Origin of the sequence: Synechococcus sp. BS55D (assembly GCF_004332415.1) — a bacterium.
Classification (GTDB): Bacteria; Cyanobacteriota; Cyanobacteriia; order PCC-6307; family Cyanobiaceae; genus Synechococcus_C.
Window position 1 is genome coordinate 216,302 of the sequence record NZ_PHQT01000004.1, and the last position, 49,213, is coordinate 265,514.

Annotated in this window: 65 protein-coding genes and 2 tRNA genes (1 of these 67 only partly in view); 19 read left to right on the forward strand and 48 right to left on the reverse strand. The window is 58.7% G+C overall.

Annotated features, from left to right (window positions below):
* From CWE16_RS10450 to CWE16_RS10465, 4 genes are all read right to left on the reverse strand, one after another.
* On the reverse strand, positions 1-394 hold the 5' portion of the coding sequence (locus CWE16_RS10450) for a HEAT repeat domain-containing protein (RefSeq protein ID WP_131595241.1). Its footprint begins 263 nt before the window's first position; the window shows 394 of its 657 coding nt (coding positions 1-394); its start codon is at positions 392-394; its stop codon lies off the left edge, out of view.
* A 14-nt stretch (positions 395-408) separates the two neighbouring features.
* Positions 409-1,275 carry a HEAT repeat domain-containing protein gene (locus CWE16_RS10455; RefSeq protein ID WP_131456967.1) on the reverse strand — a complete coding sequence of 289 codons (867 nt, stop codon included), beginning with the start codon at positions 1,273-1,275 and terminating at the stop codon, positions 409-411.
* Between the two features lie 125 nt (positions 1,276-1,400).
* A complete protein-coding gene (cpcA, locus tag CWE16_RS10460) occupies positions 1,401-1,889 on the reverse strand; it encodes a phycocyanin subunit alpha (RefSeq protein WP_007100568.1) in 489 nt (162 codons plus the stop codon).
* 90 nt (positions 1,890-1,979) lie between these two features.
* Entirely contained in the window at positions 1,980-2,519 is a 540-nt protein-coding gene (locus CWE16_RS10465; protein WP_131595243.1) for a phycocyanin subunit beta, read from the reverse strand.
* A 138-nt stretch (positions 2,520-2,657) separates the two neighbouring features.
* Between CWE16_RS10465 and CWE16_RS10470 the strand changes: the two genes are divergently transcribed.
* Positions 2,658-3,377 carry a biliverdin-producing heme oxygenase gene (locus CWE16_RS10470; protein ID WP_131456971.1) on the forward strand — a complete coding sequence of 240 codons (720 nt, stop codon included), beginning with the start codon at positions 2,658-2,660 and terminating at the stop codon, positions 3,375-3,377.
* Positions 3,378-3,518: 141 nt separating this feature from the next.
* Here CWE16_RS10470 and CWE16_RS10475 read toward each other — a convergent pair whose 3' ends face one another.
* Both CWE16_RS10475 and CWE16_RS10480 read right to left on the reverse strand, forming a co-directional pair.
* Positions 3,519-4,277 (reverse strand): phycobilisome rod-core linker polypeptide, encoded by a 759-nt coding sequence (locus CWE16_RS10475; RefSeq protein ID WP_131456973.1) that lies wholly within the window; start codon positions 4,275-4,277, stop codon positions 3,519-3,521.
* A 237-nt stretch (positions 4,278-4,514) separates the two neighbouring features.
* Positions 4,515-4,757, reverse strand: coding sequence for a hypothetical protein (locus CWE16_RS10480; protein ID WP_094592367.1), 243 nt, complete (start codon positions 4,755-4,757; stop codon positions 4,515-4,517).
* Between the two features lie 101 nt (positions 4,758-4,858).
* Between CWE16_RS10480 and CWE16_RS10485 the strand changes: the two genes are divergently transcribed.
* Positions 4,859-5,812, forward strand: a complete 954-nt coding sequence (locus CWE16_RS10485) for an NAD-dependent epimerase/dehydratase family protein (protein WP_131456975.1) — start codon at positions 4,859-4,861, stop codon at positions 5,810-5,812.
* A gap of 119 nt (positions 5,813-5,931) precedes the next feature.
* Here CWE16_RS10485 and CWE16_RS10490 read toward each other — a convergent pair whose 3' ends face one another.
* Positions 5,932-6,657, reverse strand: coding sequence for a hypothetical protein (locus tag CWE16_RS10490; RefSeq protein ID WP_131456978.1), 726 nt, complete (start codon positions 6,655-6,657; stop codon positions 5,932-5,934).
* Between the two features lie 206 nt (positions 6,658-6,863).
* Here CWE16_RS10490 and hemH point away from each other — a divergent pair, with 206 nt between their 5' ends.
* Positions 6,864-8,051, forward strand: coding sequence for a ferrochelatase (gene hemH, locus CWE16_RS10495; RefSeq protein ID WP_131456980.1), 1,188 nt, complete (start codon positions 6,864-6,866; stop codon positions 8,049-8,051).
* Positions 8,052-8,058: 7 nt separating this feature from the next.
* On the opposite strand, the gene CWE16_RS10500 is transcribed toward hemH, so the two are convergent.
* From CWE16_RS10500 to CWE16_RS10515, 4 genes are read right to left on the reverse strand one after another with little or no spacing between them, the layout of a single operon-like run.
* Complete coding sequence (locus CWE16_RS10500; RefSeq protein ID WP_131456982.1) at positions 8,059-8,850, reverse strand: phycoerythrobilin:ferredoxin oxidoreductase; 792 nt, start codon at positions 8,848-8,850, stop codon at positions 8,059-8,061.
* A gap of 2 nt (positions 8,851-8,852) precedes the next feature.
* Positions 8,853-9,554, reverse strand: a complete 702-nt coding sequence (locus CWE16_RS10505) for a 15,16-dihydrobiliverdin:ferredoxin oxidoreductase (protein ID WP_131456984.1) — start codon at positions 9,552-9,554, stop codon at positions 8,853-8,855.
* A 24-nt stretch (positions 9,555-9,578) separates the two neighbouring features.
* Positions 9,579-10,178: a phycobiliprotein lyase gene (locus CWE16_RS10510; protein WP_236629690.1), complete on the reverse strand. Its 600-nt coding sequence runs from the start codon at positions 10,176-10,178 to the stop codon at positions 9,579-9,581.
* A gap of 31 nt (positions 10,179-10,209) precedes the next feature.
* The gene (locus CWE16_RS10515; protein ID WP_131456986.1) at positions 10,210-10,464 is read right to left on the reverse strand and encodes a hypothetical protein; all 255 of its coding nucleotides are present in this window, start codon (positions 10,462-10,464) and stop codon (positions 10,210-10,212) included.
* A gap of 361 nt (positions 10,465-10,825) precedes the next feature.
* Here CWE16_RS10515 and cpeB point away from each other — a divergent pair, with 361 nt between their 5' ends.
* From cpeB to CWE16_RS10530, 3 genes are all read left to right on the forward strand, one after another.
* Positions 10,826-11,386, forward strand: coding sequence for a class 1 C-phycoerythrin subunit beta (gene cpeB / locus CWE16_RS10520; RefSeq protein WP_131456988.1), 561 nt, complete (start codon positions 10,826-10,828; stop codon positions 11,384-11,386).
* Between the two features lie 60 nt (positions 11,387-11,446).
* Positions 11,447-11,941 (forward strand): class 1 C-phycoerythrin subunit alpha, encoded by a 495-nt coding sequence (gene cpeA / locus CWE16_RS10525; protein ID WP_131456990.1) that lies wholly within the window; start codon positions 11,447-11,449, stop codon positions 11,939-11,941.
* 128 nt (positions 11,942-12,069) lie between these two features.
* A complete protein-coding gene (locus tag CWE16_RS10530; RefSeq protein ID WP_131456992.1) occupies positions 12,070-12,690 on the forward strand; it encodes a HEAT repeat domain-containing protein in 621 nt (206 codons plus the stop codon).
* 19 nt (positions 12,691-12,709) lie between these two features.
* Here CWE16_RS10530 and CWE16_RS10535 read toward each other — a convergent pair whose 3' ends face one another.
* Complete coding sequence (locus tag CWE16_RS10535) at positions 12,710-13,603, reverse strand: HEAT repeat domain-containing protein (protein ID WP_131456994.1); 894 nt, start codon at positions 13,601-13,603, stop codon at positions 12,710-12,712.
* A gap of 78 nt (positions 13,604-13,681) precedes the next feature.
* Here CWE16_RS10535 and CWE16_RS10540 point away from each other — a divergent pair, with 78 nt between their 5' ends.
* Both CWE16_RS10540 and CWE16_RS10545 read left to right on the forward strand, forming a co-directional pair.
* Positions 13,682-14,107, forward strand: a complete 426-nt coding sequence (locus CWE16_RS10540) for a DUF2656 family protein (RefSeq protein WP_131456996.1) — start codon at positions 13,682-13,684, stop codon at positions 14,105-14,107.
* A 419-nt stretch (positions 14,108-14,526) separates the two neighbouring features.
* Positions 14,527-15,831, forward strand: coding sequence for a HEAT repeat domain-containing protein (locus CWE16_RS10545; RefSeq protein WP_131456998.1), 1,305 nt, complete (start codon positions 14,527-14,529; stop codon positions 15,829-15,831).
* On the opposite strand, the gene CWE16_RS12305 is transcribed toward CWE16_RS10545, so the two are convergent.
* The 13 genes from CWE16_RS12305 to CWE16_RS10605 all read right to left on the reverse strand — a co-directional run bounded on the left by CWE16_RS12305 (position 15,821) and on the right by CWE16_RS10605 (position 25,921).
* Complete coding sequence (locus CWE16_RS12305; RefSeq protein ID WP_131595245.1) at positions 15,821-16,132, reverse strand: CpeR family transcriptional regulator; 312 nt, start codon at positions 16,130-16,132, stop codon at positions 15,821-15,823. The two genes, CWE16_RS10545 and CWE16_RS12305, sit on opposite strands and share 11 nt — an antisense overlap.
* A 27-nt stretch (positions 16,133-16,159) precedes the next feature.
* A complete protein-coding gene (locus CWE16_RS10555; protein ID WP_131457002.1) occupies positions 16,160-16,759 on the reverse strand; it encodes a chromophore lyase CpcT/CpeT in 600 nt (199 codons plus the stop codon).
* Positions 16,760-16,778: 19 nt separating this feature from the next.
* On the reverse strand, positions 16,779-17,312 hold the full coding sequence (locus CWE16_RS10560; RefSeq protein WP_131595246.1) for a phycobiliprotein lyase: 534 nt from the start codon (positions 17,310-17,312) through the stop codon (positions 16,779-16,781).
* A gap of 306 nt (positions 17,313-17,618) precedes the next feature.
* On the reverse strand, positions 17,619-18,422 hold the full coding sequence (locus CWE16_RS10565) for a phycobilisome rod-core linker polypeptide (RefSeq protein WP_330848556.1): 804 nt from the start codon (positions 18,420-18,422) through the stop codon (positions 17,619-17,621).
* Complete coding sequence (locus CWE16_RS10570; protein WP_131595247.1) at positions 18,423-20,045, reverse strand: phycobilisome rod-core linker polypeptide; 1,623 nt, start codon at positions 20,043-20,045, stop codon at positions 18,423-18,425.
* Positions 20,046-20,188: 143 nt separating this feature from the next.
* Positions 20,189-21,070, reverse strand: a complete 882-nt coding sequence (locus CWE16_RS10575) for a phycobilisome linker polypeptide (RefSeq protein ID WP_131457008.1) — start codon at positions 21,068-21,070, stop codon at positions 20,189-20,191.
* Between the two features lie 176 nt (positions 21,071-21,246).
* Positions 21,247-21,966, reverse strand: coding sequence for a pentapeptide repeat-containing protein (locus CWE16_RS12370; protein WP_330848557.1), 720 nt, complete (start codon positions 21,964-21,966; stop codon positions 21,247-21,249).
* 120 nt (positions 21,967-22,086) lie between these two features.
* A complete protein-coding gene (locus tag CWE16_RS10585; RefSeq protein ID WP_161567585.1) occupies positions 22,087-22,680 on the reverse strand; it encodes a phycobilisome polypeptide in 594 nt (197 codons plus the stop codon).
* The gene (locus tag CWE16_RS12035) at positions 22,671-23,099 is read right to left on the reverse strand and encodes a hypothetical protein (protein WP_161567586.1); all 429 of its coding nucleotides are present in this window, start codon (positions 23,097-23,099) and stop codon (positions 22,671-22,673) included. Before CWE16_RS12035 ends, CWE16_RS10585 begins: the two co-directional genes overlap by 10 nt.
* A gap of 248 nt (positions 23,100-23,347) precedes the next feature.
* Positions 23,348-23,836 (reverse strand): phycocyanin subunit alpha, encoded by a 489-nt coding sequence (gene cpcA / locus CWE16_RS10590; RefSeq protein WP_131457012.1) that lies wholly within the window; start codon positions 23,834-23,836, stop codon positions 23,348-23,350.
* Positions 23,837-23,889: 53 nt separating this feature from the next.
* Positions 23,890-24,408: a phycocyanin subunit beta gene (locus CWE16_RS10595; RefSeq protein ID WP_131456363.1), complete on the reverse strand. Its 519-nt coding sequence runs from the start codon at positions 24,406-24,408 to the stop codon at positions 23,890-23,892.
* Between the two features lie 355 nt (positions 24,409-24,763).
* Positions 24,764-25,042, reverse strand: a complete 279-nt coding sequence (locus CWE16_RS10600) for a phycobilisome linker polypeptide (protein WP_131457016.1) — start codon at positions 25,040-25,042, stop codon at positions 24,764-24,766.
* A 36-nt stretch (positions 25,043-25,078) separates the two neighbouring features.
* Positions 25,079-25,921, reverse strand: a complete 843-nt coding sequence (locus CWE16_RS10605; protein ID WP_131595248.1) for a phycobilisome rod-core linker polypeptide — start codon at positions 25,919-25,921, stop codon at positions 25,079-25,081.
* Positions 25,922-26,123: 202 nt separating this feature from the next.
* Here CWE16_RS10605 and CWE16_RS10610 point away from each other — a divergent pair, with 202 nt between their 5' ends.
* On the forward strand, positions 26,124-26,486 hold the full coding sequence (locus tag CWE16_RS10610; protein ID WP_131457020.1) for a hypothetical protein: 363 nt from the start codon (positions 26,124-26,126) through the stop codon (positions 26,484-26,486).
* On the opposite strand, the gene CWE16_RS10615 is transcribed toward CWE16_RS10610, so the two are convergent.
* The 14 genes from CWE16_RS10615 to psbB all read right to left on the reverse strand — a co-directional run bounded on the left by CWE16_RS10615 (position 26,478) and on the right by psbB (position 36,366).
* A complete protein-coding gene (locus CWE16_RS10615; RefSeq protein WP_131595249.1) occupies positions 26,478-27,227 on the reverse strand; it encodes a phycobilisome rod-core linker polypeptide in 750 nt (249 codons plus the stop codon). The two genes, CWE16_RS10610 and CWE16_RS10615, sit on opposite strands and share 9 nt — an antisense overlap.
* A gap of 95 nt (positions 27,228-27,322) precedes the next feature.
* On the reverse strand, positions 27,323-27,934 hold the full coding sequence (locus CWE16_RS10620) for a chromophore lyase CpcT/CpeT (RefSeq protein WP_131457024.1): 612 nt from the start codon (positions 27,932-27,934) through the stop codon (positions 27,323-27,325).
* Between the two features lie 4 nt (positions 27,935-27,938).
* Complete coding sequence (locus CWE16_RS10625; RefSeq protein ID WP_131457026.1) at positions 27,939-28,187, reverse strand: hypothetical protein; 249 nt, start codon at positions 28,185-28,187, stop codon at positions 27,939-27,941.
* Positions 28,187-28,259: transfer RNA gene (locus CWE16_RS10630), tRNA-Phe, on the reverse strand. Before CWE16_RS10630 ends, CWE16_RS10625 begins: the two co-directional genes overlap by 1 nt.
* A gap of 30 nt (positions 28,260-28,289) precedes the next feature.
* Entirely contained in the window at positions 28,290-28,442 is a 153-nt protein-coding gene (locus tag CWE16_RS12315; protein WP_236629691.1) for a hypothetical protein, read from the reverse strand.
* A gap of 568 nt (positions 28,443-29,010) precedes the next feature.
* Complete coding sequence (locus CWE16_RS10640) at positions 29,011-29,277, reverse strand: DUF2470 domain-containing protein (protein WP_131457030.1); 267 nt, start codon at positions 29,275-29,277, stop codon at positions 29,011-29,013.
* 64 nt (positions 29,278-29,341) lie between these two features.
* Complete coding sequence (locus CWE16_RS12040) at positions 29,342-29,485, reverse strand: hypothetical protein (RefSeq protein ID WP_161567587.1); 144 nt, start codon at positions 29,483-29,485, stop codon at positions 29,342-29,344.
* 2 nt (positions 29,486-29,487) lie between these two features.
* Complete coding sequence (locus tag CWE16_RS10645) at positions 29,488-30,747, reverse strand: FGGY-family carbohydrate kinase (RefSeq protein ID WP_131595336.1); 1,260 nt, start codon at positions 30,745-30,747, stop codon at positions 29,488-29,490.
* Positions 30,748-30,760: 13 nt separating this feature from the next.
* A complete protein-coding gene (gene metK, locus CWE16_RS10650) occupies positions 30,761-32,020 on the reverse strand; it encodes a methionine adenosyltransferase (protein ID WP_131595255.1) in 1,260 nt (419 codons plus the stop codon).
* A 39-nt stretch (positions 32,021-32,059) separates the two neighbouring features.
* Entirely contained in the window at positions 32,060-32,854 is a 795-nt protein-coding gene (locus CWE16_RS10655) for an HAD family hydrolase (RefSeq protein WP_131595257.1), read from the reverse strand.
* Positions 32,855-32,875: 21 nt separating this feature from the next.
* Positions 32,876-33,970, reverse strand: a complete 1,095-nt coding sequence (locus CWE16_RS10660; protein ID WP_131595259.1) for a 30S ribosomal protein S1 — start codon at positions 33,968-33,970, stop codon at positions 32,876-32,878.
* A 132-nt stretch (positions 33,971-34,102) separates the two neighbouring features.
* Positions 34,103-34,576 carry a transcriptional regulator NrdR gene (gene nrdR / locus CWE16_RS10665; RefSeq protein WP_131595261.1) on the reverse strand — a complete coding sequence of 158 codons (474 nt, stop codon included), beginning with the start codon at positions 34,574-34,576 and terminating at the stop codon, positions 34,103-34,105.
* Between the two features lie 113 nt (positions 34,577-34,689).
* A complete protein-coding gene (locus CWE16_RS10670) occupies positions 34,690-34,785 on the reverse strand; it encodes a photosystem II reaction center protein T (RefSeq protein WP_006042122.1) in 96 nt (31 codons plus the stop codon).
* A 21-nt stretch (positions 34,786-34,806) separates the two neighbouring features.
* On the reverse strand, positions 34,807-36,366 hold the full coding sequence (psbB, locus tag CWE16_RS10675) for a photosystem II chlorophyll-binding protein CP47 (protein WP_131595263.1): 1,560 nt from the start codon (positions 36,364-36,366) through the stop codon (positions 34,807-34,809).
* Between the two features lie 262 nt (positions 36,367-36,628).
* On the opposite strand from psbB, the gene CWE16_RS10680 reads away from it, so the two are divergent.
* Positions 36,629-37,090, forward strand: a complete 462-nt coding sequence (locus tag CWE16_RS10680; protein ID WP_131595265.1) for a 2Fe-2S iron-sulfur cluster-binding protein — start codon at positions 36,629-36,631, stop codon at positions 37,088-37,090.
* A 59-nt stretch (positions 37,091-37,149) separates the two neighbouring features.
* On the forward strand, positions 37,150-37,254 hold the full coding sequence (gene psbM, locus CWE16_RS10685) for a photosystem II reaction center protein PsbM (protein ID WP_131595267.1): 105 nt from the start codon (positions 37,150-37,152) through the stop codon (positions 37,252-37,254).
* Positions 37,255-37,274: 20 nt separating this feature from the next.
* On the opposite strand, the gene CWE16_RS10690 is transcribed toward psbM, so the two are convergent.
* Positions 37,275-38,123 carry a universal stress protein gene (locus CWE16_RS10690; protein ID WP_131595269.1) on the reverse strand — a complete coding sequence of 283 codons (849 nt, stop codon included), beginning with the start codon at positions 38,121-38,123 and terminating at the stop codon, positions 37,275-37,277.
* Positions 38,124-38,177: 54 nt separating this feature from the next.
* Between CWE16_RS10690 and CWE16_RS10695 the strand changes: the two genes are divergently transcribed.
* From CWE16_RS10695 to CWE16_RS12320, 5 genes are read left to right on the forward strand one after another with little or no spacing between them, the layout of a single operon-like run.
* Positions 38,178-38,633, forward strand: a complete 456-nt coding sequence (locus CWE16_RS10695; RefSeq protein ID WP_131595271.1) for an acyl-CoA thioesterase — start codon at positions 38,178-38,180, stop codon at positions 38,631-38,633.
* A gap of 22 nt (positions 38,634-38,655) precedes the next feature.
* Positions 38,656-39,771 (forward strand): DNA-processing protein DprA, encoded by a 1,116-nt coding sequence (dprA, locus tag CWE16_RS10700; RefSeq protein ID WP_131595273.1) that lies wholly within the window; start codon positions 38,656-38,658, stop codon positions 39,769-39,771.
* 9 nt (positions 39,772-39,780) lie between these two features.
* Positions 39,781-40,671, forward strand: a complete 891-nt coding sequence (prmC, locus tag CWE16_RS10705; RefSeq protein WP_131595275.1) for a peptide chain release factor N(5)-glutamine methyltransferase — start codon at positions 39,781-39,783, stop codon at positions 40,669-40,671.
* Between the two features lie 16 nt (positions 40,672-40,687).
* Entirely contained in the window at positions 40,688-41,293 is a 606-nt protein-coding gene (locus CWE16_RS10710; RefSeq protein ID WP_236629704.1) for an L-threonylcarbamoyladenylate synthase, read from the forward strand.
* Entirely contained in the window at positions 41,281-41,445 is a 165-nt protein-coding gene (locus tag CWE16_RS12320) for a hypothetical protein (protein WP_236629692.1), read from the forward strand. The genes CWE16_RS10710 and CWE16_RS12320 overlap by 13 nt, the downstream gene beginning before the upstream one ends.
* A gap of 41 nt (positions 41,446-41,486) precedes the next feature.
* Here CWE16_RS12320 and CWE16_RS10715 read toward each other — a convergent pair.
* The 7 genes from CWE16_RS10715 to ctpZ all read right to left on the reverse strand — a co-directional run bounded on the left by CWE16_RS10715 (position 41,487) and on the right by ctpZ (position 46,233).
* Positions 41,487-41,558: transfer RNA gene (locus CWE16_RS10715), tRNA-Thr, on the reverse strand.
* A complete protein-coding gene (locus CWE16_RS10720; protein ID WP_131457054.1) occupies positions 41,549-41,791 on the reverse strand; it encodes a response regulator transcription factor in 243 nt (80 codons plus the stop codon). The genes CWE16_RS10715 and CWE16_RS10720 overlap by 10 nt, the downstream gene beginning before the upstream one ends.
* A gap of 41 nt (positions 41,792-41,832) precedes the next feature.
* Entirely contained in the window at positions 41,833-42,135 is a 303-nt protein-coding gene (gene minE / locus CWE16_RS10725; protein WP_131457056.1) for a cell division topological specificity factor MinE, read from the reverse strand.
* A 4-nt stretch (positions 42,136-42,139) separates the two neighbouring features.
* The gene (gene minD, locus CWE16_RS10730) at positions 42,140-42,955 is read right to left on the reverse strand and encodes a septum site-determining protein MinD (protein WP_131457058.1); all 816 of its coding nucleotides are present in this window, start codon (positions 42,953-42,955) and stop codon (positions 42,140-42,142) included.
* Positions 42,956-42,997: 42 nt separating this feature from the next.
* Positions 42,998-43,696 carry a septum site-determining protein MinC gene (locus CWE16_RS10735; RefSeq protein WP_131595283.1) on the reverse strand — a complete coding sequence of 233 codons (699 nt, stop codon included), beginning with the start codon at positions 43,694-43,696 and terminating at the stop codon, positions 42,998-43,000.
* 9 nt (positions 43,697-43,705) lie between these two features.
* Positions 43,706-44,962 carry an HD domain-containing protein gene (locus CWE16_RS10740; RefSeq protein ID WP_131595285.1) on the reverse strand — a complete coding sequence of 419 codons (1,257 nt, stop codon included), beginning with the start codon at positions 44,960-44,962 and terminating at the stop codon, positions 43,706-43,708.
* Entirely contained in the window at positions 44,959-46,233 is a 1,275-nt protein-coding gene (gene ctpZ / locus CWE16_RS10745) for a carboxyl-terminal processing protease CtpZ (RefSeq protein WP_330848558.1), read from the reverse strand. Before ctpZ ends, CWE16_RS10740 begins: the two co-directional genes overlap by 4 nt.
* Before the next feature lie 68 nt (positions 46,234-46,301).
* Here ctpZ and petB point away from each other — a divergent pair, with 68 nt between their 5' ends.
* Entirely contained in the window at positions 46,302-46,958 is a 657-nt protein-coding gene (petB, locus tag CWE16_RS10750; protein ID WP_006042106.1) for a cytochrome b6, read from the forward strand.
* A gap of 77 nt (positions 46,959-47,035) precedes the next feature.
* Positions 47,036-47,518, forward strand: coding sequence for a cytochrome b6-f complex subunit IV (gene petD, locus CWE16_RS10755; RefSeq protein WP_131457066.1), 483 nt, complete (start codon positions 47,036-47,038; stop codon positions 47,516-47,518).
* A 51-nt stretch (positions 47,519-47,569) separates the two neighbouring features.
* Here the strand turns inward: petD and CWE16_RS10760 are convergent, their stop codons facing one another.
* Positions 47,570-49,021, reverse strand: coding sequence for a glycoside hydrolase 100 family protein (locus CWE16_RS10760; RefSeq protein WP_131595289.1), 1,452 nt, complete (start codon positions 49,019-49,021; stop codon positions 47,570-47,572).
* Between CWE16_RS10760 and CWE16_RS12325 the strand changes: the two genes are divergently transcribed.
* On the forward strand, positions 49,020-49,213 hold a 194-nt coding region (locus CWE16_RS12325), incomplete at its 3' end, for a hypothetical protein (RefSeq protein ID WP_236629693.1). The genes CWE16_RS10760 and CWE16_RS12325 overlap by 2 nt on opposite strands.

Below are 49,213 nucleotides of genomic sequence, written 5' to 3' on the forward strand. Positions count from 1 at the left end.
GACTCAGCACCAGCTCACCCAGGCCACGGGCCGCGGCTCGACGCACGCTCGGCCCCACATCGTGGAGAAGGGCGTCCACCAGTACGTCGAGCCCCCGTTCGTCTGCCAGGCCGGCAAGGGCACGCACGGCCCAGGCTCTGGCTCCGTAATTACGGGCATCGAGATTGCCAAGAATCACGGGGACTGCTTCCGGGCCGATGGCAATCAAGCCATCGACCGCCGCAAGTGCTGCTCCTGGGTTGTTGAAGGCAAGCACGCTCATCAATGAGTCCGCGGCACCTGGTTCTGCGAGGGCTGCCAGGTGTCGTGTGGCTCCGATCAGGTCTTCGGCGCTGCTGGCCTGTTCCAGTTGCGCGATGGCGCTCTCAAGGGTCAGGGATGGGGAGTCGTTCACGGCAAAGGAGGGTTTCAGAGCAGTGCGTCCATGGCATTCAGCACGATGACGAGAGGATCCCCATCGCGATCGAGGGACTCGCTGTCATTCGGCTCCCTGGGATGTTCAGCAAGTCCACGCAAAGCAATCAGTTTCAGGCTGTTCTCGGCAAGGGTGGCTTCGATGGCCGGCAGGGCAGGCCGCCATCCCACGGCCCCGAGGTCCATCAGAGCTGCGCGCCGCACCTGCAATTGAGGATGACGTAGCAGCTCTTCCAGGGGAGTTGCCCAGCAGCTGTAGCCCGTGAGCTGCAGCAGGGCCCGACAGGCAGCGCTGCGGATGAGAGGCCGTGGATGCTCAGTGAAGGGGGTGATCACCTTCAGCACTTCAGGGGTGTTGTCACCAATGGCGCCGAGGGCCTCCAGCAAGGATTCGCAGGGTTCGCGAAGTCGTGGTGATCCCTCTTCTGGCGCTCCTGCCCCCTCCAGCCCGGTACTGAGCCGGCGGCAGAGAGCTGGCACGGCTTCTGGAGCCTGGATGTCTCCCAAGGCTCGGGCGGCAACGTCGCGCAAGCCATGGTCGTCATCTTCAAGGGTGGCCAGCAGATCAGCCACAGCCGCTTTGGCGCGCAGAAGGCCCAAGGCCCTGGCGGCATTGCGGGCGACGGCATTGGCTTCAACGCCAGCATCAGGTTGGCGGGGCTGACGTTGGCGCAGGGCCTGACAAAGCAACGGCACGGCCTCGGGGTGCTCACTGCGCATGCGGCCAAGCCACCACGCCGCGTAGTACTGCGCAGAGGGATCGTCGGTCTGCTTCAGACGCGCAATTGCTTCGGCTTCGTTGATCGGCGCACCTTCGGCGCTCGGGCCTCCGTCGTTGGGGCTGGGGCCGGGCTCCTGCATGGGCCGGTCTGTATTCACTGGGCTCGATCCTGCCAGACGCGTTGATGACTGAGTGATTTGTGGAGTGGAAGGCAATAAAAAAGCCCCCTCGATGGAGGGGGCGTTGAGAAGAAGCGAGAACGCGATCAGACGAGAGCGTTGATGGCGTAGTCGATGTAGTTGTTGGCGATGACGCCAGCGTCGCCAGAGACGCCGTGGTTGGCCTTGATGTAGTTCAGGGCTTCGACGTACCAGGAGGGGGAGAGTTCGAAAGCGCGGTTGATTTCATCGAGACCGGCGATCAGGTACTCATCCATGGGACCGGTGCCACCAGCCACGAGGCAGTAGGTGACCATGCGGAGGTAGTAGCCGATGTCACGGGCGCACTTTTCCTTGCCGCGAGCGTCAGCTGCGTAGTTGTTGCCCTGCATCTGGGTGGTGTAGGGGAACTTGTTGTACACAGCCTGAGCAGCGCCGTTCACGAGGGAATCAGCGTTGGCGGTGAGCGCCTTGGCAGCAGCCAGAGCGTTGGCGGCGCGCTCGAAACGACCGAAAGCAGCGTTGATTTCGGTGTTGGAGAGGAAGCGGCCCTGGGAATCAGCGGCGGCGACGGCTTCGGTGAGGGGGGTCTTCATTGTTGGAAAAGAAGAAGGTGTTCTGATGAGAAATCACTGGGTGATGGGCCTTGAGACGTCATCACCCGAGTGTTGATCGGCGAAGCCGGATCAGGCGACAGCAGCGGCAGCGCGGTCGAAGTAGGTGCCGATTTCGGACATCAGAGCGGAGCAGTCACCAGCGGTGATGCCGTTCTTGTCGTTGGCGATGGAGATGGCAGCGTCCTTCATCTTGCGGACACCTTCAGCCACGGAAGCGCCGGGGACGCCCAGGGCCAGGTAGGTCTCACGCAGGCCGTTGAGGCAACGATCTTCCAGGACGGAAGCGTCGCCGGTGAAGGCTGCGTAGGTGACGTAGCGGAGGATGATCTCCATGTCGCGCAGGCAAGCAGCCATGCGGCGGTGGGTGTAGGCGTTGCCGCCGGGGGCGATCAGAGCGGGCTGCTGAGCGAACAGTTCGCGGGCAGCGTTGGTGACGATGGCGGAAGCGTTGGAGGTGATGCGGTTCACAGCATCCATGCGCTTGTTGCTGTCAGCAACCATGGCAGCCAGAGCATCGATCTGGCCGGCGTTGATGAATTCGCCGCGGGCATCGGCCTGGACGACCACCTTGGCAAACACGTCACACTCTGCGGAGAACGTTCTTGTCATGGGAGTCGTGAGTATCAAGGGGGGCTGGTCGCGCTGTGAAGACAGGCAATCCTTTGCAAAGAAAGAGGCCCGTACTTGTTGCGCCCATTAAGTTGACGACGTGCTTTACCGGCACGACTGACCTCCTGATCGCCAACCATGACCATTGCCCTTGCCTCCCAGCTGCGTGAAGGCACCAAGAAAGCCCACACCATGGCCGAAAACACCGGCTTCGTGAGCTGCTTTCTCAAGGGCGTGGTGGACAAGGCCAGCTACCGCATCCTGGTGGCCGACCTCTACTTCGTGTATGACGCGATGGAGCAGGAAATCGGCAAGCTGCGAGCCGCCGGCCATCCGGTGGTGGGCCCGGTGGGCTTCCCTGAACTGAACCGGCGCGAGAGCCTGGAGCAGGACCTGGCCTTTTACTTCGGCGAAGGCTGGCGCAACAGCGTCAAGGCCACCCCGGCCGCCCAGGAGTATGTCGCTCGCATTCATCAGATCGCCCAGGAGTCGCCCGAACTGCTGGTGGGCCACCACTACACCCGCTACATCGGCGACCTCTCCGGCGGCCAGATCCTCAAGGCCATCGCCCAGAAGGCGATGAACCTCGGCGAGCACGACGGCCTGCGCTTCTACGCGTTCGACGCCATTCCCGACGAAAAGGGCTTCAAGGCCAACTACCGCGCCACCCTTGACGCCCTGCCGATCGATCAGGCCACGGCCGATCGGATCGTGGCGGAGGCCAACCACGCCTTCCACCTGAACATGACGATGTTCCAGGAACTGGAGGGCAACCTGATTGCTGCCATCGGCAAGGTGCTGTTCGGGTTCCTCACCCGCCGCCAGCGCAGCGGCAGCACCGAGGCAGTGGTGGCCTGAGGGCGGGTGGGTCAGGCAATGCTGATGCCTGTGAGCGCCAGCGGCACCGGCAGGCCTGCTTGCGCTGTCACGTCAAACCAGCAGTATCGGAGCCGCGCGTACTGCGGTCTCGGCTGCGCATCGGGAAACCTGAGACTCGGGTTAGCCCTTAGCTCCCGTACTCAACATCGCCAGGGCTATCCAGAGCACGAGTCCGGTCAGCACGAAGCCACCAGTCGCCACAAAATACCGCCAAGCGTTCTGCACAGCCGGGGTGGGCTGGTTGACCAGCCAAGCCGGACGCGGCCAGCCTGCCCAGCTGCCACTGCCGACCCCGGGAGCACGAACGGCCATGGTGTCACGCCAGTAGGCGTCGTAGCGGGGGGCTTGCTGGTTGAAGGGGATTGTGCCCACCGACTGGCCGGCCAGCACCCGGGCGCGTTGGTAGGGCACAAGGTCTTCCCCGAAGGTTTCCAGATATTCCGTTGAATCGATCAGGGCATCGATGAAGGCCGGCAGCCCTTGCTCCGCGATCACGATCGACCAGGCGATGCGTTCCTGCTGGCCGTGTACCGGCCGGCCCAGCACCCGGCCAACCACCTGTTCCACCACGCGGTAATTGCTATTGCAGCGGTAGAAGTCGTTGCGGAATTTCTCCGAGCGCAGCAGCTGGCGCACGAACTCGCGGGTGCTGATCTGGCCGGAGCGCAGCTGCGACTCGAGCATCGCATCGCGGTCGCGCTTGAAGGCGTGGAAGTACACCTGGCGATAGGCCTGCTCGATCAGGGCATCGGCGGCAGCTCCATCAAGCTGACTGGCCTGCCGACCAATCTGGCGAGAGGTCTCTTCGCTGGCTGCCAGAAAGTTGCTGACCCTGGCGTTGCTGGTGAGAGGTTTGGTGGCCAGAACAGGCAGGGTCATTGAGCAGACAGGAAGCAAACGAAAGAAAGTATTGACTGCTGCGATGGGCTCAGGCTTGGGGCAAGTAAAAACCATAAAGAACTTAATCTTCCGTACCAGCTCGCGATTGATTGGGGGCTGAGGCGGGCACCGTGCTGGTGTCCCCTCCAGGACCAGCTTCCTGCAGGGCTGTTGCAGGTCAGGCAGGCGATCCACAACTGCGCAGAGGCCGTGGGCCATTGCGGGGCTCCCATGGCGTCAGTCGAGAATGCGATCGACGCTCACCAACCTCGTGACAAGCCCGGCGGCCGGTGCCTCGATGCCGCCGGGCTTGAAGGTTGCCTGAAAAAACCATTGGCGCCCGTCCTGACTGCGCCGCTCGACCCTGAAGTCGCTGAGCCCCAGCGGCCCCAGTGCCAGGCTGAGAGCATCTCCACTGCAGCCGGGCACGTTGACCTGCATGGCCTCCAGGCCTGCGGCAGCAACGCGATAGGTGGGCATGAAAGCACCGCATCGGTGATCAACCCTCCCATGGGAGGGCCTTTTCAGCCTGTCCTGGCAAGACGGTATTCATCAGCACACCGGCAGCGGCCTGGACTCCTATGCTTTACAAATATTCACTTGTTGAGTTGCCCGCTGTGACAACTTCCCCAGATTTGGCCTCCCTCTACCAGCTGCTGGCCAAGCAGGAGAGCCCCGTCCTGCCCTCGGGCGAACGGCGTGCCATCCTCGGCTGCGGCTACGTGGGCGAGGAGGTGGCCAGGGCTTGGAAGCAGGAGGGTCACGCGCTGTGGGCTACCACCACCCGGCGTGAGCGCCTCGGCGAGTTGGCCGAGCTTGTGGAAACCCCGCTGATCTTTGACTCGACGGACCCCAGCACCAACCTTGACTTCACCGCTGATCTGGATGGCATTCTGGTTTCCTTCGCGCCCTCGAAGGGTTCCGAGGTTGATCTGGGCCAATACCGGAAAACCTTTCTCGGTGGTTTGCAACGACTCGTCGAGACGCTGGATCGACGCCCCCGCAACACACCTCTGCAGATCGTCCATCTGAGCAGCTGCGGCGTATACGGCAACCGCCATGGTGCCCTCACCAACGAAACGGCTCCGATAAGCGATATGCATCCTGTCAATCAGGTTCTGCTCCAAGCAGAAGAGATGATGGGATCCATCCGCTCTGACAAAATTAAGGTCTGCGTGCTTCGTCTGGGAGGCATCTACGGCCCCGGGCGTGACATCCCATCCATGCTGTTATCAGCGGCTGGTGGATTGGTGCAACGCAACGGCCAGAATGTTCCGTGCTGGATTCACCGCGATGACATTGTCCGGGGTGTTTGCTTCGCGTTCGATCAAGGCCTGGATGAGACCTATAATCTTGTTAACGATACACAACTGAGTGGCCAAGAGCTTACAGATCGCCTCTGCGAGAGAGCTGGCTTGCCTTTTGCCAAGTGGTTGACAATTGACACGGCTGATCGAATTCTCAATGCGCGCGTTAGTAACGAAAAGCTGAAGAAAATTGGCTTCACCTTCAGTTATCCGTGCATGGTTGATTGATATCGACGCTCTACCCAGCGACTCAGTTTATAATTTGCGTCGTAAGCGATGTTGAGATGGACAAAACTCTTTGGATTTAGCAAGCAGCCAAATTGGAGATTGAATTCACCCTTTGACATTTAATCGGGAAGGCTGCAAATCAAATCATCTGCAAACATGCCATTCACATCCTGTGAGCAAAAGGTGTTTGCATCGAATTCAGGTGCCCCTTTGGTTGATACAAACGCTCCATGCTGCACGCCCGGTCTCAGCTCCTGCTCGAACCCACGCCATCCTGCGACAGCCGACAATAAGGCGTCTACAGACTGCATCTGTTCACGGGCGGGATCGGGTCTTGCCCGTTGACAGCGAAACGGGGTGGCTGCGATTGAAACCAGGATCATCCGGCCGTCACATTGGCGCTGATAGAGGGCAACAAGCATCGATCGGGAGCGGCCATTGAAAAAATTCACTTCATGGCCCGCTCGCGTTGTGCTCTCGCCAACCTCAAGGCTTGACTGACCTGCGGTCTCCGGGAAATGCCAGCAGTGATGGCCGAGGTTGTAGTGGTGTCGATCCAGGGGGAATCGGCGTTCTCCACCCGGGGCAAATCGAAGACCTGTTCCATGCCACTCTCCGGTATCAGCATCAGAAAACCGAATGGCGTACCGCGATTCTGTAGGGCTGCACATGCCGTGGCTCAGATCCATGCCGTTGGCGTTTCTGTCGTACCACGTCGTCGTCCCCAGCCAGTCGCCATCGAAGCTGGCTCGCATTAACTCCCACTGCCAATCAGAACCTGATCTAGTCTGTTTGGATAAGCCCTCCTCGGTCATGAGATCATCCTTGATTTTTGACTGACCCATTTTGGCAGGCTGATGATCGCCTCAGATGAATGCTTGCCCCTCAACTCCCAGATGCAAGATGATTCCATTTGGCAGTGGGCAGTGATTATCGTCATCTCTGCTGCAAAACCATGACTGCTTTTCCGCGGCTGATACCGTTCCATTGAGATCGCACTGTTGACCCCAGATCCGGTCATACCATGAAGGGATAGCTGGATCGGTAGGCCATGTCCAAGGTGTGCGGCAAGGTCGGCGTGCTGTTGCTGAACCTCGGCGGCCCTGAGCGTATCCAGGACGTCGGTCCCTTCCTCTACAACCTGTTCGCCGATCCGGAGATCATCCGGCTGCCGAACCCGGCCCTGCAGAAGCCCCTGGCCTGGCTGATCAGCAGCCTGCGGGCCGGCAAATCCCAGGCGGCCTATCGCTTGATCGGCGGCGGTTCGCCGCTGCGGCGCATCACCGAGCAGCAGGCCCGAGAACTGCAGAGCAGCCTCCGCCAGCGCGGCATCGAGGCCACCAGCTACGTGGCGATGCGCTACTGGCATCCGTTCACCGAGTCGGCCGTGGCCGACATCAAGGCCGACGGCATCGATGAGGTGGTGGTGCTGCCGCTCTACCCCCACTTCTCGATCAGCACCAGCGGCTCCAGCTTCCGCGAGCTGCAGCGCCTGCGCCAGGCCGATCCCGCCTTCGCCCGCCTGCCGATCCGCTGCATCCGCAGTTACTACGACGACCCCGGCTACATCGGCGCCATGGCCGAGTTGATCGCCCGCGAGATCCGCGCCTGCCCTGAACCCGCCACGGCCCATGTGTTCTTCAGCGCCCACGGCGTCCCCAAGAGCTATGTGGAGGAGGCGGGCGATCCCTACCAGCAGGAGATCGAGGCTTGCGCCAGGCTGATCATGGAGCGGCTGGAGCGGGATCTCGGCCACGCCAACCCGTTCACCCTCGCCTATCAGAGCCGCGTCGGCCCGGTGGAGTGGCTGAAGCCCTACACCGATGACGCCCTGCATGAACTGGGGGAATCGGGGGTGAAGGACCTGGTGGTGGTGCCGATCAGTTTCGTGAGCGAGCACATCGAAACGCTCGAAGAGATCGACATCGAGTACCGCGAGATCGCCACCGAAGCAGGCATCACCAACTTCCGGCGCGTGCCGGCGCTGGACACCAGCACCGCCTTCATCGATGGCCTCGCCCACCTGGTGCAACACGCCCTCGAAGGCCCGGAAGTGAACCTGGATCAGGCGGCGGCCCTGCCCACCAAGGTGAAGCTCTATCCCCAGGACAAGTGGGCCTGGGGCTGGAACAACAGCTCGGAGGTTTGGAATGGTCGCTTGGCGATGGTGGGTTTTTCCGCTTTCCTGCTGGAGCTGATCAGCGGACGGGGCCCCCTCCATACGCTCGGCCTGCTTTGATCTCGGACTATGCAGGGTAGTGACGATCCAGATCAAATAACACATCGTGGATATAAGCTTCGGTCCACTCGGCACCGTGGAAGCGGCTGAGCATTCCGCGCGCGGGATCCTTCTCTGCGCGATAGTGGGTGTAGCGCCGTTGGCCATCAAGCAGAAACTTTGAGCGCTCTTCTGCTACCGGTTGTGCTGCGCGCACTAGATCGACGTAGAGATTGAGGTACTCAGCAAAAGCATCGAATAGAGTGCTGCTAATTAGTGCATCTGAAGATTCATCCAGTGGCAGGCGAGCCCAGAGGAACGCTGGAGAGAAGTATGGCTCTGCTTCCGCAGGAATTGGCCCACCATGGGGCAAGAGTGGTTTCCAGCGCTCAAAGATGGGCAGCAAACGATTCCAGACAGGCTGTGTGTGAAGAGGATCCCCACGGTCGACCGGTTGCAAATCCAACGCCAGCAGGTGTCCGGAGGGCAGGGTCACCAGATCGGCGCCGAAGAACGGCAGGTCGTACCGGCAGCTGGGGTTGATCACCAGGTTGAGAACGGAAGCCGCTGCTCCAGCTTCCACACAGGCAGCCCTCACCTGGCGCAATTTCTCGGTTTGACACGCCCAGGTGGCGGTGTGGACTGCTAGGGGTTGGGCCTTGGACCCAGTAGCTCCGGATTGCTCAAGAAATTGTTGGGGTATCGGGTAAGCGATGGGATTGAACTGCTGAAGCACCTTGACCGCATGCTCCAGGAAGGGCTGCCATCGCCAGTTCGAGAAATTGACGTGTTCAAGACTGTTGGAGCGGGAAGAGGTCATGGCTAACGGCTTGCGGGGAACAGGAACTCGTGCAGAAAACGATCAGACCAGGCCTTGCCAAAGTGGCTGGTGAAGAGTCCGTGGGCTGGATCGCGCTCAGCGCTATACACGTCGTAATCCTCCTGCAGGCTTTGAACCTTCTCAGCGGTGATCTGTGAAGTGCGATGGTCGGCTGCAGCGCTGAGTTGCCAGTAGCAGTCAAGAAAGAGTGTAAAAGCACTGGGCAGAGATCCCTGGGCCTGCTCAGCTCCCCCACGGCAAAAAAGCAGCCATGGTGAAAAATACTGATGAGGATCAAAGGAGCGCATCGCCTCGGCACCGTGTAGATCTGGGTAATGAGTGATTAGCTCGCGTAGCCCTTGATAATAACGATCCAGGTAGTCTTGATCTTGGACCAGTGGCTGAAAATCGAGCACGGCAACTAGTTTTCCGCGGGCACCAAACCAGAGAAGATCGATGCCCAACAAAGGCTGATCATTGGAGAAATCGGGATAAGCCACAGAATTGAGCACCTGCAGGCTGTCACCGGCATCCAATCTGGTCACGCGCCAACGCCGAAATCCTGGCACCTGCCACAGCCAGCTTCGAATCACGCTCTGTTGCTTCTGAGATCGACATTCGGCCAGCCCATCGGGCGGTGGCAGGGGATGGCCCCCCGACGCTTCCAATCTGCTGGTCAGTTCCTGGAGAAAGGGATCAAACATCGTCGAGCGCAGCAGTTCAGCAGTTCAGTGGGTCAGGGACACGAGACGGGTGGCCAGGGCCTCGGCACTGGCTCGAACCGCTTGAAGATCCTCAACAGATGGGCAACGCAGCTCCGTGCAATAGGTGGTCATTGACACACCATCGAGGCACTGCACCGAACTCACCCGCATGCGCACCTGATCTGTCACAAACCAGCAGCGCTCCGTGCCCACATTGCTGTCGTAGCGGGTCGTCACCGTCATCACGCCATCAGGGGAAAAAGCGTATTCACTGAGCACCGGCTGTTTCTCCACGTAGCCCTTGTCCCGCACTAGGAATCCCCGGGATGGATCGCCTTCGATCGGGATGTCAATGACTACAGCGGCCTGGTCTTCGGTTCGGGCCAAGGGTTTGAGATTGCTCTCCCACCAGAAGCGAGCTCCTCCAGCGGCCAGGCCTGGGTCAATGTCGAGGGCCTGGCAGATCTGCTCCACGGCAGGATCAAAACAGCTGAAAGGCTCGATCACGAGGTTGGAATCGCCAGATTCGTCGTCCTGATGGTCGAGGTGATGGACAGCTCGACGAGTCAGCCAGACCCCACGACTGGCCTCCAGGAACTCACGCATGGATTGGGCAGGTGCCATGGTTGCAGAGGCAGCAGTGAATGGGAAAGGGCTAGGCCAGCTCAGCGATCTGGAGCTGGAGCTGGGCCAGAACCGACTCGATCCTCTGAAGCTCGGGATGTTGGGACAGGGTGAAGGCCACCTGCTGCTGCGGCATTTTCAGCTTCTGGCCCATGCCCGTGACGTCGCTCACAATCCGATCTCGGAACGCCATGAGCTGCTCAATGGCCTCCTGCAGCTCCTCGCGGCTCGGAGACGGCTCAGCAATGGCGTCGGCCGTGACCGGATCAAAACTGGCGCTGGACATGGTGGAAGCTCACTGGCGTGCCTCAGCTTATTGGCGAGCTGTCCATCAAACGCCAACCCCTGTGAGCACCGGAAGCCAATCCGGAACAAAAAATAAAGAAGCCGGTTTTCCCTGGCAATGGCGAGCGGCATCTCCGCCCACCGCCTTCCAGAACCACTGCGAGCACTAGGGCCAGAGAGTTTCGGCGACGGGAATGACGAAAGTTTGCGTGATGCATCGGATCGGGAAAGGGCTGGGGGGGATGGCCGTAATTTTTGCAAGTGCTCAGGTGAAAAGAGCGGGAATCGTCAAGCCCTGACCTTTCTCCACATCGGGTCCGCCCGACGCTCCGCCTAAGCATTCTCCTTTCGTTCCGACCCCCATGCTCGACGCCTTTTCACGCGCTGTCGTCAGCGCCGATGCCAAAACCGCGCCCATCGGTGACGGTGAGCTGGCCGCTCTCCGTAACTACGTGGCTGAAGGCAACAAGCGTTTGGACGCTGTAAACGCCATCACCAGCAATGCCTCCTGCATCGTGTCCGATGCCGTGACCGGCATGATCTGCGAAAACACCGGCCTGATCCAGGCTGGCGGCAATTGCTATCCGAACCGCCGTATGGCTGCCTGCCTGCGTGATGGCGAGATCGTGCTGCGTTACATCAGCTATGCCCTGCTGGCCGGCGATGCCTCCGTGCTGGATGACCGCTGCCTGAACGGCCTGAAGGAAACCTACATCGCCCTCGGCGTACCCCTGCAATCGGCTGCTCGCGCTGTGGCCATCATGAAGGCCTCTTCCACGGCTCACATCAACGAGACCAACACCACCGGCACCAATCCTGTTGAGACCCGTTTCCGCAAGATGGAAACCGTGAAGGGTGATTGCTCCGCCTTGGTTGCTGAAGCAGCCTCCTACTTTGATCGCGTGATCGGCGCGCTCGGCTGAGCCCACAAGATATCAGCTTTGATCTTTTAACAATCCAAACTTCTCCTGCTGAGATCCACAATGAAATCTGTTGCAACCACTGTTGTGACCGCCGCTGATGCCGCTGGTCGCTTCCCCTCCCAGAACGACCTCGAGGCCGTTCAAGGCAACATCCAGCGTGCCGCTGCGCGCCTGGAAGCCGCTGAAAAGCTTGCCGAAGGTCTGGACAAGGTGACCAAGGAGGCAGGCGACGCATGCTTCAGCAAGTACCCCTACCTCAAGCAGCCCGGTGAGGCTGGCGAGAATCAGACCAAGGTGGACAAGTGCTACCGCGACATCGCGCATTACCTGCGTCTGATCAACTACTGCCTCGTGGTTGGCGGTACCGGCCCCCTGGATGAGTGGGGCATCGCAGGCGCTCGCGAGGTCTATCGCACCCTGCGTCTGCCAACGGCTGCCTACGTGGAAGCGCTGACCTTCACGCGCGACCGGGCATGCTCCCCTCGTGACATGAGCCCCCAGGCTCTGAACGAGTTCAAGTCCTACCTGGACTACGCCATCAATGCGCTCTCCTGAGCCTCATTTTTGATGATGACATCTGGGGGCCCCAAGGCCCCCTTTTTCATGTCTTGTTTCAGGCTTTCCATCGGCGGATCGTGGCGGTCTAGGTTCCCCTTCCCAGCCTCAAAACAGCGACTACTTCAATGCCACACCCCCCCGATCTCGATCAACTGTTTGCAGATCTTGCCCATCCCAACCCCTACATTCAAACGCGCGCCTTCACGGCTATGGTCGAACACTGGCCAGACGAAGCAATCCCGCGTTTGATCGCGCTCCTGGATCAGCCGGATATCTCTCTGCGTCGAGCTTCTGTTCGGGGGCTTGGGGCCTTCGGTGCGCGCTCGATGCAGCCGATTGCTGAGTGCTTCAGCACCAGTAGCGATGACACGGTGAGGGCAAGTTGCATTAAAGCCTACGCCCAGTTGGCTTCCAACTACGCAGGTCAAGCGTTTACTGAGCAGGCCATGGCGGTTTTGCGTGCAGCCCTTGATGATCGCTCACCTGTGGTTGCGGTCGCAGCCGTCATGGCGTTAGGTCAGGTGGGTCGCCAAGCGGTGCCTCTCTTGCTGCAGGTGAGTCGCGGTAACAATCCAGCTCAAGGAGTTGCAGCGGTCAATGCGTTGGCACAGATCGATCATCCTGCTATTGAGCCAGCCTTACAGCAGCTGCTTGATGACCCGGCAACTGATGATTACGTGCGGGAGACTGTGAGCTCGGCCCTGATCAGGATCGAGGATCTAAAGGCCCGTCAATACGGTAGCTGACTTGGCTTGAGGATCAAGATCAGATCCTTTCGAGCTGGCTGATGGAAACTCGTAACACGGCCGTCACATCTGATTCGTGCTCGCACTGGAGGTGCTCGCGCAGGGCTGGTAACGCGTCGCTTGCTTTTAGCTTCATCAGTGAAAGAGCTGCGTTCTTGCGCACCTGGCCCGCTTCGTCATTGAGGAGCGGGATGAGGTGTGGTGTTGCCCAACAAGAATCATGCAGCTTGCCGAGCAAGGTGGTTGCCTCGGCCCGCACATCGACATGCTGATCGCTGAGCGCACGAATCAGGAGATCTCTTGCGGATTCATCCCCCTGAGCCTGGATTTGATCGCCCAATGCAGCAATTGCGGCAGCTCTGATCTCCGCATGCTCGGAGCCTGCGGCCTCGCGCAAGGCTTCAGGGGCCCGCGCGCCAACAAAAGCAAGCCCCCAACTGGCCAAGCCCAGTTGCATTGAACTGCTTTTGGGGTTGATCAGGACGCCCAGGAGTGCATCAACGGCTTCCGCGCCCAGTGCAGCCATAGCTCCCACGGCAGACCCCTGAACCACTGGGTCAGGGTCATGCAGGAGGGCGTTCAGCAGGACTGGCAAAGCCTGTGGATCTTCGATCAGCGTGAGGGTCTTGGCGGCGGCACGCCGCACCGTGACGTTGTCGTGGCCTTCAAGGGCCTTGCAAAGGGCTGGCACGGCTGCTTCGCCAACGACACCGAGGCTTTCAGCGAAGGTGAGTCGCATCAGACCACGCCGGTCGCCCAGGCCCGCCACCATTCTTTCGATGCTGCTGCTGTTGGCATCAGGCACCTGTCCGCACCGGAGCTGGTGCTTGAGCTCCTCCGCCAGTTGGCTGGCTTCCTCTTCGCTCAGTTGGAGGGGTTGCCCGCTGATCGGCGAGCATTGGCTGTCATTCACGGTTGCTGGCTAGCGGGTGGAAGCATTATCAAGTTCCATTGGCGGCCGCCTAGCGTCGTTGTAACACACGGCATCGGCATGACCTGCTTCGTTCTGTCCCATAACCTCCAGGTACAAGAGCCGGGCGTACCACCCTTCAACGCGGTGGTCCTTGCAGCAGGGTTGAAGGCGCACGCTTCTGCGATTGTTTCGGCAGAGCCGTTGGATCATCCCCATTGGCTCATTCGCATCGAATCGGATCTGGCACCTGCGGATCTGGCCCTTGACTTGATCCAGGCATGGCGGGGGTTTCGGCGGGCCTGCGGCCATACCGATGGGCATCAATTGCTGGCCCTTGGCGGGCGCAAGGACAGTCCCAGCTCAGCGGGTTCTCCCCTGACGCTGGGGGCCTGGGGTGTGGATGTGGTGGAAACGATGGACGGCCCAACGTTTTTGCGCGCTATCGGCTGGGAGGCCCTGAAGCAGGGGCGTCCTGCCGATGCCGTGTTCGCGATGCAAGGCTGATTAGGAGACGCGCGACCGACGCTGCCTCGTTCCAGCAACCCGAGGCTGTTTCTCCGTTGACACCGCTTCAGGGGGGGTCTGGGCTGGAGGAGCTTGAGTGCTTGTGCCCCCCTGCACGGACACATCCTGCACCCCTGCTCCTTGGTGATTGATGAGATCCAGTGTGCGGCTGAGTAGTTCGTAAGGAACGCACAACTGTTGTGGTGAATTCAGCCTTGCACTCTTGCCAAGGCTCAATTTGATCACATAGGAGTTGGTTAGAAAAGGCCCCATGCTGGCAGGAACAACGATGTCCCATGGTGCACCAACATCAAGCAGACCGCCAATATATGGAACGTTCTTAACGAACGGCCTGCTTGGGTAACCTGACCTGCAATGGTAATAGGTGTGAATCTAGGGCCCGCCCTGCAGCGCCATCCGTGAGCCGTTTCGACAACATCCATCTTGGCCTCACCCAGCAGGAGGCTCTGCGGATTTTAGAACAGCCTCTTGAGGCACTTGAATCGGCCAGCGATTACTACATGGCGGCCTCCCACCTGATTAATTTTCCTGGAGACTCCACCGAGAAAGCCCTCCTGCAACTCCTTGCCGTTGATTCCGAAGAGCAGCCCATCCGTTTAGCCCAGCGTAAGGCGGTGGAGGTGCTTGGTCGTCTGAATGCACAACAAGCAATATCGGCTATCGGTTGTTGCCTCAAGAGTGAAGATCCCTACCTCGTTGAAAATAGTGCCTGGGCTCTTGAGCAATTGGGTTGTATGGATTCAATGTTGCATCAGGTGATGATCGATTGCCTGGCTGATCCTGCCCAGAATCGTCGGGTTTTGATCCAGAGCCTGGCTGGATTGAAGGTTCGCTCTGCCTTGGCAGCAATTGAAAGCCTCCAGAACGATTCCAATCCTGGTGTGCGCGGGGCAGCTCTGTGTGCCATTGCCCAGCTGTCAGGTCAGCGTGATCAGCTACTGGCCCTTGAAGACCATCTCACTCTGCCAAATCAGATGGATCGCCAGTCTGCTATCCAGGATGTGATCAATGCTGGTGCTATTAATCTTCTCCCGAGTGTCCTCCAGGCACCGGTTTCCCCCGTATTTCGGATGCGTGCTCTTAAGGCTCTCTGGCCGGAGAGTGCCACGTCCTGTGAGGGCATGGTATTGACAGATGCGCTTGATGCCTTGTTGCGTGATGATCCAAGTGCTTTGGTGTTGGTACATCGCTATGACGATGAGCCTGACAATGCATTCCTGATCCAGGAGTTTTTTGGAACTGACTTCAGCCGTTGCTATCTGGCACTTCAGACACTGCGTCAACGGCCAGCTGAGGCTCTCTGGCCGCTGTTGCGGCGAGGCTGGCTCGAGAATGCGCATAACGATTATGGTGCGCATTACTTTTTTATTCGACTTTTTGGTTCCCATAAACGATGGCCGATGGAAGCCATGGCGATGATTACAGAGTGGCTCGTCGAGGCGGTTGATAACCAAAGGCCGCAATTCGTCAAATCAAAAGCTGCAGCCCTATTGGCTCTGGCCTCATTAGATCCCCTGCTGTGTAAGCGGCATCTCAGCCGATGGGAAGATGTCGATCGCACGCCCTGGTGGGAATGCCGCTACGCGGCAGCAATGGCTCAAGAATTGATCGATTCTGGCGAAGATAGTAAAGTAATCAATGGCAAAGAAACACATCCCTACGTGGAGGCTCGCCTTCAATTGTTGCGGGCCATCAGTGGTTGATTTCCGAGAAACGTGTGCTCCTACCTCCACGGCTGGCCCAGTACTGGACAAGTTCTTCTCCGCCAGGCCTTGGTATAGATGCCACAGCTCTCAACACTTTGAATGATCGGTTAGGTCCCATTGGCCAGTTTCCCACGGCGCGCACTTCCCTCACATGTCCACCACAATCCAGCATGCACTGCTCGAATCGTTCCACGTGTGATTGATCAACGGTTTCAAAGATGAAGTCCGTGCCTAGGCAGATCAGATGCTGAGAGCGGATCCACGCTTTGAGCAACTTATGTGCATCATTTGAGTGCATTAGAGCGCATCTTCACGGATCATCTTGTTATGATTGCACCCAGCTTTCGTCTAACTGGTCCGAGAAGGATGAAATCTTTGCAAAGCGGAGCATCCCATGCTCTGAACCCCAGATCGGGGCGTCAGTGAGTGGGTCAAACCCACGATCTCGGCTGCTCCAACGGTCCTGATTGAGCTCCACTTCGCTGACGAGATAGGTGAGTTTCCCATCGCGGGGAATCAAACACTTTTGACCCGGCTCAAGTTCACCAAGGTAGGAGCCAGGCTCAACACATCGAAAATGCATGGCGCAGCCGCATCTCTCGATGAGGGCATTGGCATCAATCGTTTGGAGAAGTTCAGGATGCAGCCCAGCTCCGGCGGTCCGTTCCGGCTGCTCAAGCCCAAAATTCTCAACAATGTGTATATCATCACATCGGCTTAGGCGATGAACTCCTTGTCGGTATGGGCGCCACGGATCATGGTCGAAGCTCTGTTCAGAATAAATGCCCGGTGCACGGAGCACCTCCCAGGGGAGGGGCATGAAGAAGATATTAATGCGCGCGAATTTTGAAGGATCTTGCTGGGCCTGATCAAGGTTGCTATAATGGCCGCAAAGAGTTTGGGCGAATAGTAGAGAGGAGTCCACGACTAGAACGGCTCTTATCTTAGAAGCTAAGCCGCCGGACTTCTGAAGAAAATGAAGTCTGTAGAACACCAGAGCCTTCCGAGGTCCTCAGCACCGAGGAACGACAACGCACATGTTCTGATATGAACCAGATTCTCTCCTCTGCAATGGATTGCCCATAGCATGTTGTGAGTGTAAACGTACCATCGGAAAGAAAGCAATATTTTCCAATAGCTTGCTCAGCTTCAGCATAGCCAACACTGCGAAGCAAAAGTCCTTCTTCTGCATTTGTAGGGAATGGCACCAACACACATGATCCCTGACTGACGAGCGATGGATCATCAGGCTCCCAGTCACTCTCCGCACTCCACTCCATATAAAAGGGTGAGCAAGGCTTAACTTTTGGCTCGTCAGCGGTTGCTATCAGATCGGTTACCCGTGGATCATCAAGTGAAAGCCGCTTGATCGTAATATGGCTCAGCACTTCCTCAAATTGTCGAAAGGCAAGCGAGTGGCCACTCCTCATGGAGCGCCAATTCCCTTCGCTATGAAAGACAAACTTTTCGAGATTCATACTCAGCCTTGAACTAGAGCCATCTGATTCAACGTGAGACTTTCTGCGGAGCTTGAGAGTTGTGGACCATGTGAACCATGGTTTCCACCATTAAGGCCATTGCCATGGAGACACCGTTCCGTGAATGGCCTGGGGACTTTTCAGCGTGGCTCTTGTCCTGATGGTATTGGCGGGGCGATAGAGGCACTTAATTTGTCCTGATCAGAATTCAGCGGCCATTTAGATTTAGGGGAATGATTCCCAGCTAACCGACCTTACACAAGGCTACTGGAGAGGGGGCCTGGATTGACTCCAGGCCCGTGGTCGTTAAGTGTTTGCAACAGAAAGGATGCGTCCGCCTCGTTTCTGGATGCCTTGAATCGCTGTCGTCAGGGAACTGTAGGGAGCGATCGATGTCTGCACGGAACGGCGACGCATGCCCACTGGGTTCGCAGTGGTCCAGGTGATGGCGTAACGCTTGCTGTCTCGATTTCCAGGTCCTGGGACCTTGCTGCCATCAAAGAATGCAGTGCCGGTGCCAATGCTGCTCAGAAGCACGGACTGATGGCTTCCGTCAAATCCGGCGAAGCCGTTGCCAAGGGCCTTCGAACGGACGTAAGTGGCGTTGCTTTCACCGATTTGGCTTTGGCTGCCGCGCATGTGGGGTACATCATCGAGCCCAAAGGCGTCGATGTATTCCACGCTGAAGGTGTAGCTGTTGATTTCAGCTTCATAACCTTCGTTTGCAAGTCGCTGCACATGCTCGCTAACCTCAGCTTGATTGCGGGGTGCGCGACCTAGGAGGTGCTTGAAGTTGAGCTCCACGAAGCGATAGGGTCCATTCTTGTCCAGGAAAAGACGGCGGTAGCTGTCTGATAGGGCAAGGGCGGTCACCAGCCCCTGGACGTTGAGATCGCCGTTGATGTAAAGGCTTTCTGCAGTGGCGTTACGATCTTCCTCCATCAGATGGGCATTGCCGAATACCTGGCGGTAGGCCGCACGGATAATGGCTTGTGCCGACTCTTGACGGAGACTGGCATCAGCTATAGCGATTGTAGCTTCAGGCATGGGAGGAGACAGATTGAATGTTTTTGAGTTGGCGAGAACGTAGTCTTGATCGCCTTGTAGCAATCAGAGCACTTCAGTGATCGAGAGGATCCGACCACCTCGGCGATGGACATAACCGAGCTGGCTGGTCATGTCTTTCCCTGAGACGAGATAGGTCGCATTCGGCGTGCGCTGCCGGCCTCCCGCAGGCTGGGCCTGAACGACAATCCGATAGCGCTTGCCTGTTGGCTCGGTGGTGCCAGCGTTGGCACCGATGCGGTTGATCCTTTGCGACGTGTTTGACCAATTGCTGGGCACCGTATTGGTGGCCACCGACATCACCAGATTCGATGCAGATTGGACTGTGTCGCTCGATGCATAGCCCCCTACCAGCGAAAGATGACGGTTGAATGCTAGTTGGGAGCGACCTTGTTCTGAGCTGATACGAGCAAACGGGATGGTGTTCTCGCCAAACAGATTCTGGTATTCATCGCCATCAATATAGCTGTTGATTTCGGCTTCGTAGCCTTCGTTGGCGAGTCGTTGGATGTGCTCGCTTACCTCTGCTTGAGTGAGTGGAGCTCGACCCAGAAGATGTTTGAAGTTGAGCTCCACAAAGCGATAGGGCGGGTTGCTCTCAAAGAAGCGGCGCCGGTAATCAGGAGAAAGAGCAACTGCACGTACAAACTCACGCGTGTTGAGCCGACCCTCCGCGAACTGGCTCTCTGCTGTGAGGCTCCGCTCGCTTTCCATCAGATGGGGGTTGCCCATCACCTGGCGATAGGCTGCACGTATCAGCCCGGCAATTTGATCAGCGGACTCACCACCGCTGCGCTCAAACACCTCCTGATCTCGTTGGCCAAGACCGAAGCCAACGTAAAGATCGCCGCGCATCGGTGCGGAGTCACCCCCATCGGCATTGATACGCCTGACGGGCTCAAACATCCCACGGGTACCTCCCGCCAATGATCGATTCACGCTGCCTGCGTTTCCAGATCTGTAGACTTGAGCCGGGACCTTGATCGAGAGGCTGTAGCCTCTTGCAAGGTTACCCAATAGCTGACTCTTATTCCCCACAGCGGTATCACTTCCTGCGAAGTTCTGCTCAAGAGCCGCCATCCGGTTGAAGGCAGACTGTGGCTGACCCAGTGGAGAATTCCAGCTGGTGGGATAAGGAACAGTGTCTTCACCAAATGTCTGCAAATACTCATCGGAATCAAGGTAGCTGTTAATCTCACCTTCAAAACCAGAGGTGGCAACCGTTGCTACATGGGCACTGATCTCGGCTTCGTCCTGCGGCGGGCGACCAAGTAGATGCTTGAAGTTGAGTTCAACAGCACGATGCGGAGACACCGCATCAAAATAGCGAGAGCGATAAAAACTTGATAGCGCAAGGCGGCGCACGAATTCACGAACGCTGATATCTCCATTACGGAGTTGTGATTCGGCACTCAGCAGACGCTCACTCTCCATCGGCTGAACATTGCCGAATACTTGACGATAGGCAGCAATCACCGCTAGCTGATAGGAGGCGTTATCGCTGGCTGTGAACGCCCCAAGTCCGTTCAGGTCTTGCTGGTTTCTGTATCGATCATTGCTCGTTGCTGCATCTGTAGCCTGATGGTTCAGCCTTCGCGAAAAGCTGGCCGGTGAGTCTAGTAATTGAATGGCACCAAATCCAAGTGCCGGAGATTGATTCATTGACATGGCTAGCGAGGAATGAGGGACTTGGTGTGGTCGTCCTGGCATTTAACAGTCTTTTAGAGCTGTCATAGTGCTGACGTGGATGCACAGAAATCTATGGACATTCATGAAAAAGAGAGCCGATCTCTGCCCGCACTCCGAACTTGTCAAATGGGGGTAATACTAGCTATTTTCCCTCCCTCGCGATGAATGCGCTGATACTGCTCTGATAGCTTGTTGTAGGGAACAAAATAGACTCGATTGGACTTCGTGTATCGGGAGACACGCCGCACATTATTTGCACGATATGCTGTGACTTCAACCCGATAGACCTTTCCTTCTTGCCCTGCGCCAACGCCACTGCGAGTAGCGGCATCGCCGAGGTTTGGTGATGGACGAAAACTCCATCCCTGTGAATCGATCGATGACGTTGCCACCACCGGGAGTGGGCGGTTTTGGTAGGCTGCACCGCCCAGCCGACTCTGGATCCCAGCGAGGTTTCCCTTCAGGCTGCTGCTGCTGTTTCCCCGCAGTAGCTGGAACGACCATGTGAACTCCTGGAGAGTGGCGCAGGATTCAGTCCTCCAGCCCCGCTGGTACGGGACTGTCCATTCACCAAAGGTGTTCTGGTATTCATCAGAGTCGAGAAAACTGTCGATGTCTGATTCATAGCCGCTTGCATCAAGTCGCTCCGCGTGGCGGCGCATTTCCTCAAAGCTAGCGGGCGCACGCCCAAGCAAATGGCGAAACGCCAGTTCTATATAGCGGTATCGAGCGCACGCATCAAAAAAACGTGTGCGATAGAGTTCACTTTTTGCAATGGTGCGCACGAATTCACGCACGCTGATCTCGCCTAATTTGAATTGTGATTCGGCAACCAGCTGACGCTCGCTGTCCATGACATAAGCATTTCCGAGGACCTGCTTGTATACAGCACGGATCAGAGCTTCCTTGGTGGCGTCATCATCACCAGGCGCCAACTCCAGGGGTGCCTCGCAGTCTTGAGCGAAGCGTTCAACACCGAGAATCGAGGCGGGGCCGAATGGCATGGGTGCGTGGGCGAAGCGATATCATTATCCAAGACTCATCGGACAAGCTTGCTGGTTGCTTTATAAAACTCAACTCCTTCTGACTGACTGCACCCTCCAGTGATGTGGGTGCCCTTTTGTCCTTTGGACGCCCTAGTTGGCAGTTCAGCGCTTCGCTGTTTTCGTGTCGCTTTCCCTCAGCACCGAAGCGACTCCAGAGAGGCCCGAGTTGTCGTACGAGTGAATGGGTTCCAGCAATCAAGCTCGGTGTGTGGCCGTGATAGAAGGTTTGTCAGTTGCTCAGAATTGATCCCGGAGGCCCAACTAAAATCAGCCCCCTGAATGCTCTCTGCAGTCTCTATGGATGTGTTACTGAAATCAGCCGCGCGTAAATCGGCCTGATTCAGCTGGCTACCCGTAAAGCGTGCTCCTTTACAGCTGCACCCCTGTAGCTTTGCAAAGCGAAGATCAGCCCCCACCAAGCATGCACCAACTAGCACAGAGCCACTAAGATCGCAGCCACTGAGATAGGCCCCCATGAAACTACTTTCAGTTAAGTCCATACTCCTTAAGTCGGCACCATTAAAAAATGCCCCATTCAGATAAGCCTTGGGTCCGACTGCTCCAGATCTGAATTGATTAAATCCTTCGGGAAACTTGCTATTCATATCATAACGAGCTAACTTGAGATCGCAGCCATCAAGCTGGCAGCCAGAAAGATCAGCGCCCCTTAGATCGGCTCGGCATAGTTTAGATTCTCTTAGGTCTAGAGGGGTTAGTACTCGATGTGACCAACGGGCTCCGCGGGCATCAAGCGGCACTTGATTGACCATTTCAGGTTCGCAGGTCTCTGGGGGATGCCACTGCTGTGGATTCTCTGGTAACAAAGTGATTTTGAGTTGGGCTTCAGGATGCATAGGAAGAGTTCTTTCTGGTTGACTTAAGAATTTCTTATACCTCTTGCATTCTAGAGGACAAATCGGGTTGGCCGAATGTCCTGCTACAACCTTAATTGCCTGATGGTAGTTCTCGAGTAGTCATTCACTCTTTGGGTTTAGCGCGCATATCAAGTCATCAAACGCACCTTGAGCGCAGGTACTTTCACGCTCATAGCCTGATCTTCTAAGTCTATTGACTGAGAGATTCTTTAATTCTGTCAAGACGCACAAAAGCGCTTTTACGGGAACTCCCAATACCATATAGAGTTCCAATAATGATTTTATACCTGCCTTGTCGGTAATTACCGTGCAATTAGACGCCACCCCATAAGTCACTACTCTGATAAATTGCTCGCAGTCTCTCCAGCAGGCCGCTGCTCTGTGCTCTGGAAAAAGCTCTCCCCCTTGCGCTATCAATCCTGGTTGCTTGTGTAGTAGCGACGCGCTCGCTTTAGCAATCATCTTAGGCGACTTTTCGATTAATTCGATAACAGCTTTCTCTGAACTTTTGCAAATCGCACAGATATATTCTATCTCGTTTAGGCTCAGTGGACGCCTTGCTGAATCAGCAGTCCTGATAATCGTTCGAACTTCAACAGGTATCGTCTCTCTTGAGCCAAGTCCGCATACATTAGCCTGCCTGACAAGAAGATTAATCTTCGCTCTATATTCGGTTTCTGTTGTTATGAACATGAGCCGAGTGGAGTTGCGGACAATGTCTTGTTGCGGTCCAAGTAGAATGCCCATACAGTCGATTCGCCTAATCCATAGCAGCGATCGCAAGCTAGGCTGGCTAGCTGGGCTACTACACCGATTGCTTCCAAAAGCGCCTTGGCTTCTTTCTTCCCAGACACAAAAGTTGTCCGAATAGAAGAACCTACGACCCAGGTGAGGCGCGTCTGCTTTAACTCGCCATCGCCATCTTCGCATGCAACGAGAAGATTGGCTTCACTGGGATCAGTCAAGAAATGAGATCTCCAAAGTGATATGTCGTCACTCCTGAGGTCAATGCGAAGACGCATAGCTCCTGAGTTGTATATAATCTCCGCTCCTTCTCCTGCTTGCTTTATTAAGTGTATGATCTGCTCGGGCTGCTGGAAGGTCATGTTCATGAAAAGATGAGGTAAAGACAAATGCGGAGGCTTCTTTGCTTATCAGAATGATATCGAATGGTCCAATAGAATAATCTATGCCCTCAAATAGTAGTGCGCAAATGCTATAGCAGATGGCATGCATTCTTGCCTGAGCTGCACTTGCTGGCTGCATTATTGTTTTATAAACTGCAGCTTCAAGCCCTAGCCTTCAAAAGAAAGGGCCCCCACATTGGGAGCCCGAGAATGTAAAAATCCGTTATATGCAATCAAACTAGGGCGTTGATTGCATAGTCCAGGTAGTTATTCGCTTCAGTGGCTGGCTCACCAGAAAGTCCATGATTGGCTTTAATATAATTGAGGGCTTCTACGTACCACGAAGGAGACAGCTCAAAGGCACGGTTGATTTCATCAATGCCAGCAATCAGATACTCATCCATCGGCCCGGTGCCACCAGCCACGAGGCAGTAGGTGACCATGCGGAGGTAGTAGCCGATGTCACGGGCGCACTTTTCCTTGCCGCGAGCGTCAGCTGCGTAGTTGTTGCCCTGCATCTGGGTGGTGTAGGGGAACTTGTTGTACACAGCCTGAGCAGCGCCGTTCACGAGGGAATCAGCGTTGGCGGTGAGCGCCTTGGCAGCAGCCAGAGCGTTGGCGGCGCGCTCGAAACGACCGAAAGCAGCGTTGATTTCGGTGTTGGAGAGGAAGCGGCCCTGGGAATCAGCGGCGGCGACGGCTTCGGTGAGGGGGGTCTTCATTGTTGGAAAAGAAGAAGGTGTTCTGGTCGGAAATCTTGAGAGCTGGAGCCGGATCAGGCGACAGCAGCGGCAGCGCGGTCGAAGTAGGTGCCGATTTCGGACATCAGAGCGGAGCAGTCACCAGCGGTGATGCCGTTCTTGTCGTTGGCGATGGAGATGGCAGCGTCCTTCATCTTGCGGACACCTTCAGCCACGGAAGCGCCGGGGACGCCCAGGGCCAGGTAGGTCTCACGCAGGCCGTTGAGGCAACGATCTTCCAGGACGGAAGCGTCGCCGGTGAAGGCTGCGTAGGTGACGTAGCGGAGGATGATCTCCATGTCGCGCAGGCAAGCAGCCATGCGGCGGTGGGTGTAGGCGTTGCCGCCGGGGGCGATCAGAGCGGGCTGCTGAGCGAACAGTTCGCGGGCAGCGTTGGTGACGATGGCGGAAGCGTTGGAGGTGATGCGGTTCACAGCATCCATGCGCTTGTTGCTGTCAGCAACCATGGCAGCCAGAGCATCGATCTGGCCGGCGTTGATGAATTCGCCGCGGGCGTCAGCCTGGGCAACAACCTTGGTGAAGGCGTCGAACATTGAGAAAAGCTCCTGTTCTCGACGAAGGGTCGGGAGTGGTTTGGGGGTGAGGACCGGGAGCTGAGCTCCAGATTCTCGGGGCAGGGAACGGGCTGCCGTTGGCTGCCGTTCTCCCTCGCCAGGCCATTCTTCAAGAAGATGAGAAGCTCCCGCGAGCCTTTTAACAAAAGGTCATTCCGAGCTCGAAAAGGCCTGTGCCGGTTCTGATTTCACTGTGACAACTGGCTGTCTCGTCTGCCATTCAACCCCTTGGTGGGCTGGCCGCCCCGACCATGAAAAAGCCCCCTCCGGAACGAGGGGGCGAGCTGCTTCCACCAGGTTGAGTGACTGGATGGAGGGCGGAGGGGGGCTGATTTCAGTCGTCGACCTGCTTCCGGGTGCGACGGGCGGGCTTGGCCGCTTTGGCTTCGCCAGCACCGTTGGCTCCAAGGTCACCACCGCTGACACTGACCTCCTGAATCCGACCACCCATGCGCTGGATCATGCGCATGGTTTCGTTCATGCGGGTGTAGGGCACCTGCATCACAGTGTCGGCCGTACGGATGTAGTCGTTGTTGGCGATGCCAGTGACCTTCAAGGTCACCTGACGGTTGGAGGCAAAGGTTGATGAGCGACTGCCGGCAGAGACTTTCATTGGGATCAGAGGAGAAGGGAACGGCGGACCGTGATCTCAGTTCACGGTGGTGATGCTGGCGATCCGGCCGCCTTCGCGCTGGATCTGGCGCTGGACATCCAGCAGCTTGCTGAAGGGAACGAAGCGAACACGGTTGCTGCGCTTGTGCAGGCGGTAGTTGTTCAGGCCGGTGATTTCGATCCGGAAGGTGCGCCCCTCTTCAGCGGCGCCGACGCCCTGACGGGTCACGCCATCGGTGCCCACCTTGCGGAACACATTGCCCTTGGCATTGGGGCTCACCACGGTCACAGGCGCTTCGGCGTGCACGGAGGGGTTGAGGCGGGACTGGTTCTTGCAGATATCGCCCTTGATGGAGGCGGCGACACCGCGGCTGAGTTGCAGCATGTAGGAGAACTGCAGGCCTTGCTGGCCAACGCTGTAGTTCCAGCCGTGCAGATAGGGCACCACTTCCTCGCCAAAGCGTTCCTGGTACTCGGCGCTGTCGAGGTAGGAATCGATTTCAGCGTCGAAACCTTGTTCCTGCAGGATTGTGAAGTGGTGGAGCATCTCAGCTTTGTTCTGGGTAGCGCGTCCCAGGAGATGCTTGTGGTTGAGCTCAATGAACCGGTAGGGGTTCGAGTTCTCAAAGAAACGCTTGCGATACAGCCCGCTCTTGGCCAGCTGGCGCACGAATTCGCGCACACTCAGATATCCCCGACGGAACAGGGATTCGGGCCCTTCCAGACGGTCGCTGCTGAGGATGTACTGGTAGCCGAAGACCTGCTGGTAGGCGGCACGAATCAGTGCAGCGCGGTCATTTTCGGAACCGTTGCTCCAGTTTTCCTGAGTGGGTTGTGTGTAGCTCTCGATGCCCAGATAGGACGCGTTGGCGAGAGTCATTGGAACGGGGTGACGAAGCTTGGTGGAGGCAAAGACCTGCCCCTGGCTCAAGGCATGTTCGGTGTGGATCCTATGGAGAGAGTTCGATTGCGATCGAAGCCTTTCAGAATCGTTACAAGCCCAGTCGAGATCTGAGGTTGGCCAGGGACTGGTCGATGGCCAGATCGTCGATACGATCCGGCCATTCATCCAACGGTTGGCCATGGATTCCCTTGAAGGTCAGCAGCTCTTTCAAAGCCGCCTGTGTCAGCAGTTGAGCTTGCTGACGGCCGTCAGTGAATCGCTCACCGAACGGATCCTCAAGGTTGAGAACCGGTTGGATGAGTTGCAGGCTCAACTGAGCAGCCGCTCCGAGGCAGCCCCTGGCGATTGGGACGGTGCAGCTGAGCTGCTTTCGGGCACCGAGGAGCGTCTGAGTCGGTTGGAGCGATTGCTTGAGGACGGAGCCTCGACCCTGAAAGTGGTGGATCCCTTCCCGGAAGACGAAATCCAGGAGTTTCCTGAGGATGAGCCCCAGCTCTTCCCTGAAGAGGAGCAGGGGCTTCTCGCCACTGAATCAGTTTGAGGATGTGCCGAGCATCGACCCTGCGATGGTGATCACGACCCGCAGAATCTCGAAGCCCCCAACCACGCCTAAGCCAAGCCAGAGCTTGAGAGCCCAAGCCGGAGGTTGACCGGAACCCCACGCTGCGGAGGCAACGCCGCTCGCTCCTCCTGGATTGGCTGGGAAACGGCTTGAGCTGCTGTCTCGCCAGTCGGCCGCATAGCGAGGCAGGCGTTGATGGGTCGGCATGTCGCCTCGATCACGACCGGCCAGCACTCGGTTGATCTGATACGGAACCGTGTCGTCACCGAAGGCATTGAGATATTCGTCGCTATCCAGTAGGGAGTCGACGGCAGCGCGCAGCCCTTTTTGTGCCACCAGGATCGAAAGGGCAATGCGTTCGGCGTCGCCGTGAGGCTCGCGTCCAAGCGCTTTGCTCACCAGATGGTCCACCAGTCGATAGTTGGTGTTGGTGTTCTGGTAACCATCGCGGAAGCGTGCTGATGTCAGCAGTCCGCGCATGAAATCGCGCACGGTGATGCCGCCATCACGCAGCTGCATCTCAAGCATCGGCATGCGGTCGCATTTGAGTGGGTGGAAGAACACCTGTCGATAGGCCTGCTCGATCACCAGCTCAAGGGCATCCCCTTTGGGTTGTAGACCTTCACTGCAGCGCCGCTCGTTTTCGTCGGCCACGCTGCCGATCGGTGTGACGAGAGCGTTCTGGGTCCGGATCGGCGTTGTCAGCAGGGGAAGCGCCATGGGCGGTGATCACGACTGCCCAGGACCTTATGGGGAGCCAATAAGTATTTGTCCGGATGGACAAATGCCATCACTTCACTTCACCCAACTTCAAACTAGGCGCTGGGCTCGCTCATCCCCAGCCCCCAGTGGGACGGAATCTCTGACGCGTAGTTCTCGACCCGTCGGAACAGGAAGGGACCTGCCAAGGATCCCCAGATCTGTTCATGGCTGTCGGGGTCGTGCCCTCGGTCAATGGTGCTCATTCCGTTTTGGTCAATTTCGAATTGGCTGACGAGGTAGCTCGTCCGTCTCTTGCGTTCGACCATGCAGCGGCAGCCTGGTTCCACTTCGCCGCTGAAACCACTGCCTTGGGGCGTCACGATGTAGGTGCAACCCTCCAAAAGCTGCAGATCTGACGCATGGATCGTCGGGAGCTTCTCTGGTTGCAGCGTGGCTCCCCAGAATCGTTCTGCATCGCGCAGGGCGTGATTGCGAATGTGGAGGTTCTCCCCTTCGGCGCAGGCGTGGAGCACCCGGATCCGGTAGGGCTCGGCCGGGGCAAGGGCGTAAGCCTGCTCCAGTAAGAGCATGCCTTCCGCAAGGTGCGGAAGGGGGCGCACCGTCACATTGATATGGGCATACAAGGGTGGGTTCTCAAAGGCCTGTTCGTCGTTGGTGAAGCTTCCGCAAAGCAGTTGCACCAGTCGATTCAGGGGGGTTGACATCGAATCAGAGGTCGAGAAGTCTCAGGCGGAAAGCAGCCACCTGTTGGGCCATCTCCGGAGAGCTTTCCATGAATGGATGCTCCTGCAGGCCATGCATCACCGAAGCGAGTCGGGTCGTCACATCCTGATTGCTGTCAGCTTTGACACTGTCTTTCCAGGCCTCGTCAAAAGCCATAGCGAAGCTGTCAGCATTATTGAACTGACGGTTGTCGTTGAGCTCTCCGAAGAACGGCATAGGAGAGAGAAAAGACATGCCAGGACCCAGATTTGAACTGGGGACACGGCGATTTTCAGTCGCCTGCTCTACCAACTGAGCTATCCCGGCGCGTTGTCTGCGCGACAGCCAGATCTTAAATCACGACGTTCCAGACCTGGCCAGCTTCCTTGGGGTTCGGGCCAAACAGATCAGGCCGTGCACCGTTAGGCCGGCTGTTTGAAGAGCGGTCATCGCCGCGAGGGCCGTCGCGCCAGTGGTGAGGATGTCATCCACGATCCAGAGGGGGGCCATTCGGTCCGCCGCTCCGATTGCCTTAGTGTTGGTTGCGACTTCAGTCGCCAGTGCTGTGGCCTTGAAGGCCGAGCGTTGGTTGTCCAACCGTTGTCTTGCCCTCAGGTGGTGTTGTCCCATTCCTGCTGAGGTTCGTTCCAAGAATTCCCTGGTTGAGCGTTCCAGGCTTCGGCAGATCAGGGCTGGCAGTGGGTTGGCTCTGCTTCGGTGCTTCCAGCTGGGAATTGGTACCAGCAGGGCTTCTGCTGGCAGTCGCTCCCTCAGGCCAGCACTGAGGGCTCGGAGCTGGCGGAGATTGCCGCTGCTCCTGAGCTGCAAAAGCTTCTCGCGTAGGCGACCTTGGTAGAGCCCTGCTGCGATCCACGGCAGAGGATCACGTCCATGGTAAGGGTGTGCTCCAAGGCCGAGGGCTTGGCAGCAGGCTTGGCAGGGGTGTTGTTCCCTGGGATGGGAGACGATCTCTGCCGAGCAGATGGGGCAGCTGGGTCTAATCAGCAGGTCTCCGCAGCTTTGCCTGATCAGCTTGAGCATCGCAGCGGTCGCGCTGCGTTAAGGATTCCCCTGAGGTCTAATTCTGCATCGCTCTCAGCATGGCCACCAAGGTGCGATGGGCATCCTCGCTGTCGCTCAGCTGGTGATCAAACGGAATCTTCACCGTTGCTCCATCCACCTCCAGCTCCATGGCATCTGATCGCACGGCCAGCATCGTGGCGCTCTGCGGGTTCTCGATTCCGCCGTAGTGGCGGGCGTAGCTGAGAACAGCCTCGCTGTGATCTGCATTCATGTGCCGGCAGATGCGATCACTGACGCTTGGGGTGAGGGGATCAGCGGCCATGGGGAGTGGGGGATCAACAGAGGAGCGGTTGTCGGCACTTGGCGGCCAGGAGGATTGCCTGGCCTCAGCCGAAGCGTTGCCAGAGCAGGAGGGCGAGGCGGAAACCGCTGAATGTCACATAGCCGGCGAGGATCACGAAGAGTCCGACGGCGAGTACGTCGCGAATTTTGGCAGGCACCGGCAGTTTGAAGCGCACTGGATTCTCCATCCTTATCCGTGCAGATCGTCAGCCTGTTGCAGACCTTCGAGTGCCAAGCGTGCGGTGCCAGCGGCCGGAGGGGCATGGCAGCTGCGAACTGCCAGGCCGAGGATCCGTTCCCGGAGCCTTCTCCATTGGGGGTTGCGGGCTCCCCCTCCCACCGTGATCACTTGTTTTGGGGGTTGAGCTCCCAGCTCCGTCAAACGTCGCCAGCCCTGGGCCTCGATGCGCGCCATGCCCTCCAGCAGGCCATGGAGGTAGAGAGCATCGCTGACGGGCCGAGGCCTGAGAATCGGCTCGAGCGTCGGGTCGTCAATGGGGAACCGTTCGCCCCTCGCCGGCAAAGGGCGTAGATCCAGGCCGCTGTTCTGCTCAGGATCAATCTGACGGCTGAGTTCCTCCAGGTCGATTCCAGGGAACTGTTGTTGCAGGACGACGCCACCGGAGTTGGAGGCACCTCCGCACAACCAGCGACCTCCAACCCGATGGTTCGTGACTCCCGCACCAGCGAGTGGAGTCTTCACAAATCGCTTCAGCACGATTGTGCTGCCGAGCACCGTGATTCCATCTCCAGCGCTTGGATTGGCCGTGAGCACCGCTGCATTCGCATCTGTGGTGCCAGCGATCACCTGAAGGTTTGGGGGGCAGCCGAGTTGATCGGCGATCGAGGGGGCAATCGATCCCAAGCGTGCTCCGCTTGGCCTGATCTCAGGCAGGGCCTGACACCAAAGCTGGCGGGCAAAGGTGTCTGGCCAGCGCCCCGTCTCAAGATTCCAGCCCAGGCGGAGGTTGTTTCCTTCCTCGCCGTAACGCCAGCTTTGCAGAAACCAACCAGTGATCCAGTCGGCCTGGTGGCGCAGCAGCAGCTGATCTCTTGGATGCGTCTCCAGCAGGCGCAGGGCCCTGGCCAGACTTCCGCTTGCACTGCCTGCAGGATTGGAGTCGCTGATCAGGGCTTTGAGTCGCTCCAGCTGTTCCGGGCAACTGAGGTGATACGGCAACGCTGGCCCCAGAGGCCTTCCGTCTTCTCCACAGGCCAGGAGGGTGCCAGAGGTTCCATCCACCGCCAGGGCTCGAAGCCGCAGTCGCAGGTCCGAGGGAATGGACGCGATCAGCTGCCTGCAGCCATCAACCCATGCCGCTGGGTCCTCGAATGCACCTGGATAGGGCATCCCTTCACTGTGTCGAAGATTGCCGGCCAGGTCGAGAATCGCGATCCGGACACCACTGGTGCCCAGATCGATACCGAGCACCGCGGTGTCAGGGGCGATCACAGGTCAAGGATCAGATGGTGCTCCCCTCCTGGAGGCGGGTTGCTTCCGCCTGGAGCAGCATTGCGGCTTTGTCGGCCACGTCTTCCCAGGGAAGCTTGAGATCAGGGCGACCGAAATGCCCGTAGGCGGCCGTGTCGCGATAGAAGCGACCTCCGCTCTGAGAGGGCATGTCGCGCAGTTTGAATTGCTCGATGATCGCTCCCGGGCGCAGATCAAAGTGGCTGTTCACGAGTGCGGTGAGCTCCGCGTTTGACACTTTGCCGGTGCCAAACGAGTCGACAAGGATGGAGACGGGCTTGGCGACTCCGATGGCATAGCTCAGCTGCACCTCTGCGCGCCGGGCGAGACCAGCAGCCACTAGGCACTTCGCGACGTAACGGGCTGCGTAGGCAGCGGAGCGATCCACTTTGGTGGGGTCCTTACCGGAGAAAGCACCACCACCGTGGCGGGCATAGCCGCCGTAGGTGTCCACGATGATCTTGCGGCCTGTCAGGCCCGCATCACCTTGAGGGCCACCCACCACGAATTTTCCGGTGGGGTTGACCAGATAGCGAGTCGATCCCTTTTGGGGTTTCAGGGGCAAATCTGCCGTTGCAGGTTCCACAACATGGGTCCAAAGGTCATCGCTGATGCGCTGCCTGACCTCTTGCTCGCCGCTCATGCCAGCCACTTCCGCGGTGTGCTGGGTGGAGATCAAAATCGTGTCGATCGCCACGGGCTGATCGTTCTCGTACACGACACTGACCTGGGTTTTGCCATCCGGGAGCAGGTAGTCGAGGGTGCCGTTGTGACGGACCTCTGCCAGTCGCCTCGAGAGACGGTGGGCGATGCTGATCGGCAGAGGCATCAACTCCGGAGTTTCATCACAGGCGTAGCCGAACATGATGCCCTGATCTCCCGCACCCACCTTGTCGAGCGGGTCACCAGCATGGTCATCGGCTTCATCAACGCCCTGGGCGATGTCAGGGGATTGCTGATCGAGGGCAACCAGCACAGCACAGCTGTTGGCATCAAACCCACCGGCCCTGGCGCCGCTGTAGCCAATGTCGCGGATCACATCGCGCACAAGATGGATGAAATCCACCTGGGCCTTTGAGGTGACTTCACCGGTGATCATGCAGAGTCCTGTGTTGACCACCGTTTCGCAGGCCACGCGACTGGAGGGATCCTGTGCGAGGAGCGCATCGAGTACCGCATCACTGACCTGGTCACAGATTTTGTCGGGATGTCCTTCTGTGACGGATTCGGAGGTGAAGACGTAGCGACTCATGACCCGGTGCGATTGGGGCGACTCTAAGGGGAGGCGATTTCAGTCTTCTGGGCGCACTTGGAGATCGCGCCAGTGGTGAACAAGGTGTTCGTGGGCGGTGAGCGTTGGGGGCTCCCTCCATCCGGCCACATAGCCCAGGGTGACAGCGACTCCAGCGCGCCTGCCCATGAGTAGATCTGAGTCGGCATCGCCGATTAGGGCGCAGCGACGGTGGTTGAGTCGCAGGGACTCACAGAGGCGGTGGACAGCGGCCGGATCTGGTTTGCTTGGCTGATGCTCCGCGCTCCAGATGCCTGAAACGGCGTGCTCTAGCTGGTGATGACGCAGAAAGCGCTGAATTCCCTCGTGGGTGTCGTTGCTGATCACAGCACAGGTCACCCCGGCTTTGTTGAGCGCTTGAATCAGGTGTTTGGCATCCGGTAAAAGCGGAGTGGAACGGTCTTCTTCCTCGGGGGGAAGCGACTGCTCCACGGATGAAAAGCTCTCCTCCGCTAGCAGTAGGGCCTGAGGCCACGGCATGCCCACCAGGCTGAGAACGGTTGCGGTGGCAGCGAGGTTGTGCTGTTTTGACGCCACGGCAAGAAGACTGTCCGGGCGAACGCCTTCACTGTTCAGTCCGTAGGCCTTTTCGAGGAGGGAACGCAGGCTTTTGGTGTCCAGCGCGTTCGAAACGACGCGAAGTGGAAGGTGTTGCATGCGTTCTGCAATGGCCTCAATTCGCCTTCGCGCCAGGCTGATGAGGTGCGGTTCGCTATGAGAAAGGGTGCCGTCCTTGTCGAACAGCACCCCATCGATTTCGGCTAGGGCCTCACCGTTGAGTAACAGCGTGGCCATGGGACGAACTGATCGCGAGAATCAGCCCATCATCCCGTAGGACTCTTCGCCCTCCTCGGCCTGCTCAAGCAGCATTTGCTTGTAACGGGCAGCCATTTCCTCGGCCTTCTCGAACACCTTCTGGGGATCGGTGAGCATGTCACCGGGCTCCGGCTCCAGCGCCTTGGTGGAGAGAGAGATGCGGCCGCGCTCGGCATCCAGATCGATGATCATGACCTTCATCTGGTCATTGACATTGAGCACGGTGTGAGGAGTCTCGATGTGCTCGTGGCTGATTTCGGAGATGTGCAGCAGACCGCTGACACCACCGATATCGATGAAGGCGCCATAGGGCTTGATGCCACGAACGGTACCGATCACCACTTCGCCTACCTCGAGGCGATTCATCTTGCGCTCCACCAGGGCGCGACGATGGCTGAGCACCAGACGATTGCGCTCTTCGTCCACCTCGAGAAACTTGAGCGGAAGGAAATCCGCCACAAGCTCTTCCTTGGGCTTGCGGGTGCTGATGTGGGAGCCAGGGATGAAGCCCCGAAGGCCTTCGACGCGTACGAGCGCACCACCACGGTTGGTGGCGAACACCTCGGAATAAATGGTGGCGTCTTCTTTCTGCAGCTGCCTCACCCGTTCCCAGGCGCGTTGATATTCAATCCGGCGAATCGATAGTGCGAGCTGACCGTCTTCGTTCTCTTCGCTCATGATGAAGAACTCGCGCACCTCTCCCGGCTGGAGAACATCGCTCAGTCCCTCAACACGGTTGATCGACACCTCCTGCATCGGCATGAAGGCGGCCGTTTTCGCGCCGATGTCTATCATCGCGCCCTTCGACTCAAGGGCAAAGACGGTGCCGTTGACGATGTCGCCAGGCTTGAAGTTGTAGTCGTACTTGCTCAGCAGCGAGGCAAACTCGTCGAGGGTGAAACCAGCGCCATCGAGATCACGGCTGCTGGCCCGGCTGCTGGGGTCATCAGCGGTCGGCACGTCCTCCGGAATACTCAGGTCCTCTTCAGCGAGGGCATCGATGGATTCCGTTGCCATGATCGCTTCAGCATCTTCGGCAAATGCTGCTGTTTCCGCGTTGGGATCCTGAACCTGGTCGGTGGAGGTGACAGACATGGGGGGATGGCGGTCTGCCCGAAGACAGTGTGAGAGAAGACGCTGAGGCCCGCCGACCACAAGCGATCGAATCGCCCATTCTTACAGACGGCCCTGGGGCGATTCGCTTGGGTGTTTCCTCAGCTGCTCAATTCAAACGGTGGCTAGAGGAGGCTTGCTCGTGTGCATTCCTTCGAGCGTCTTGACGAAGTCGTTGACGCCGCGGAACTGCTTGTAAACCGAAGCAAAACGAACGTATGCCACCTCGCTGAGCTCCTTGAGTTGCTCAAGCACCAGCTCTCCAATGTCGTGGCTGGTCACCTCGCGCCCGTTGCGCTGTTGAAGGGTGAGCTCAAGTTCGTCGACGATTTCTTCGAGTTTGGTGGCTGTGATCCCGGTTTTCTCGCAGGCCCTGCTCAGGCCATGGAGCAGCTTGCTCCTGCTGAAGCTCTCGCGGCTGCCATTCCGTTTGAGGACGGTGATCGGCATGGTCTCCACCCGTTCATAGGTGGTGAAGCGAAACTCACAGTTCAGGCATTCACGGCGACGGCGAACACTCCTGCCTCCATCGGCAGCACGGGATTCCAATACCCGACTGTCTGTGTTTTGGCAGGAAGGGCACTGCACGCCCGGTTCACTCCGAAGTCGAATGTGTTCCAAGTTTAGACAGCTTGTCCAGGCCTGGACATTGCCCAAAAAAAGCCCCGCCTTCAGGCGGGGCAAAGCAGTTGATTCCTGAATCACTTGCCGATCTTCGGGGGATCGCGGAAAGCGATGGCGAAGAAGAGTGTGGCAATCGCCAGGGTGAGGATGAGGATGTAAGCGAAGCTTTCCATCGAGAGTCTCCGAGGGGGCGATCAGCTGAGGGTGGTGCCTGCCGGGGGCACGTAGCCCTCAGGCAGTCGACGGGTGGAACGGTCTCCCAGTTTCTGGAACAGACCGAACTCAACCTGCTCACCGAGATCGGGATCGATACCGGCAAACACGTCACGGTAGAGGGTGCGTGCACCGTGCCAGATATGCCCAAAGAAGAAGAGGAGGGCAAAGGTGGCATGGCCGAAGGTGAACCAGCCACGGGGTGAGCTGCGGAAGGTGCCGTCGGAGTGGTAGGTCTCGCGGTCGAATTCGAACGCTTCACCCAGTTGAGCCTTGCGAGCCAGTCGCTTCACGTCAGCAGGATCAGTGAAGGTCTGACCATCAAGGGCACCACCAAAGACTTTGGCGGTCACACCTTGCTGCTCGAAGGAATATTTCGCTTCAGCCCGACGGAAAGGAATGTCAGCCCGCACGATGCCGTCACTGTCTTCAAGAACCACAGGGAAGTTCTCAAAGAAGTTGGGGAGACGGCGCACCTGAAGATCGCGACCATCCTTGTCAGTGAAGGAGATATGGCCAATCCAACCCGTGGGCAGACCATCACCATTCACCATCGGACCGACACGGAACAGACCGCCCTTGGCAGGGCTGTTTCCGACGTAGTCATAGAAGGCAAGTTTCTCAGGAATCGAGGCATAAGCCTCTTGCTCGGAAGCACCTGAATCCATTGCCGTCTGAACGCGACGGTTGATCTCGGTCTTGAAGTAGCTCTGATCCCACTGATAACGGGTCGGACCGAACAGCTCAACAGGAGTGGCAGCTGAGCCGTACCACATGGTGCCGGCCACGATGAAGGCTGCGAAGAACACAGCAGCAATGGCACTAGCCAAGACCGTCTCGATGTTCCCCATGCGCAAGGCCTTGTAGAGGCGCTCAGGAGGTCGAGTGGTGATGTGGAAGATGCCAGCAATGATGCCGACAATCCCTGCCGCGATGTGGTGAGCAACGATTCCACCAGGATTGAAGGGGTTGAATCCTTCAGGCCCCCAGGCTGGCTGGACAGCTTCTAGGTGCCCGGTGAGGCTGTATGGATCGGAGATCCACATGCCAGGTCCGAAAACACCGGTGAGATGGAAGGCGCCGAAACCGAAGCAGCCGAGTCCTGCAAGCAGGAGGTGGATGCCGAAAATCTTGGGGAGATCAAGGGCGGGCTCACCTGTGCGAGGGTCCTGCCAGATCTCGAGATCCCAGTAAGTCCAGTGCCAGATGGCAGCCAGCATCAGCAGGCCGCTGAACACGATGTGAGCTGCGGCGACACCTTCAAAGCTCCAGAAGCCAGGATCCACACCGGTCTCACCGGTGATGCTCCAGCCTCCCCAGCTGCCGGTGACGCCAAGACGGGCCATAAAAGGCATCACAAACATGCCCTGACGCCACATCGGATTCAAAACAGGATCCGAGGGGTCGAAAATGGCCAGTTCATAGAGAGCCATCGAGCCGGCCCAGCCGGCAACGAGGGCGGTGTGCATGAGGTGCACGGCCAGGAGTCGGCCGGGGTCGTTAATAACGACGGTGTGCACCCGATACCAGGGCAATCCCATGGGTCAGGTTCGGGGGAACGAAGCTGCTGATGCAGCCAGACCCAGCGATCGTAAGGGGTGTTGAAGGGCTGCCGGGACTCGCTGTCGCGAGCTGCAACGTCTCAACATCTCTTTCTTGCCGGTGAGCGGATCGGCCTGTTGCCATGTCCCTGCTGGAGGAAGGGAGCTAGGGGCTTCAGGGCGATGTCGGGGTGCCTCTGATGCGGCGGTTACAAATCGCAACCCCTGGATTCAGAATGCAGGTTTCCGACCTCCCCTCGCCATGCCAGTCATCCGCTTTGTCAGAGAAGGTCGTGACGTGGAGTGCTACCCCGGGGAAAATCTGCGGGACGTGGCCCTTCGTGAAGGGATTTCCCTGTACGGCCTGAAAGGTCAGCTTGGCAACTGCGGCGGGTGCGGCCAGTGCATTACTTGCTTTGTCGATGTGCCGGATGGTGTTTCGCCGGGTGCTCTCTCCACACGCACGGCAGTGGAGGAGAACAAGTTGCGGCGTCGGCCGAACACTTGGCGTCTTGCCTGTCAGGCGCTTGTGCAGGACTCCCTCGTGGTCTTGACCAGGCCGCAGATGGGGCTTGCGGATGCGGAGGCACGGATCGCAGCAGCACAAGCGGGCGGTTTGCCAAGCGGGCCAACCGCCTGGCCTGCTCAGGAGCTGAATGAAGATGCCCCCGAGCCTGATCAGGAACTTGATGATCGGGCTGCTACGCCCGGTGACGAGGCCTGAGGTTTGGCCCTGCGAGGTCGCCGAACGGTGATACCTTCCGAGGGCACTTATCAGCGGTCATGGAAACCAACGATCTCGGCTTTGTCGCCAGCCTCATGTTCGTGCTGGTTCCGACGGTCTTCCTGATCATTTTGTTCATTCAGACCAACAGCAAGCAGGGCTGAACGGGTTCACCGGAGCAGTTTCAAGACCGCTCCGGTTCCCTCACGAGCATCACGGGGGCTGGAGCATGCACCCTGATGTAGTCGCTCACGGATCCCCCCAGCAGTTTGTCCAGATCCACCAGTCCGCGGGCCACGAGCGGTCGACGGTCCTGGGATGCGATCACGACGAGATCGGCATTCGTGTCCTTGGCGGCCTGGCACACCCCGCGGCCGATGTCGTTCGCGGTGATGTGTAAGGGCTTCAGGGCGACTCCATAGCCGCGGGCCCTTTGTACCGCTGCCTCCAGTAGAGCGTCGCCTTTGCTAACGGCTCCTCGGGATGGGGTGATGTCCTGCCTGGCCACATGGACACCCGTCAGTTGTCCTCCGGGAATGTCGCGAATCATCTCGCAGGCCAGTCGCAGGGCGTCGTCGCCAACTCCTGTGCCGTCGATGGTCACGAGCAAACGATTGATATGGCGTACGTACAGATCGTCGCGCACCAGAAGCATGGGCCTGGTTGAGAGCTGGAAGACGTACTGGCTGGTGCTGTTGGCGAGGATCGATTGGAGTCGTCCGAGCCCCCGGGATCCCATCACGATCAGATCGGCATTGAGCTCCTCTGCCACTTTGAGCACGGTCTGTTTCGCGTCACCTTGACGAATGATCGAGTTCACTTCGCTCGGGTTGAGGCCAAGCCGCTCCACCGCCTGGGCAAGGAGCTGGGCGGCGTCGGCCCAGTGCTCTTCAGCGCCGGATTTGTTCTGTTCTGGAACAACATGGAGGAGGTTGATCCTTGCGGCGCGGAATCCGGGTAGATCGCGCAGCATTTTGACCATCTCCTCGACATGTCCCTTCCCGGAATCAGCAATCAGAAGGTTGTTGAACACAACATCGCAGCGGTGTGTGCAGCAGCCTATGGCCGAAAAAGGAGGCCCTGAAGCATGGTGATTGAGAGCGTTACGACGCGGCCCTGGCGTTGGAGCAAACGTGTTCTTCCTCAGCACACCGACCACGGTGGGGTGATGTGGCATGGCGCCTATGTGGCCTGGCTTGAGGAGGCGAGGGTGGAGGCATTGGCAGCCGTGGGGCTGCCCTACGGCGTGGTGTCGGAGGCAGCGCTGGAAATGCCTGTGGTGCGCCTAGAGATCGACTATCGGCAGGCCCTCCATCACGGCGAGCAGGTGCTGTTGGAAAGCTGGGCGCTCCCTAGGAAAGGAGTTCGCTGGCCGTGGCGGAGTCGCTGGCTGCGCTCGGATGGCGAGGTGGCGGCAGAGGCTCGGGTCGAGTTGGTGCTGGTTCGCTTCGACGGTGGGCGTCGCACCCTTCTGCGCCAGGCCCCGGAACCCCTCGGCGAAGCCTTGCGGCGTCTCCAGCAAGGCCCCGAGCCGCCAGCATGAGACGATAATACAGATGTATTAGATGTTGGGTTTGGAGTTGCGCGATTGGTGGTGGTTGTGGAGTCGTTGTCCTGGTCTTGGCTCCAGTCGGATGCATGCCCTTCGCGCTCTCGCCCTCGGGACTGAAGGAGGCTTTGCGGCGCTCTGGGGGTGGCCCCGCGCTCGCCTGAAGGCTGCTCTGCTCTGGCCTGACTCCCTGCTTGAGCGGGTTGATCGGTTTCGCTCTCGCTGGGGGAAGGCTCCTCGTGTCAGCGTTCCAGCGGATGTCTTGGTGCCCGGCGACAGGATCTGGCCTGATGCTCTAAGCGCCCTGTCTAGGCCTCCGGTCGCGCTCTTTTGGCGAGGGCAGGACTCCCTCTGGACAGCGCTGGCGGATTCTGCCGCTGTTGCGATTGTCGGCACCCGCCGGCCTTCGTCCCATGCCTTGCGGGTGGCCACCAGGTTGGGAGAAGCGCTGGCGGAGGGGGGATGGCCTGTTGTCAGTGGTTTGGCCGAGGGGGTTGATGCTGCTGCGCATCAAGGTTGCCTCGCGGCATCTGGTCGGCCGATCGCTGTCGTGGGAACTCCTTTGACCAGGGTTTATCCGCCCGAGCATGCCCAGCTTCAGGCCCATGTGGCCTCCAGTGGATTGTTGATCACGGAGCAGGCTCCGGAGGCTCGTGTGTCTCGCGCGAGCTTTGCGCTTCGCAACCGACTGCTGGTCGCTCTCGCCAGGGTTGTGGTGGTCGTGGAGTGTCCGCAGGGAAGTGGGGCGTTGCTCTCGGCTCAATGTGCTCAGCAACTGGGGCGTGCTCTCTGGGTGGTCCCTGGGGATGTTCTGAGGGATTCGGCGAAGGGCAGTAACGCACTCTTGGCCGAAGGGGCTTCGCCGCTGGTCTGCATTGACCACTTTCTCGATTCCCTGGGTGCCGGCTGCGTGGCGCGACCTGAGCAGAGTTCTTTCTCCAAGTTGTCTCCATCCGTCGCTGCTGGTGCTCAGGATTCCGCTCTGTTGCGATTGCTTGAGCAAGGTGCCGGGTTGGAGACGCTGGGCCAGGAACTCAGTCGATCCACCGCCGATTTGGCGGAGCAGTTGTTTCAGCTGGAGCTGCAGGGAGTTGTCTGCGCTGAACCTGGGATGCGCTGGCGGCTTGCGTAGCTTGGACGGATGGCATCTTCAGAGCTTTCTGGCACAGACCTGCTGGCCTGGAGGCGGAAGCAGCTCTCCCGGGGAGGCGATGGAGCCGATCTCGACTGGTTGCTGGATTTAGCAGGTGGTCTTCGCTGGACTGAGCTTCAGCGTTTGCATCTCGATCCCGGTGCCAGGGTTGTGACCCTCAGCTGTGCGCTTGAGACGCTTGAGTTGCTGTGGCGGCGCCATCTCGACTGTCACGAGCCCTTGCAGCATCTGGTTGGTTGCTGCCCCTGGCGGGACTTTGAATTAACCGTGTCATCCGCAGCCTTGATTCCCAGGCAGGAGACCGAACTGCTCGTGGATCTCGCCCTCGACTGCGTCTCGGCCAAGCCAAATTCCCTTAGATCCGGACGCTGGGTTGATCTAGGCACGGGCTCTGGTGCCCTGGCGGTTGCTCTGGCTCGTGCTCTACCCGATTGGAGCGGCCATGGGGTCGATTGCAGTGAAGCGGCCCTGGCTCTGGCCCGCACCAACCTGGAGCGCTTGGCCGGCTCGGCTGACTGGCAATTGCATGCTGGTGACTGGTGGACGCCGTTGGAACCCTGGTGGGGGGGATTGCAGTTGGTGGTGTCTAACCCGCCTTATATCCCTGCTTCGACGGTGGATCTCCTCGATCCGGTGGTGCGGGATTACGAACCAAGGCTGGCGCTCGATGGAGGTCCCGATGGCCTCCATTCCATTGCGAGCATTGTGATGTCAGCAGGCCGCGCTCTCGCTCCAGGCGGATGGCTGCTGATCGAGCATCATCACGATCAGAGCGAGCCGGTTGCTGCGCTTTGTCGCAAGGCCGGCCTTGAGGATGTTCGAGCTGAACGCGATCTTGAAGGGGTCGCCCGCTTCTGTATTGCCAGGAGGTCGTCCTGATTTGATGCCAGTTTTGATGCCTGATGGGGATGGAGTCGAGTCACTGCTGCTTCAGTTGCAGAGTGGAAATCCCGTGTTGATTCCAACCGACACCCTCCCGGCCCTGGCCGCACTGCCGGATCACGCTGGACAGATCTGGTGCCTGAAGCAGCGTCCTTTGGAGAAGCCGCTGATCTTGATGGGCGCTGATGCCGTGGACCTGCTGTGTCACGCGCGGGTCGATGCACGTCGGGAGGCGGAAGCTCTGGCCTCAGATCATTGGCCAGGCGCTCTCACTTTGGTGCTCCCCTCCCAAGGATCGATGACTGACAGGCTCCACCCAGGGGCGTCAACACTCGGCATGCGCGCGCCCGATTGCGCAGTCACCAGAGCGCTCTTGGCCAGGAGCGGCCCCCTGGCCACCACAAGCGTGAATCGGTCCGGAGAGCCTGCTGCGACCAACGCTCGAGACGCTTGGCGTTGCTTTCCCTCGCTTTCACTGCTTGCTCCGCTGCCCTGGCCAGCTCCAAGTGGCTTGGCAAGCACCGTTCTCGCCTGGAGCGGTCCAGGGGAGTGGCGAGTCCTGCGGGAGGGTGCTGTGATGCCTACAGGCCTGAACCTGAAGCCCCCATGCTCTGGTTGATCGCCATCGTGCTGGTGCTGCAGGCAGCGACCCACTGGCTGATCTCCCCAGTGGTTGGCTTTGCGAGCCCTCTTTTCGACCTTGGTTTTCTTCCCTGGCTCCTGGCTCTGACTGGCCTCTGGTTGCTTGCCGGTCGAGCTGGTCAGTCCTGAGAACGGACAGTGCCCCGAAGATTCACTGCAATCACCATCCAAGCCGGCTGACGGATTTGAACCGACGGCCTTCGCTTTACAAAAGCGCTGCTCTACCGCTGAGCTAAGCCGGCAATGAGGGAAGTGTACCGGCCGGCTCCGGCCTCTGATGCCTTTCCCTGGCCAGCATCCAGAGCATCAACTCCAGCCTGGAGCGACAGCCGGTCTTGCCCAGGGCATGACTGATGTGGGTCTCCACGGTGCGGATGCTGAGAACCCTGCGCTGGGCGATGGCTTTGTTGCTGAGTCCTTCCAACAGCAAGCGAACGACAGAGAGCTCTGCAGGGCTGAGGTCAGAGGTCGGCATGGCCAAAGTGCTGCTGAGCCAAGCATTCCCCTGTGACGTCCTCAGGCGTCGACGGTCTCTTGGTCGTTGTTGCGGGTTGGAATGGCCAGGGGGCGGCGGATGGGCAGGTTCGCTACGAGCGCTGTCACCCGGTCTTCGGTCTCCAGGCTTACGTCGCCATGATCCAGGTCGATTTCTACGTACTTCGCCACGACCTCAAGGATTTCTTTGCGCATCTGCTCCAGAAGTTCGGGGCTGAGATCGCTGCGATCGTGGGCAAGCACCAGCTGCAAACGTTCCCGTGCTGTGGTGGCACTGGCTGGCTGGCGTCCGAGCAGTTTGTCGAGGATGTCGCGCAGGGTCATCGCTTCAGAAAATCTTCTTTTGCATCAGCCGGCGCACCTTGGCGCGTAGCCCACGTCCTTCTTTTGCAGGGTCGATGAGAGGAACGTCCTCTCCCTGCAAGCGCCGTGCAATGTTGGCGTAAGCACGGGCTGCCGGTGAGCCGCCACCATTCAGGGTGAGTGGTTCACCCCGGTTTGTGCTCACGATCACCTGTTCATCCTCCAGCACAAGTCCCAGCAGGGGGAGGGCGAGGATGTCGGTTACATCATCAACCGCCAGCATTTCTTGATTCGCCATCATTTTCGGCCGCACTCGATTCAGAACCAGCTGCACCGGCGAAACCCCTCTGGTGTTGAGAAGCCCGATCACCCGGTCGGCGTCGCGAACTGCTGAAACCTCGGGAGTGGTAATCACGATGGCCTCGCGGGCTGCAGCGGCTGCATTCTTGAATCCGTCCTCGATCCCGGCAGGACAGTCGATCAGCACATAGTCGAACTGTTTTTGAAGCATGCTCACAATGGATTGCATGTCTTCGGGTTTGAGCCACTCGAGCATGCGGGGATTGCCCGCCGGAAGCAGGGCGAGGTTGGGCTCTTGCTTGTGGCGTACGAGGGCTTGTTCGAGCCGGCAGGTCTGAGCCAGAACCTCCTGCGCTGTGTAGACGATTCTGTTTTCGAGGCCCAGGAGAAGATCGAGGTTGCGAAGGCCAAAATCGGCATCCAGTACAACGGTTTTCTGACCTTGCCTGGCCAGGGCGATGCCCAGATTGGCTGTGAGGGTCGTTTTGCCGACACCGCCTTTGCCAGAGCAGATCAGGATCGTTCGCGAGGTTGGCGCCACGGGGTCCCGGGAAGTCTGGGCAGCCTAGAGGGGGTGACGCATTCAGGCCAGGGAATCGTCCCGCTCTGTTGCAGGAACGATCGGGGGCAGTGGCTGGGCGGCTTCAATCACGATTTCTCCATTCACGATGCGGGCTTGCTCCGCAAAGCCAGGTTGAGGCTGCTCGTCCGGTCCACGGGCAACGCAATCAGCGATCCGTAGTTGCAGGGGCCGCAACTGGAGCGCCACGATCTTGGCCTCGCTGTTGCCTTGGCAGCCTGCATGGGCAATGCCCCTCAGTCGCCCCCAGACCAGGACATCACCAGCTGCTGACACGCGGGCGCCAGGGTTCACATCCCCGACCAGTAGAAGGTGGCCCTGTGCGTTGACGTGATCCCCAGACCTCAAGGTGCCCTGATGGAGCCGCAGGCCTGCTGCAGCGTCAGCTATTGGCTTGATCTGCAGGTGTTCCATCCGCAGGCGGGCCTGTAGGCCAAGGGCATTGGCACTGATGACCGTTTCACTTCTGCAGGCTTCCAGGCCGTTGATCGAGAGTCCTTCCCGTTCCAGGGTGTCGATGAGATGTTGAAGGTCTCGCACGTTGAGAGGCCAGGTTCCGCAATCGAGATCCACGGGCCCTGGCGGACAGTTGGCGAGTAGATCAGGCAGCGCTTCCTGCCAGTCACGCTCCAGGAAGGGGGGAAGCCGAAGTCGGTAAGTCACGTCCTCCTGGGATCTGGCTTCAAAAAGCGGCGCAGGCATGGGCAAACGCTAAGCGCCGAAGCCATGGGTGCCCAGGTGGCTGCGCAGCTCTGTTTCGATCTCCCGAGGGTGGATGAGCCAGGCGCTTGCGGCTGGCGTGGTCAGACTTTGTACAAGAGGTGATTCCTGCTCGAGGGCAAGTAAGCGCTGGCCATCCCAGAGACGTAGCCCGCCTCGGTAGGGGTGATACCCCCGCAGCTGCTGATGACGGAGTCCGCAGCAGGTTTCCGCATCCATGCCCTGCTGCTCAGAAAGGCGTCTGGCGAGAGCAAGGGCCTCCAGCTGCTGTTCGCTGGTCAGATGCTCGACGGCACTGGCCTTGAGGAGCTGTCGATCGAGAAAGCGTTGGCAGAGGTTGGCCAGAGGCGCTGGGCCGTCCTCCGCCCAGCGCAGTAGGTGGTACCCAGTCCGTAGATCGTCATTGGCGAGGAACGCGTTGAGATCCAACTGTTTGGGCGACCACAGCCACCGCTTCAAAACCGCATCGCACCAGACATCCCCGGGGCCGAGCTGTCGGGCGATGCGGATCACCTGTTCCAGAAGCCAGTTGCAAACCACATTGAGTCGATGGCTGTAAACACTGCGGTACATCAGATTGCGCACCACGAGGTAGTGCTCCACTGCCATCAGCCCCTTCGGATGGATGGCCAGTTCACCATCAGGTGCCAGGGTGAGCGCCGAAAGGATTCGCTCTAGATCGAGTTGTCCGTAGCGGGTTCCAGTGCTGTAGCTGTCGCGCAGTAGATAGTCCAGACGGTCGCAATCCAATTGGCTGCTGACGAGCGCTTTGATCACGCTGCGTTCAGCCTTGTCATGCCCCAGCAGGTTGGCCACAGCATCAGCCGTGCCAGCGCTGTGGGCATCGAGCAACGGGCGGATCTGTGGGTGCTCACGCACGAGTCGCGCTGACCACTGCTCGTGATGCAGACCGAACATCTCCTCGCCGGTATGACTGAGCGGTCCATGTCCCAGATCATGGAGAAGTGCCGCGGCATACAGGGTGCCGCGATGGCATTCCAGGGTGGGGTCTTTGGACACCAGTCGATCAAGGGCCTGGCGCGCCAGATGAAAGACCCCAAGGGAATGGGTGAAACGACTCGATTCAGCACCGTGAAAGGTGAGAAAGGCGGGACCCAGTTGTCGGATACGACGTAGGCGTTGGAATGGTTGGCTGTCGACGAGGGCCATGATCATGGCCTCAGCGGGCCGGCTGGCATCGAGCCTGATGCTGCGATGGAGGGGGTCGTGGAATGTTCGGCTGCTCATGGCTGCGGGTCGGGTTCCGGGTCCGCGGAGGCCGTTCTGCGATCCAGTAGCGATTCCATAAACCGTTCGGCATCCAGGAGCCAGCGATCTCCTTCGCCTCCAGGATTCAAGGGCTCTGGCTGATCCAGCAGGCGATCCGGCTCCAGTCCTTGACCCTGGATGTCCCGGCCGCTTGGTGTGACGTAGCCCGCCACAGTGATGGCCAGACCGCTGCCATCACTGAGATTGGTCAGGGTCTGGATCAGTCCTTTGCCAAAGGTTCGGCTTCCGAGCAGCTGGGAGCGCCCGTCGTCTTGGAGGGCACCCGCCAGAATTTCACTCGCGCTGGCCGTCCCTTGATTGACAAGGGTGACCATCGGCCCGATGTAAATCTCCCCCTGACCAGCCTGAATGGGATCGGCGATTCCATCTCGGTTGCGGGTTTCCACGATCGGCTGATTGCTGAGGAAGGCATCTGCCACGCTCAAACCAGCACTGACCAGCCCTCCGGAGTTGTTGCGAAGGTCCAGCACTAGGCCCTCAATTCCCTTCTCGGAGAGCTCTCGTAGTGCTTCCTGCACTTGGCCTGGCACACCATCGCTGAATTGGGTGATCCGCAGGTATCCAAGCGTGTGACTGTCGCTGCGTAGGCGCCTTGTACGCACTGGCCTGAGATCCACAGACCGACGCTCGAGCGTTACTTCGCTCTGGGTGTCATCCGCTGACAGCAAGGTGAGCACCACCTGGGTTCCTGCCTCGCCGCGAAGGCGGGCAGCCGTGGCTTCGAGCCCAAGGCTTTCTGTGGTTTCTCCATTCACGGCGAGCACCAACGTGCCACTGACCAGGCCTGCATCAGCCGCGGGTGAGCCCTCTAGGGCCGCGATCACCACGATCTTGCCGTCATCACTGCGGTGCCCAAGTTGCAGCCCTATTCCGCTGAGGCTGCCTTCGTTACTGGCCTTCATGACGTCGTAGTCCGCTGGCCGCAACAGTCGGGTGTAGGGATCGCCGATTGGCGCGAGCATGGCATCGATGGCGTCATAGGCCTGGCCACTGGATTCGATGGATCCCTCTAGGGCTTTCTGGCGCAGCCTTCGCCAGTGGATGGCATCGAAGCGCGTCGGGTCGACATAGCTCTGGTTCACCAGCTTCCAGCTCTCCACCACGAGCTGCTGCGCATCGTTGAGCGCCAGGGCTTGAGGGGCGATGGCGAGGGCGATCACGAGCAGGCTGATCAGCCCACAAACCAGTCGCCGCAATTGGTTTGCCAGGTCTTTAACAGTCGGCAACATTGGCTTCATCCCGGACGCGATCGCTGGAACGTGTTCAGTAGACTCTCGCAATCCAAGCCCACCTCTGCATGGCGAACTCCTCACCCGTCTACGACTGGTTCCAGGAACGTCTTGAAATCCAAGACATCGCTGATGACATCAGCAGCAAGTACGTCCCACCCCACGTCAACATCTTTTATTGCCTGGGCGGGATCACCCTGGTCTGTTTCCTGATTCAGTTCGCGACTGGGTTCGCGATGACCTTCTATTACAAGCCGACGGTGGCAGAGGCCTACAGCTCGGTTCAGTACCTGATGACTGACGTGAGCTTCGGATGGTTGATCCGCTCGGTCCATCGCTGGAGCGCTTCCATGATGGTGCTGATGCTGATTCTTCATGTTTTCCGCGTGTACCTCACCGGAGGGTTCAAGCGTCCCCGTGAGCTCACCTGGGTGACGGGCGTCACCATGGCCGTGATCACGGTCTCCTTCGGTGTGACTGGCTACTCACTCCCCTGGGATCAAGTTGGTTACTGGGCTGTGAAGATCGTGTCTGGCGTTCCCGCCGCCATCCCTGTGGTCGGCGATTTCATGGTTGAGCTGCTTCGCGGTGGTGAGAGCGTTGGTCAGTCCACCTTGACCCGCTTCTACAGCCTCCACACGTTTGTGATGCCCTGGCTGCTGGCCGTGTTCATGCTCATGCACTTCCTGATGATTCGGAAGCAGGGCATCTCCGGTCCCTTGTGATCCATTGCATTCGCTTCACATTCTGAAGCGGATACCGAACAGCTTTTTCTACCGTTCGTATAACCCCGTCCTGCATCATGCACATCCTCAAGAAGCCGGATCTCACCGATCCCAAGCTGCGGGCCAAGTTGGCCAAGGGCATGGGCCACAACTACTACGGTGAGCCTGCCTGGCCCAACGACCTCCTTTACATCTTCCCGGTTGTGATTCTGGGAACCATTGCCTGTGTTGTGGGCCTCGCCGTTCTTGATCCGGCCATGCTCGGCGACAAGGCTGATCCCTTTGCTACCCCTCTCGAAATTCTTCCTGAGTGGTACCTCTACCCCGTGTTCCAGATTCTGCGGGTTGTCCCCAACAAGCTTCTCGGTATCGCTCTGCAGACGCTTGTTCCTCTGGGCCTGATGCTGGTTCCCTTCATTGAGAGCTTCAACAAGTTCCAGAACCCTTTCCGTCGTCCAGTGGCGATGGCCGTTTTCCTCTTCGGAACTCTCACGACCATCTACCTGGGTATTGGTGCTGCACTCCCGATCGACAAGTCTCTGACCCTCGGTCTTTTCTGAGCAACGTCCTGCTCTTTCAGGAACGAAACTCGTCCTCTGGACGGGTTTTTTTTATGGCTGATCGTCCAGACTCAGGATGTCGACATCGTCAGGGTTGACCCTCAGCATGTGATGCAGGAGTAAGAATCCGACGATCGTCCAGGTTTGGTAGGTGCGGGACTGTTGTCCTACCCAGGTCCCTGTTGGCCCATCGAAGTATTCGGCCCATTGCTGACGGGGCAGTTGGTTGAGATGACTCCAGTAGCTCTCTTCAAGAAGAGCCTTCATTTGGCCCATGAGCAGAACGTCGGCGTGTGGGTTTCGCCGCTCATGCAGAAGGATGGAAGCACCGAAAAACCAGAGAAGGCTTGGCCAGTGCCCACCGTTGTGGTAGCTCCATGGCCAGTTTTTGGGGTCTGAGCCAGTTTTGTTCTGCCATTCGAGACCGTCCATCGGCGGATGGCAAATGCGCATGGGCATCTGGGCCATCAGATCGTCACGGTTATGCAAGACCAGGCGGAATAGTGCCCGCTGCTGGGGGCTGGTCAGCAAGCCGAAGAGACAGGCCAGTGAATTTCCCAGGCTGTAGAAGCGAAAGTCGGGTCTGCCGGTTCGCATGTTGCCAATCAGATAGCCGCCGCGGTTTTCCAGCCAGTCCTGCAACCAGTCGGGGATGACCTGGGGCTGAACGTTGAATTCGTTCTGGTGCTGGTTCTCCCCGTACTGTTCTGTGGGCCGTCGTCGAAGCACTTGCATCGTCTTGCTGGTGACCCAGTAGTGCTTCAAGAGGAAGCCGCGCAGGTCATGCATCCATTGCCTCGTGAGCACCAGGCGCTGATCGAGCAGCCTGCTGTTGTGCTGACTTCTGCAGAGTTCCATGAGGTGGATGCAGCTGCGAAGCGAGCCATAGAGCAGCACTTCCACTTCGAGTGGTGCGCCCCACACGTCCATTGGACGATCAATCATGAACGCGCAGTCCGGCACGAAGAGCACGGGGGTGCCCTCGAAGGTTGGATGCAGGACCAGATCAAGCAGCAGCTGGATCCCCCGCTGCACTTTTTGGCTGGCGCCGAAACTGTGATCGCCGCTGTGTTTGACGTAGAGCCAGCAGATCACTGGCCACCAGAGGCTCGCATCGACGGATGTGATCCTTCCGATCGATCGTTGTCCGTAGTCGGCGATCAGCTCCTGGTTTTCCTCCACGAAACTGGTGGGGAAAACACCGCGGGTCTGGTAAGTGGTGCTCTGAAGATCCAGGCACACACTCAGGAACTGCTTCACCACATCGAAGCGGCGCTGGGTTAGCAGGTAAACCATCACCGGCACGTTGTCGCGCAGGAAGATCTCTCCGTAGTTGAGAGCTCCGTCGGAGCTGGGGTGCTCCAGTGCCGCCACGCTTCCCGCCAGTGCACCACCAACGGAAATCAGGGTGCGTTCGAAATGCTCCCTTGCCTTCTCGACGACTTGGTCTTCCTTGGAGCTGGGTCGCACACGCTGGTGCTGCTGGCTGAATCGACCTGCCATGGTTCGTTGCTCAGGAGATCCTGATCAGACCGTAGTGATTGCAAGCGTTTTGGCCAGTGGAAGCAAGTCTGGAGATCTGGAGGCGCCCCTGAGGTTGCGTATAGGGGAGTTGGTGGGTTATGTTTTTGGACTGCGCAGGAAGCCGAAGGGCGGAAGGCGCAGCCGAGAGGAGCACAGGGGAAGCGAGAGCTT

What these genes read in the sequence shown, in the direction of transcription:
- CWE16_RS10455 (WP_131456967.1), bottom strand. Translation starts at nt 1,275, where the DNA reads ATGCAGGAGCCCGGCCCCAGCCCCAACGACGGAGGCCCGAGCGCCGAA.
- cpcA (WP_007100568.1), bottom strand. Translation starts at nt 1,889, where the DNA reads ATGAAGACCCCCCTCACCGAAGCCGTCGCCGCCGCTGATTCCCAGGGC.
- CWE16_RS10465 (WP_131595243.1), bottom strand. Translation starts at nt 2,519, where the DNA reads ATGACAAGAACGTTCTCCGCAGAGTGTGACGTGTTTGCCAAGGTGGTC.
- CWE16_RS10470 (WP_131456971.1), top strand. Translation starts at nt 2,658, where the DNA reads ATGACCATTGCCCTTGCCTCCCAGCTGCGTGAAGGCACCAAGAAAGCC.
- CWE16_RS10475 (WP_131456973.1), bottom strand. Translation starts at nt 4,277, where the DNA reads ATGACCCTGCCTGTTCTGGCCACCAAACCTCTCACCAGCAACGCCAGG.
- CWE16_RS10480 (WP_094592367.1), bottom strand. Translation starts at nt 4,757, where the DNA reads ATGCCCACCTATCGCGTTGCTGCCGCAGGCCTGGAGGCCATGCAGGTC.
- CWE16_RS10485 (WP_131456975.1), top strand. Translation starts at nt 4,859, where the DNA reads ATGCTTTACAAATATTCACTTGTTGAGTTGCCCGCTGTGACAACTTCC.
- CWE16_RS10490 (WP_131456978.1), bottom strand. Translation starts at nt 6,657, where the DNA reads ATGGGTCAGTCAAAAATCAAGGATGATCTCATGACCGAGGAGGGCTTA.
- hemH (WP_131456980.1), top strand. Translation starts at nt 6,864, where the DNA reads ATGTCCAAGGTGTGCGGCAAGGTCGGCGTGCTGTTGCTGAACCTCGGC.
- CWE16_RS10500 (WP_131456982.1), bottom strand. Translation starts at nt 8,850, where the DNA reads ATGACCTCTTCCCGCTCCAACAGTCTTGAACACGTCAATTTCTCGAAC.
- CWE16_RS10505 (WP_131456984.1), bottom strand. Translation starts at nt 9,554, where the DNA reads ATGTTTGATCCCTTTCTCCAGGAACTGACCAGCAGATTGGAAGCGTCG.
- CWE16_RS10510 (WP_236629690.1), bottom strand. Translation starts at nt 10,178, where the DNA reads ATGGCACCTGCCCAATCCATGCGTGAGTTCCTGGAGGCCAGTCGTGGG.
- CWE16_RS10515 (WP_131456986.1), bottom strand. Translation starts at nt 10,464, where the DNA reads ATGTCCAGCGCCAGTTTTGATCCGGTCACGGCCGACGCCATTGCTGAG.
- cpeB (WP_131456988.1), top strand. Translation starts at nt 10,826, where the DNA reads ATGCTCGACGCCTTTTCACGCGCTGTCGTCAGCGCCGATGCCAAAACC.
- cpeA (WP_131456990.1), top strand. Translation starts at nt 11,447, where the DNA reads ATGAAATCTGTTGCAACCACTGTTGTGACCGCCGCTGATGCCGCTGGT.
- CWE16_RS10530 (WP_131456992.1), top strand. Translation starts at nt 12,070, where the DNA reads ATGCCACACCCCCCCGATCTCGATCAACTGTTTGCAGATCTTGCCCAT.
- CWE16_RS10540 (WP_131456996.1), top strand. Translation starts at nt 13,682, where the DNA reads ATGACCTGCTTCGTTCTGTCCCATAACCTCCAGGTACAAGAGCCGGGC.
- CWE16_RS12305 (WP_131595245.1), bottom strand. Translation starts at nt 16,132, where the DNA reads ATGCACTCAAATGATGCACATAAGTTGCTCAAAGCGTGGATCCGCTCT.
- CWE16_RS10560 (WP_131595246.1), bottom strand. Translation starts at nt 17,312, where the DNA reads ATGAATCTCGAAAAGTTTGTCTTTCATAGCGAAGGGAATTGGCGCTCC.
- CWE16_RS10570 (WP_131595247.1), bottom strand. Translation starts at nt 20,045, where the DNA reads ATGTCAATGAATCAATCTCCGGCACTTGGATTTGGTGCCATTCAATTA.
- CWE16_RS10575 (WP_131457008.1), bottom strand. Translation starts at nt 21,070, where the DNA reads ATGCCATTCGGCCCCGCCTCGATTCTCGGTGTTGAACGCTTCGCTCAA.
- CWE16_RS12370 (WP_330848557.1), bottom strand. Translation starts at nt 21,966, where the DNA reads ATGCATCCTGAAGCCCAACTCAAAATCACTTTGTTACCAGAGAATCCA.
- CWE16_RS10585 (WP_161567585.1), bottom strand. Translation starts at nt 22,680, where the DNA reads ATGTTCATAACAACAGAAACCGAATATAGAGCGAAGATTAATCTTCTT.
- CWE16_RS12035 (WP_161567586.1), bottom strand. Translation starts at nt 23,099, where the DNA reads ATGAACATGACCTTCCAGCAGCCCGAGCAGATCATACACTTAATAAAG.
- cpcA (WP_131457012.1), bottom strand. Translation starts at nt 23,836, where the DNA reads ATGAAGACCCCCCTCACCGAAGCCGTCGCCGCCGCTGATTCCCAGGGC.
- CWE16_RS10595 (WP_131456363.1), bottom strand. Translation starts at nt 24,408, where the DNA reads ATGTTCGACGCCTTCACCAAGGTTGTTGCCCAGGCTGACGCCCGCGGC.
- CWE16_RS10600 (WP_131457016.1), bottom strand. Translation starts at nt 25,042, where the DNA reads ATGAAAGTCTCTGCCGGCAGTCGCTCATCAACCTTTGCCTCCAACCGT.
- CWE16_RS10605 (WP_131595248.1), bottom strand. Translation starts at nt 25,921, where the DNA reads ATGACTCTCGCCAACGCGTCCTATCTGGGCATCGAGAGCTACACACAA.
- CWE16_RS10610 (WP_131457020.1), top strand. Translation starts at nt 26,124, where the DNA reads ATGGATTCCCTTGAAGGTCAGCAGCTCTTTCAAAGCCGCCTGTGTCAG.
- CWE16_RS10615 (WP_131595249.1), bottom strand. Translation starts at nt 27,227, where the DNA reads ATGGCGCTTCCCCTGCTGACAACGCCGATCCGGACCCAGAACGCTCTC.
- CWE16_RS10620 (WP_131457024.1), bottom strand. Translation starts at nt 27,934, where the DNA reads ATGTCAACCCCCCTGAATCGACTGGTGCAACTGCTTTGCGGAAGCTTC.
- CWE16_RS10625 (WP_131457026.1), bottom strand. Translation starts at nt 28,187, where the DNA reads ATGTCTTTTCTCTCTCCTATGCCGTTCTTCGGAGAGCTCAACGACAAC.
- CWE16_RS12315 (WP_236629691.1), bottom strand. Translation starts at nt 28,442, where the DNA reads ATGGCCCCCCTCTGGATCGTGGATGACATCCTCACCACTGGCGCGACG.
- CWE16_RS10640 (WP_131457030.1), bottom strand. Translation starts at nt 29,277, where the DNA reads ATGGCCGCTGATCCCCTCACCCCAAGCGTCAGTGATCGCATCTGCCGG.
- CWE16_RS12040 (WP_161567587.1), bottom strand. Translation starts at nt 29,485, where the DNA reads ATGGAGAATCCAGTGCGCTTCAAACTGCCGGTGCCTGCCAAAATTCGC.
- metK (WP_131595255.1), bottom strand. Translation starts at nt 32,020, where the DNA reads ATGAGTCGCTACGTCTTCACCTCCGAATCCGTCACAGAAGGACATCCC.
- CWE16_RS10655 (WP_131595257.1), bottom strand. Translation starts at nt 32,854, where the DNA reads ATGGCCACGCTGTTACTCAACGGTGAGGCCCTAGCCGAAATCGATGGG.
- CWE16_RS10660 (WP_131595259.1), bottom strand. Translation starts at nt 33,970, where the DNA reads ATGTCTGTCACCTCCACCGACCAGGTTCAGGATCCCAACGCGGAAACA.
- CWE16_RS10670 (WP_006042122.1), bottom strand. Translation starts at nt 34,785, where the DNA reads ATGGAAAGCTTCGCTTACATCCTCATCCTCACCCTGGCGATTGCCACA.
- psbB (WP_131595263.1), bottom strand. Translation starts at nt 36,366, where the DNA reads ATGGGATTGCCCTGGTATCGGGTGCACACCGTCGTTATTAACGACCCC.
- CWE16_RS10680 (WP_131595265.1), top strand. Translation starts at nt 36,629, where the DNA reads ATGCCAGTCATCCGCTTTGTCAGAGAAGGTCGTGACGTGGAGTGCTAC.
- psbM (WP_131595267.1), top strand. Translation starts at nt 37,150, where the DNA reads ATGGAAACCAACGATCTCGGCTTTGTCGCCAGCCTCATGTTCGTGCTG.
- CWE16_RS10695 (WP_131595271.1), top strand. Translation starts at nt 38,178, where the DNA reads ATGGTGATTGAGAGCGTTACGACGCGGCCCTGGCGTTGGAGCAAACGT.
- dprA (WP_131595273.1), top strand. Translation starts at nt 38,656, where the DNA reads ATGTTGGGTTTGGAGTTGCGCGATTGGTGGTGGTTGTGGAGTCGTTGT.
- prmC (WP_131595275.1), top strand. Translation starts at nt 39,781, where the DNA reads ATGGCATCTTCAGAGCTTTCTGGCACAGACCTGCTGGCCTGGAGGCGG.
- CWE16_RS10710 (WP_236629704.1), top strand. Translation starts at nt 40,688, where the DNA reads ATGCCTGATGGGGATGGAGTCGAGTCACTGCTGCTTCAGTTGCAGAGT.
- CWE16_RS12320 (WP_236629692.1), top strand. Translation starts at nt 41,281, where the DNA reads ATGCTCTGGTTGATCGCCATCGTGCTGGTGCTGCAGGCAGCGACCCAC.
- CWE16_RS10720 (WP_131457054.1), bottom strand. Translation starts at nt 41,791, where the DNA reads ATGCCGACCTCTGACCTCAGCCCTGCAGAGCTCTCTGTCGTTCGCTTG.
- minE (WP_131457056.1), bottom strand. Translation starts at nt 42,135, where the DNA reads ATGACCCTGCGCGACATCCTCGACAAACTGCTCGGACGCCAGCCAGCC.
- CWE16_RS10735 (WP_131595283.1), bottom strand. Translation starts at nt 43,696, where the DNA reads ATGCCTGCGCCGCTTTTTGAAGCCAGATCCCAGGAGGACGTGACTTAC.
- CWE16_RS10740 (WP_131595285.1), bottom strand. Translation starts at nt 44,962, where the DNA reads ATGAGCAGCCGAACATTCCACGACCCCCTCCATCGCAGCATCAGGCTC.
- ctpZ (WP_330848558.1), bottom strand. Translation starts at nt 46,233, where the DNA reads ATGTTGCCGACTGTTAAAGACCTGGCAAACCAATTGCGGCGACTGGTT.
- petB (WP_006042106.1), top strand. Translation starts at nt 46,302, where the DNA reads ATGGCGAACTCCTCACCCGTCTACGACTGGTTCCAGGAACGTCTTGAA.
- petD (WP_131457066.1), top strand. Translation starts at nt 47,036, where the DNA reads ATGCACATCCTCAAGAAGCCGGATCTCACCGATCCCAAGCTGCGGGCC.
- CWE16_RS10760 (WP_131595289.1), bottom strand. Translation starts at nt 49,021, where the DNA reads ATGGCAGGTCGATTCAGCCAGCAGCACCAGCGTGTGCGACCCAGCTCC.